51 protein-coding genes and 1 pseudogene (2 of these 52 cut by a window edge) are annotated in these 57,393 nt (G+C 71.5%); 19 read left to right on the plus strand and 33 right to left on the minus strand.

The genetic code is table 11. The features are described 5' to 3' along the window. From Sri02f_RS24075 to Sri02f_RS24130, 12 genes are all read right to left on the minus strand, one after another. Window positions 1-578 carry the 5' portion of an alpha/beta hydrolase gene (locus Sri02f_RS24075; protein ID WP_109003376.1) on the minus strand. The gene continues 325 nt to the left of window position 1, outside the view, so the window shows 578 of its 903 coding nt (coding positions 1-578); its start codon is at window positions 576-578; its stop codon lies beyond the left edge, outside the window. Between the two features lie 271 nt (window positions 579-849). Continuing rightward, window positions 850-2,037: a kynureninase gene (gene kynU / locus Sri02f_RS24080; RefSeq protein WP_109003377.1), complete on the minus strand. Its 1,188-nt coding sequence runs from the start codon at window positions 2,035-2,037 to the stop codon at window positions 850-852. After that, the gene (locus tag Sri02f_RS24085) at window positions 2,030-2,875 is read right to left on the minus strand and encodes a tryptophan 2,3-dioxygenase family protein (protein ID WP_109003378.1); all 846 of its coding nucleotides are present in this window, start codon (window positions 2,873-2,875) and stop codon (window positions 2,030-2,032) included. Before Sri02f_RS24085 ends, kynU begins: the two co-directional genes overlap by 8 nt. 342 nt (window positions 2,876-3,217) lie before the next feature. After that, on the minus strand, window positions 3,218-3,631 hold the full coding sequence (locus Sri02f_RS24090; RefSeq protein WP_109003379.1) for a DUF3151 domain-containing protein: 414 nt from the start codon (window positions 3,629-3,631) through the stop codon (window positions 3,218-3,220). A gap of 187 nt (window positions 3,632-3,818) precedes the next feature. Continuing rightward, the gene (locus Sri02f_RS24095) at window positions 3,819-5,324 is read right to left on the minus strand and encodes an MFS transporter (RefSeq protein ID WP_109003380.1); all 1,506 of its coding nucleotides are present in this window, start codon (window positions 5,322-5,324) and stop codon (window positions 3,819-3,821) included. Between the two features lie 94 nt (window positions 5,325-5,418). Beyond that, window positions 5,419-6,450, minus strand: a complete 1,032-nt coding sequence (fbaA, locus tag Sri02f_RS24100) for a class II fructose-bisphosphate aldolase (RefSeq protein WP_069768338.1) — start codon at window positions 6,448-6,450, stop codon at window positions 5,419-5,421. Window positions 6,451-6,615: 165 nt separating this feature from the next. After that, on the minus strand, window positions 6,616-7,164 hold the full coding sequence (gene pyrE, locus Sri02f_RS24105) for an orotate phosphoribosyltransferase (RefSeq protein ID WP_109003381.1): 549 nt from the start codon (window positions 7,162-7,164) through the stop codon (window positions 6,616-6,618). 23 nt (window positions 7,165-7,187) lie between these two features. Continuing rightward, window positions 7,188-7,994: an aldose epimerase family protein gene (locus Sri02f_RS24110; RefSeq protein WP_109003382.1), complete on the minus strand. Its 807-nt coding sequence runs from the start codon at window positions 7,992-7,994 to the stop codon at window positions 7,188-7,190. Between the two features lie 172 nt (window positions 7,995-8,166). After that, entirely contained in the window at window positions 8,167-9,081 is a 915-nt protein-coding gene (locus Sri02f_RS24115) for an SRPBCC domain-containing protein (RefSeq protein ID WP_109003383.1), read from the minus strand. Window positions 9,082-9,235: 154 nt separating this feature from the next. Continuing rightward, complete coding sequence (locus Sri02f_RS24120) at window positions 9,236-10,873, minus strand: polyamine aminopropyltransferase (RefSeq protein WP_109003384.1); 1,638 nt, start codon at window positions 10,871-10,873, stop codon at window positions 9,236-9,238. An 81-nt stretch (window positions 10,874-10,954) separates the two neighbouring features. Continuing rightward, window positions 10,955-11,494: a DUF2617 family protein gene (locus tag Sri02f_RS24125; protein WP_109003385.1), complete on the minus strand. Its 540-nt coding sequence runs from the start codon at window positions 11,492-11,494 to the stop codon at window positions 10,955-10,957. 429 nt (window positions 11,495-11,923) lie between these two features. Next, window positions 11,924-12,214 carry a hypothetical protein gene (locus tag Sri02f_RS24130; RefSeq protein ID WP_109003386.1) on the minus strand — a complete coding sequence of 97 codons (291 nt, stop codon included), beginning with the start codon at window positions 12,212-12,214 and terminating at the stop codon, window positions 11,924-11,926. A gap of 308 nt (window positions 12,215-12,522) precedes the next feature. On the opposite strand from Sri02f_RS24130, the gene Sri02f_RS24135 reads away from it, so the two are divergent. Beyond that, window positions 12,523-13,722, plus strand: a complete 1,200-nt coding sequence (locus Sri02f_RS24135; RefSeq protein ID WP_109003387.1) for a pyridoxal phosphate-dependent aminotransferase — start codon at window positions 12,523-12,525, stop codon at window positions 13,720-13,722. A gap of 133 nt (window positions 13,723-13,855) precedes the next feature. On the opposite strand, the gene Sri02f_RS24140 is transcribed toward Sri02f_RS24135, so the two are convergent. Beyond that, window positions 13,856-14,401: a type III secretion system chaperone family protein gene (locus Sri02f_RS24140; protein WP_109003388.1), complete on the minus strand. Its 546-nt coding sequence runs from the start codon at window positions 14,399-14,401 to the stop codon at window positions 13,856-13,858. Window positions 14,402-14,556: 155 nt separating this feature from the next. Beyond that, a complete protein-coding gene (gene clpB / locus Sri02f_RS24145) occupies window positions 14,557-17,163 on the minus strand; it encodes an ATP-dependent chaperone ClpB (RefSeq protein ID WP_109003389.1) in 2,607 nt (868 codons plus the stop codon). 119 nt (window positions 17,164-17,282) lie between these two features. On the opposite strand from clpB, the gene Sri02f_RS24150 reads away from it, so the two are divergent. After that, a complete protein-coding gene (locus Sri02f_RS24150; RefSeq protein ID WP_109003390.1) occupies window positions 17,283-17,696 on the plus strand; it encodes a pyridoxamine 5'-phosphate oxidase family protein in 414 nt (137 codons plus the stop codon). Window positions 17,697-17,995: 299 nt separating this feature from the next. On the opposite strand, the gene Sri02f_RS24155 is transcribed toward Sri02f_RS24150, so the two are convergent. Then, a complete protein-coding gene (locus Sri02f_RS24155; protein WP_069768324.1) occupies window positions 17,996-18,331 on the minus strand; it encodes a Rieske (2Fe-2S) protein in 336 nt (111 codons plus the stop codon). Then, window positions 18,328-18,603, minus strand: a complete 276-nt coding sequence (locus Sri02f_RS24160; protein WP_109003391.1) for a hypothetical protein — start codon at window positions 18,601-18,603, stop codon at window positions 18,328-18,330. The genes Sri02f_RS24155 and Sri02f_RS24160 overlap by 4 nt, the downstream gene beginning before the upstream one ends. 142 nt (window positions 18,604-18,745) lie before the next feature. Here Sri02f_RS24160 and Sri02f_RS24165 point away from each other — a divergent pair, with 142 nt between their 5' ends. Both Sri02f_RS24165 and Sri02f_RS24170 read left to right on the plus strand, forming a co-directional pair. Beyond that, window positions 18,746-19,729, plus strand: coding sequence for a helix-turn-helix transcriptional regulator (locus tag Sri02f_RS24165; protein WP_109003392.1), 984 nt, complete (start codon window positions 18,746-18,748; stop codon window positions 19,727-19,729). 37 nt (window positions 19,730-19,766) lie between these two features. Continuing rightward, entirely contained in the window at window positions 19,767-20,792 is a 1,026-nt protein-coding gene (locus tag Sri02f_RS24170; RefSeq protein WP_109003393.1) for a helix-turn-helix transcriptional regulator, read from the plus strand. Window positions 20,793-21,113: 321 nt separating this feature from the next. On the opposite strand, the pseudogene Sri02f_RS24175 reads toward Sri02f_RS24170, so the two are convergent. Together Sri02f_RS24175 and Sri02f_RS24180 are read right to left on the minus strand one after the other, a co-directional pair. After that, window positions 21,114-22,095 (minus strand): annotated as a pseudogene (locus Sri02f_RS24175) (helix-turn-helix transcriptional regulator); the annotation flags it as partial. A 341-nt stretch (window positions 22,096-22,436) separates the two neighbouring features. Beyond that, window positions 22,437-23,546, minus strand: coding sequence for a sugar ABC transporter substrate-binding protein (locus tag Sri02f_RS24180; protein WP_109003394.1), 1,110 nt, complete (start codon window positions 23,544-23,546; stop codon window positions 22,437-22,439). A gap of 270 nt (window positions 23,547-23,816) precedes the next feature. On the opposite strand from Sri02f_RS24180, the gene Sri02f_RS24185 reads away from it, so the two are divergent. Further along, window positions 23,817-24,512, plus strand: coding sequence for a hypothetical protein (locus tag Sri02f_RS24185; protein ID WP_176589891.1), 696 nt, complete (start codon window positions 23,817-23,819; stop codon window positions 24,510-24,512). 88 nt (window positions 24,513-24,600) lie between these two features. Here the strand turns inward: Sri02f_RS24185 and Sri02f_RS24190 are convergent, their stop codons facing one another. The 6 genes from Sri02f_RS24190 to Sri02f_RS24215 all read right to left on the minus strand — a co-directional run bounded on the left by Sri02f_RS24190 (window position 24,601) and on the right by Sri02f_RS24215 (window position 31,879). Then, the gene (locus tag Sri02f_RS24190; protein WP_109003395.1) at window positions 24,601-26,331 is read right to left on the minus strand and encodes a type IV secretory system conjugative DNA transfer family protein; all 1,731 of its coding nucleotides are present in this window, start codon (window positions 26,329-26,331) and stop codon (window positions 24,601-24,603) included. 91 nt (window positions 26,332-26,422) lie between these two features. After that, the gene (locus Sri02f_RS24195) at window positions 26,423-27,811 is read right to left on the minus strand and encodes a PQQ-binding-like beta-propeller repeat protein (protein ID WP_109003396.1); all 1,389 of its coding nucleotides are present in this window, start codon (window positions 27,809-27,811) and stop codon (window positions 26,423-26,425) included. 123 nt (window positions 27,812-27,934) lie between these two features. Beyond that, a complete protein-coding gene (locus tag Sri02f_RS24200; RefSeq protein WP_109003397.1) occupies window positions 27,935-30,052 on the minus strand; it encodes a peptidoglycan DD-metalloendopeptidase family protein in 2,118 nt (705 codons plus the stop codon). A 6-nt stretch (window positions 30,053-30,058) separates the two neighbouring features. Then, a complete protein-coding gene (locus Sri02f_RS24205) occupies window positions 30,059-30,727 on the minus strand; it encodes a hypothetical protein (RefSeq protein WP_109003398.1) in 669 nt (222 codons plus the stop codon). A 203-nt stretch (window positions 30,728-30,930) separates the two neighbouring features. Next, window positions 30,931-31,293: a DUF4913 domain-containing protein gene (locus tag Sri02f_RS24210; protein WP_109003399.1), complete on the minus strand. Its 363-nt coding sequence runs from the start codon at window positions 31,291-31,293 to the stop codon at window positions 30,931-30,933. Between the two features lie 43 nt (window positions 31,294-31,336). Further along, a complete protein-coding gene (locus tag Sri02f_RS24215; RefSeq protein WP_245970776.1) occupies window positions 31,337-31,879 on the minus strand; it encodes a hypothetical protein in 543 nt (180 codons plus the stop codon). Window positions 31,880-32,213: 334 nt separating this feature from the next. On the opposite strand from Sri02f_RS24215, the gene Sri02f_RS43000 reads away from it, so the two are divergent. The 12 genes from Sri02f_RS43000 (at window position 32,214) to Sri02f_RS24280 (ending at window position 45,967) form a co-directional block, all read left to right on the plus strand. Continuing rightward, window positions 32,214-33,893 (plus strand): conjugal transfer protein, encoded by a 1,680-nt coding sequence (locus Sri02f_RS43000; protein ID WP_245970758.1) that lies wholly within the window; start codon window positions 32,214-32,216, stop codon window positions 33,891-33,893. Between the two features lie 65 nt (window positions 33,894-33,958). Beyond that, window positions 33,959-34,222 carry a hypothetical protein gene (locus tag Sri02f_RS24225; protein WP_093773962.1) on the plus strand — a complete coding sequence of 88 codons (264 nt, stop codon included), beginning with the start codon at window positions 33,959-33,961 and terminating at the stop codon, window positions 34,220-34,222. A 55-nt stretch (window positions 34,223-34,277) separates the two neighbouring features. Next, complete coding sequence (locus Sri02f_RS24230) at window positions 34,278-34,760, plus strand: hypothetical protein (protein ID WP_109003400.1); 483 nt, start codon at window positions 34,278-34,280, stop codon at window positions 34,758-34,760. Window positions 34,761-34,796: 36 nt separating this feature from the next. Further along, window positions 34,797-37,799 carry an ATP-binding protein gene (locus Sri02f_RS24235; protein ID WP_109003401.1) on the plus strand — a complete coding sequence of 1,001 codons (3,003 nt, stop codon included), beginning with the start codon at window positions 34,797-34,799 and terminating at the stop codon, window positions 37,797-37,799. Window positions 37,800-37,849: 50 nt separating this feature from the next. Next, window positions 37,850-38,440 (plus strand): hypothetical protein, encoded by a 591-nt coding sequence (locus Sri02f_RS24240; protein WP_109003402.1) that lies wholly within the window; start codon window positions 37,850-37,852, stop codon window positions 38,438-38,440. A 50-nt stretch (window positions 38,441-38,490) separates the two neighbouring features. After that, on the plus strand, window positions 38,491-40,698 hold the full coding sequence (locus Sri02f_RS24245) for a hypothetical protein (RefSeq protein ID WP_109003403.1): 2,208 nt from the start codon (window positions 38,491-38,493) through the stop codon (window positions 40,696-40,698). A 38-nt stretch (window positions 40,699-40,736) separates the two neighbouring features. Further along, window positions 40,737-41,375 carry a hypothetical protein gene (locus Sri02f_RS24250; protein ID WP_109003404.1) on the plus strand — a complete coding sequence of 213 codons (639 nt, stop codon included), beginning with the start codon at window positions 40,737-40,739 and terminating at the stop codon, window positions 41,373-41,375. A gap of 29 nt (window positions 41,376-41,404) precedes the next feature. Beyond that, entirely contained in the window at window positions 41,405-42,013 is a 609-nt protein-coding gene (locus tag Sri02f_RS24255; protein WP_109003405.1) for a hypothetical protein, read from the plus strand. Beyond that, window positions 42,010-43,260, plus strand: a complete 1,251-nt coding sequence (locus Sri02f_RS24260) for a hypothetical protein (protein WP_159106774.1) — start codon at window positions 42,010-42,012, stop codon at window positions 43,258-43,260. Before Sri02f_RS24255 ends, Sri02f_RS24260 begins: the two co-directional genes overlap by 4 nt. 7 nt (window positions 43,261-43,267) lie before the next feature. Beyond that, window positions 43,268-43,969: a hypothetical protein gene (locus Sri02f_RS24270; RefSeq protein WP_245970759.1), complete on the plus strand. Its 702-nt coding sequence runs from the start codon at window positions 43,268-43,270 to the stop codon at window positions 43,967-43,969. Window positions 43,970-44,096: 127 nt separating this feature from the next. Next, entirely contained in the window at window positions 44,097-45,659 is a 1,563-nt protein-coding gene (locus Sri02f_RS24275; protein ID WP_245970760.1) for a WhiB family transcriptional regulator, read from the plus strand. Between the two features lie 44 nt (window positions 45,660-45,703). Next, entirely contained in the window at window positions 45,704-45,967 is a 264-nt protein-coding gene (locus Sri02f_RS24280; RefSeq protein WP_109003409.1) for a hypothetical protein, read from the plus strand. A 75-nt stretch (window positions 45,968-46,042) separates the two neighbouring features. On the opposite strand, the gene Sri02f_RS24285 is transcribed toward Sri02f_RS24280, so the two are convergent. From Sri02f_RS24285 to Sri02f_RS24315, 7 genes are all read right to left on the minus strand, one after another. Next, window positions 46,043-46,534, minus strand: a complete 492-nt coding sequence (locus Sri02f_RS24285) for a hypothetical protein (RefSeq protein WP_174855693.1) — start codon at window positions 46,532-46,534, stop codon at window positions 46,043-46,045. A gap of 173 nt (window positions 46,535-46,707) precedes the next feature. Beyond that, entirely contained in the window at window positions 46,708-46,956 is a 249-nt protein-coding gene (locus Sri02f_RS24290; protein WP_109003410.1) for a hypothetical protein, read from the minus strand. Between the two features lie 133 nt (window positions 46,957-47,089). After that, window positions 47,090-47,542, minus strand: a complete 453-nt coding sequence (locus tag Sri02f_RS24295; protein WP_109003482.1) for a heat shock protein transcriptional repressor HspR — start codon at window positions 47,540-47,542, stop codon at window positions 47,090-47,092. A 5-nt stretch (window positions 47,543-47,547) separates the two neighbouring features. Then, window positions 47,548-48,723, minus strand: a complete 1,176-nt coding sequence (gene dnaJ / locus Sri02f_RS24300) for a molecular chaperone DnaJ (RefSeq protein ID WP_109003411.1) — start codon at window positions 48,721-48,723, stop codon at window positions 47,548-47,550. 57 nt (window positions 48,724-48,780) lie between these two features. Beyond that, window positions 48,781-49,452 (minus strand): nucleotide exchange factor GrpE, encoded by a 672-nt coding sequence (gene grpE, locus Sri02f_RS24305; protein WP_109003412.1) that lies wholly within the window; start codon window positions 49,450-49,452, stop codon window positions 48,781-48,783. Continuing rightward, window positions 49,449-51,299 (minus strand): molecular chaperone DnaK, encoded by a 1,851-nt coding sequence (gene dnaK, locus Sri02f_RS24310; RefSeq protein ID WP_109003413.1) that lies wholly within the window; start codon window positions 51,297-51,299, stop codon window positions 49,449-49,451. The genes grpE and dnaK overlap by 4 nt, the downstream gene beginning before the upstream one ends. Before the next feature lie 95 nt (window positions 51,300-51,394). Continuing rightward, a complete protein-coding gene (locus Sri02f_RS24315) occupies window positions 51,395-52,660 on the minus strand; it encodes an MraY family glycosyltransferase (RefSeq protein WP_109003414.1) in 1,266 nt (421 codons plus the stop codon). 207 nt (window positions 52,661-52,867) lie between these two features. Between Sri02f_RS24315 and Sri02f_RS24320 the strand changes: the two genes are divergently transcribed. Together Sri02f_RS24320 and Sri02f_RS24325 are read left to right on the plus strand one after the other, a co-directional pair. Next, window positions 52,868-55,159 (plus strand): (Fe-S)-binding protein, encoded by a 2,292-nt coding sequence (locus Sri02f_RS24320; protein WP_109003415.1) that lies wholly within the window; start codon window positions 52,868-52,870, stop codon window positions 55,157-55,159. A 288-nt stretch (window positions 55,160-55,447) separates the two neighbouring features. Next, complete coding sequence (locus Sri02f_RS24325; RefSeq protein ID WP_109003416.1) at window positions 55,448-56,476, plus strand: Yip1 family protein; 1,029 nt, start codon at window positions 55,448-55,450, stop codon at window positions 56,474-56,476. A 185-nt stretch (window positions 56,477-56,661) separates the two neighbouring features. On the opposite strand, the gene Sri02f_RS24330 is transcribed toward Sri02f_RS24325, so the two are convergent. Both Sri02f_RS24330 and dcd read right to left on the minus strand, forming a co-directional pair. Beyond that, entirely contained in the window at window positions 56,662-57,201 is a 540-nt protein-coding gene (locus tag Sri02f_RS24330) for a phosphoribosyltransferase (protein WP_109003483.1), read from the minus strand. 8 nt (window positions 57,202-57,209) lie between these two features. After that, window positions 57,210-57,393, minus strand: partial view of a dCTP deaminase gene (gene dcd, locus Sri02f_RS24335; protein WP_109003417.1) — the end only. 392 nt of this gene lie beyond the right edge of the window; only the last 184 of its 576 coding nucleotides appear in the window; the start codon falls outside the window, past its right edge; the stop codon is at window positions 57,210-57,212.

A 57,393-nucleotide genomic window follows, 5' to 3' on the forward strand; every position in this document is an offset into this window, starting at 1 on the left:
GCGATCGGGGCGAGCGCCACGACGCCCCGCAGCGGGACGGGGCGGGCGGTGCGCCAGGGCGCGTCGGCGGGCAGGACGTGCCGGGCCGCCGCCCACAGTGCGAGGTGGCCGCCCGCCGAGTGGCCGGTGAGCACCGTGCGGCGCGCGTCCGCCTGCGGCAGGGCCTCGCGGACGAGGTCCGGCAGTGCGTCGAGGGCCGCGGCGACGTCGTCGAAGGTGTCGGGCCAGCGGCCCGCGACCGGGGACGTCCCCTCCGGGGCCGGGGCGCCGTGCGCGCCCGGAACCGGGCCGCCGCGCCGGTACTCCACGTTGGCCACCGCGAACCCTCGCCGGGCCAGGAAGTCCGCGAACAGCGTGATGTGCCGCCGGTCGTACGGCGCCCGCCAGGCCCCGCCGTGCAGCACGACGACGAGCGGAACGGAGCCGCCGGGGCCCGCCTCCACGCGTGGGACGTAGAAGTCGATCACCTGGTCGGGTTGGTCGCCGTACGCCAGGGTGACGTCGGGGTCGACGGGCGGATGCGCGAAAGCCGACTCCTCCTCGGCGACGGCCCGTGCTGCGACAACGTCGTCCGGCATGCTCCAACCTCTCAGCGGCGATGGGGGTACCTCCCAGGCTTTCGGCGCTGGGGGAGGATTTCGGCGGACCAGGAGAGAATTCGGCCGTTGGCCGGGACGGTATCAGGCCCGTGACGTGCGCGGACACGGGGATGTCACGCACGGTGAGAGGTAAACGGTTCTGCTGTCGCGTCACCCCGGCCGGACCGCCCGCCACGGGACCGCGCTCCCCTGGACGTACCCCCAAGTACGCCCAGGAGAGCCGGCCGGTTCAATCAACTCGCCTGCCGGGTCAGCGCAGTTCCTCCGCCAGCACCCGCGCGGCCCGCTCCACGTCGGCGAACCCGACGTACAGCGGGGTGAAGCCGAACCGCAGGACGTCCGGGCGGCGGAAGTCGCCGACGACCCCGCGCTCGATCAGCCGCTTCATGACGTCGCCGGCGTCGGGCGAACAACGCAGCGCCACCTGGCTGCCCCGCTCCTCGTGACGCACCGGGGTCAGCGACTCGACGCGCCCCTCGGGGACGTACGCCCGCACGCACTCCAGGAAGAAGTCCGTCAGGGCCAGCGACTTCGTCCGCACCGCGTCGATCGACACCCCGTCCCAGACCTCCAGCGCCGCCTCCAGGGCGAGCATCGACAGGATGTCCGGGGTGCCGACGCGGCCGCGCAGAGCGCCGGCCGCCGGCTCGTAGTCCTCCCGCATGCCGAAGGGCTCGGCGTGCGAGTTCCAGCCGGGCAGCGGCGAGTCGAAACGGTCCTGCAGTTCGCGGCGCACGTACAGGTACGCCGGTGAGCCCGGGCCGCCGTTCAGGTACTTGTAGGTGCAGCCGACCGCCAGGTCCACCCCGTGCTCGTCGAGGCCCACCGGCAGCGCGCCCGCGCTGTGGCACAGGTCCCAGACGGCGATAGCGCCGGCCGCGTGCACGGCGGCGGTCAGCGACGGCAGGTCGTGCAGCCGGCCGGTCCGGTAGTCGACGTGGTTGAGCAGCACGGCCGCCGTGCGTCCGGACAGCGCCGCCGGCACCTCGGCCGGCCGCACCGGGCGCAGGGTGCGGCCGGTCAGACGGGCCGCGGACTCGGCGATGTAGCCGTCGGTGGGGAACGTCGTCGCGTCGACGACGATCTCGTCTCGGGCGTCGTCCACCAGGCGCACCGCGCCCACCAGCGCCTTGAGGACGTTGACGCTCGTCGAGTCGCCGACCACGATCTGTCCGGCCGCCGCGCCCACCAGCGGGGCGATCCGGTCGCCGATCCGCTCGGGCGCCGTCCACCACCCGCTCTCGTCCCAGGAACGGATCTTCAGCGCACCCCACTGGCGGCGCACGACGTCCTCGACGCGGCCGGGCACGGAACGCGGGAGCGCGCCCAGCGAGTTGCCGTCGAGGTAGACGCCGTCGTCGAGGACGAACAGGGCGCGCAGGCCGGCGAGCGGATCGCCGGCGTCGTACTGCTGGGCGGTACGGGCGAGGTCAGACATGGGACCTCGCCGTCCACAGCTCCGGGAAGACGTTCTTCTGCGCGCGCTTCTCCAGCCAGGCCACCCCGGCCGAACCGCCCGTGCCCGCCTTCGCGCCCATCGCACGCCGGGTGGCGACCAGGTGGTCGTTGCGCCAGCGCCACACCAGCTCGGCGACGTCCGTCAACGCCTCGCCGAGGCGCGCGACCTCGTCCGACCCGTCGCCCGCGTACACGGCCGTCCATACCGCCTCGACCTCCGCCGAGGGCTCGTAGCGCCGCGCCAGGTCCCGGTCCAGGACGGCGGAGGGGATGGCGTGGCCGCGGCGGGCCAGCAGCCGCAGCACCTCGTCGTACAGGCTCGGCTCGTGCAGCGCCTTCTCCAGCTCGGCGTGCACGCGGGGCGCGCCGCGGTGCGGGACCAGCATCGACGCCGACTTGTCGCCGAGCAGGAACTCCATGCGCCGATACATCGCCGACTGGAAGCCCGAGCCCTCGCCGAGCGCGGAGCGGTACGAGTTGAACTGGGCCGGGGTGAGCTGGCCGAGCGGCCTCCAGGACGCGTTGAGCGCCTCCAGCTCGCGGACGGAACGCTTCAGCGCGTCGATCGCCACCGGCACCCGGTCCTCGCGCAGGGCCCGCGCGGCGGTCTCCCACTCGTGCACGATGACCGTGAACCACAGCTCCATCACCTGGGTCGTCACCAGGAAGACCATCTCTCCGGGATCGTCGGAGAGAGTGTGCTGGAGGTGGGTGAGCACGTCCGCCTTGACGTAGTCCTCGTACGGCGTCGTGCCGGCGAAGTCGAGATGCGGGGTCTCGGGCTCCGAAGCCTCGTCGGGCTGAGCCTGCTGGGACATCGCTGTCTCCTGTTGTTGCTCCGGGTAGCGGTCCGCCCCTGCCGTTTTCGACAGGACGCCCCGGTCCCCACCGGCATCCTGCGCAATACCGGCCCCAAAACGCAAGGCCCGCCCGGTCGCACCAGGACCGGACGGGTCACACGCACCGCCTGAGGGCTGGGGTCTGTCGTTTGAATCAGGTCGCAGGGCATCGGCGGGACCTGTCGATGCCGGTGAGCGGGGGCTGGTGCGTGCAGCTGCACGGCGGAGGAGGGCGTCGACGCGGAGCGTCGGCAACCGACGACAACGCCGCAGACGCGCGTGCCGGCCCCCGCGTCTGCGGGGTGATCCAAACGACAGGCCCTAACCCAGGGTCTGGGCCGCCGTCGGGGAGGAGTCCTTCAGGAACTGCGAGCAGCGCTCGTACTCCTCCTGCTCGCCGATCGCCTGCGCGGCGCGGGCGAGGGCGTGCAGGGCGCGCAGGAAGCCGCGGTTGGGCTCGTGCTCCCAGGGCACCGGACCGTGCCCCTTCCAGCCGCTGCGGCGCAGGCTGTCCAGCCCGCGGTGGTACCCCGTACGGGCGTACGCGTACGACTCCACCACGCTGCCCCGCTCGAACGCGTCGTCGGCGAGCCGGGCCCAGGCCAGCGAGGACGTCGGGTACTTCGCGGCGACGTCGGCGGGCGCCGTGCCGCTCGCGAGGAGCTCGCGCGGTTCGGGGTCGTCGGGGAGGTGGGTCGGGGGCGGGCCCCCGAGGAGGTTTTCGTGAAGGGACATGCGTCCAGTCTGCTCCATCCGCCGCCCGCCGTCGCCGGCCGCCCACGAAACCCGCCACCGGCCGCCCGCCCGGCGCCCGTTTCCCGAACGGGGCGCCGGTGCGCCCCCGCAGCCCCGGACGAGGGCGCCCTGGTACTGCAACGGTGTGTACTAGGGCGCGCGGGCACGCGGCCCGGACCTGCCGGAGCTACGTCAGGCGTTTCCTCGCCCGTTCGCCCTCCAGGGGCGGGGCCAGGACGCTGCCGTGGGTTCTGCACTCGGGTCGACGGCAGTCCGGGGGCGGCCGGCGCACCGTCGTGAAGGCGATCACCGCCCCCAGCGCCAGCACCCCCGCGCACAGCCCCATCGCCTTGCGGAACGCGTCGTCGAAGGCCGAAGCCGAGCGGTACGCCTCCGGGCCCATGCCGGTGAGCAGGGGCAGCGCGGCCACGGCGACCAGCCCCGCCGCCCGCGCCGCCGCGTTGTTGACGCCGCTGGCGATGCCGGCCCGGCTGACGTCCACCGAGGCCAGGACGGTCGCGGTGAGCGGGGCGACCAGCGCGACCATGCCGACGCCGAGCACCAGGACGGCGGGCAGGACGTCCCCGGCGTAGGACGCGCCCGGCCCCACCCGCAGCATCAGCAGCATCCCGGCGGCGCACAGCAGCGGGCCGACGGTGAGCGGGATCCGCGGCCCGATCCGCTCGGACAGTTCACCCGAGCGGGCGGACAGCAGCAGCATCAGCACGGTCGTCGGCAGCAGCGCGGTGCCCGCGCCGAGGGCGGACCAGCCGACCACGACCTGGAGCTGGACCGCGCACAGGAAGAAGAAGCCGCCGAAGGCCGCGTACACGCACAGGGTGACCAGGTTGACGGCCGTGAACTGGCGGGACGCGAAGATGTCGAGCGGCAGCATCGGGTCCGGGCGGCGACGCTCCACCGCCACGAAGGCCGCCCCGGCCGCCACGCCCGCGACCGCCGCCCCCGCCACCACCCCCGGGGATCCGCTCGCGGCCTCGATCAGGGCGTACGTGACGAGCGCGAGCGCCAGCGCGCCCAGGAAGGCGCCCAGCGCGTCGAAGCCGCCGCCCGCGCGGCTCTTCCCGGTCGCGCCCCCGCTGCCGGCGGCCCCGGCCCGGGAGGACTCGGGCACGTGCCGCAGCGCCACCGGCACGCACACCAACGCCAGCGGCACGTTCAGCCAGAACACCCACCGCCAGCCCGGACCGTCCACCAGCCAGCCGCCCAGGAAGGGCCCCACGGCCGCCCCGATGCCGCCGAACCCGGACCACAGGCCCACCGCGCGCGCCCGGTCCTCGGAGTGGAAGGAGGCCTGGATGAGCGCCAGCGAGCCCGGCGTGAGCAGCGCGCCGCCGACGCCCTGCAGGGCACGGGCGGCGACCAGCACGGCGGCGTTCGGGGCGAGCCCGCACAGCAGCGAGGCGACGGCGAACCACACCACCCCGACCACGAAGACCTTCCGCCGCCCGTAGTGGTCGCCCAGGGAGCCGCCGAGCAGGATCAGCCCGGCCAGCGTCAGCAGGTACGCGTTGACCGTCCACTGCAGGACGGCGAGGTCGGCGTCCAGGTCGCGGCCGATGCGCGGGAGCGCCACATTGACGACGGTCGAGTCGAGCAGGGCCATGCTGGAGCCGAGCACGGTGGTGAACAGGATCCACTTGCCCTGGGACGAGGCCAGCCGGACATCGGGCATGCCCCCAGGTATACAGGGAGCCCGGCGCCGTAGACAGGCGCCGGGCTCGCTGGATACCCGTACTACCCCTGGGGGCCGGACGGCCCCGCGAGGCTTACTTGATCTTCTGGCCCGCCGAACGCAGGTGCTGCGTGGCCTCGACGACGCGCGCCGCCATGCCCGCCTCGGCCAGCTTGCCCCAGGTCCGGGGGTCGTAGGTCTTCTTGGAGCCGACCTCGCCGTCGACCTTCAGGACGCCGTCGTAGTTCCTGAACATGTGGTCGGCGACGGGCCGCGTGAAGGCGTACTGCGTGTCCGTGTCGAGGTTCATCTTGACGACGCCGTTGTCCAGCGCGGTCGCGATCTCCTCCGCGGTGGAGCCGGAGCCGCCGTGGAAGACGAAGTCGAACGGCTGCGAACCGGCCGGCTTGCCGTACTTCGCGGCGACGCCCTCGTTCAGCTCCTTGAGCAGGTCGGGACGGAGCACCACGTTGCCCGGCTTGTACACGCCGTGGACGTTGCCGAAGGACGCGGCCAGCAGGTAGCGGCCCTTCTCGCCGAGACCGAGCGCCTCGACGGTGCGCACCGCGTCGTCGACCGTCGTGTACAGGGAGTCGTTGATCTCGTGCGAGACGCCGTCCTCCTCGCCGCCGGTCGGGGTGATCTCCACCTCAAGGATGATCTTCGCTGCGGCGGCGCGGGCGAGCAGTTCCTGCGCGATGGCGAGGTTGTCGGCGAGGGTCTCGGCGGAGCCGTCCCACATGTGCGACTGGAACAGCGGGTTGCGGCCCGCCTTCACGCGCTCCTCGGACACCGCGAGCAGCGGACGCACGTACCCGTCCAGCTTGTCCTTGGGGCAGTGGTCCGTGTGCAGCGCGACGGTGACCGGGTACTTCTCGGCGACGATGTGCGCGAACTCGGCGAGGGCGACCGAACCCGTCACCATGTCCTTGCTGTACTGGCCGCCCAGGAACTCGGCGCCACCCGTGGAGATCTGGATGATGCCGTCGCTCTCCGCCTCGGCGAAGCCGCGCAGCGCCGCGTGCAGGGTCTGCGTCGAGGTGACGTTGATGGCCGGGTAGGCGAACTTGCCTGCCTTCGCCCGGTCGAGCATCTCGTTGTAGACCTCGGGGGTTGCGATGGGCATCTGTCCGCTCCTTGATTGTGCGGGTTGACGATATGCGTGCTACGGCCCTGACCTGACCTTGGATTCGACGTCGTCGTCGGGGCCATCTTTCCAGAGATGCGCGAATGGTCCATGCCTGGTCCGCGTACTGGTCGGAGCCGGCTCGACGAGGCGGGCCGGGGCCGGTCAGTCCAGGCCCAGCTCGTCCTTCGAGAAGGCGAACAGGTAGGGCACCCCCGCGCCCTCGCGGATCTTCTGGTCGGCGCCGGTGGCCCGGTCCACGATGGTCGCCACGGCCACCACCTCGGCGCCCGCCTCGCGCACCGCCTCCACGGCGGCGAGCGGCGAGCCGCCGGTGGTCGAGGTGTCCTCCACGACGAGGACCCGGCGGCCCTTGATCTCCGGGCCCTCCACCCGCCGCTGCAGGCCGTGCGCCTTCGCCGCCTTGCGCACGACGAACGCGTCCAGCCTGCGCCCGCGCGCGGCGGCCGCGTGCAGCATGGCGCCGGCGACGGGGTCGGCGCCCATCGTGAGGCCGCCGACGGCGTCGAACTCCAGCTCGGCGGTCAGGTCGAGCAGCACCTGGCCGACCAGCGGGGCGGCCTCCCCGTCGAGGGTGACGCGGCGGAGGTCGACGTAGTAGTCCGCCTCCAGACCCGACGACAGGGTCACCTTGCCGTGCACCACGGCCTTGTCCTTGATCTGCTGCAGCAGCGCGCCGCGAGTGTCCGTCATGCCCTCAGCTTAAGAGGCGCGGCTCAGAGGCGGCTCCATGACCAGGTGGTCGTCGCCTCCAGCGGCTCCAGCGGGGTGACCAGGCGCGGAAGCGTGTTCAGCCCGTCCGGGGGCCCGGTCTGCGGCTCCACGCACACGGCCGCCTCCTGCTCGTCGTAGACGACGACCCACTTCTCGGGGCTGGTCACCTTCAGCTTCAGCTGCCCGGGCCAGGTCAGGGTGACGTCGACGCCGCCGGGCATGCCGAAGCAGTCGTCCCAGGGACCGGGCTTCCGGGCGACGCGGTTGCCGGTCGGCAGGTGGTCGTCGCCGCGCTCCTCCTGCCAGTCCGGGTCGAAGGAGACCTGCACGTCCTGGCCATCCTGGCCGTCGCGGCCGCCGAGGTTCCTGTTGAACCACGGGTGCCAGCCGATCTGCGCCGGGAACGACGAGTCGTGGGCCTCCACGGACATCGCGATCCGCAGCTCGTCCTCGTCCAGCGTGATCACCTGGGTGACCAGACCCGGGTAGGGCCAGGGCTCCACCAGCTTGTACGTCAGCACCACCTCGTCCGCCGTGCGCCGCGCCACCTTCCAGGCGCCGTCGCGGGCGGTGCCGTGGATGGCGTTCGGCGCGGCGTTGAGCGGCATCTGGCGCACGGTCGCGCCGTCCCGGAAGCGCCCGTCGCGGATCCGGCCGCACCAGGGGACCATCGGGAAGCAGCCGAACCGCTCGCCCTGGCGCAGCAGTTCGAGGCCGCCGACGCGCAGCCCACCGACCCGGCCGCCGTTGGCCGGCTGCACGGTCGCCTCCGCGTCACCCGCGGTCAGCGTGATGTCTTCGTCACTCACGGGACGACCCTACTGGGACGGGGCGGAGGGGCCGCGGAGCAGGGGGGCCGGGGAGCGGCGGCGGGGGTCAGGGGCGGGCACGGGGTCGGGGTCAGGGTCGGGGTGGGGGGCGGGATCGGGGTCGGAATCAGGCGGAGGCTCCCGGCCGGTCGCCGCCGGTCGCCGCCGGTCGTCAGCCGCGCCGGCGCAGGGCCCGGCCGACCACGATCGCCGACGCGACGACCAGCGCGGCCGCCGGCGCCGCCCAGCGCAGCGTGCTGTTCGGCATGACGGTCTGCGGGGCCGGGACCGGCGCGTAGCGCCCGCGCGGGGGAGCGTGGTCCACCTCCTCCGCGCTGCGGCCGATCATCGTCCGGCGCGCGTGCGCGGCCTCGGCGGGCGGCTCTCCGGGGCCGGTGAGGTCCTCCGGCCCCGACGTGGGCACCTCCGCCTCGAAGACGCCCTCGTGGACGGCGGGTTCGTCGACGTCGTCCAGATCGCCGACGTCGTCGAGGTCGCCGACCTCGTCCGGATCGCCCGCGCCGCCCGCGCCGCCCGCGCCGTCCGTGGCGTCGAGGGCGTCCGGACTCTCCTGAGCCTTCAGGTCGTCGGCATCGTCGGCGGCGGCGGTGGTGTTTCCGGCACTCGGCGTGTCCCCGGCCGCCGGCGTGTCCCCGGCCGCCGGCGCGGTTCCCGCGCCCAGGTTGCCCGCGAAGCGGTTCAGCAGACGGGCGACCGCCGAGTCGACCGCCTCCGACGGCAGTTCCGTGACCCGGCCGTCCGCGGAGGCCGTCCCCTCGAAGCGGAGCGTCGCGCCGCCGTCGGCGTCGCGCAGCCGCAGTGTGAGGGCGAGTTGCACGGAACCGCCGCCCCGGACCTCGGTCGCGTCGCCTTCCACGGCGTAGCCGCCGTCCTCGCGCGGCGCGATGCGTACGGCGCCCCGGTAGGTGATGGTGTGGCCGCCGATGCGCACCTTCAGCCGCCCCGCCACCGGCTCGGTGCCGGCGTCCTGCTGGAGGCCGGGGACCGCCCGCGCCACCTGCGCGGGATCGGCGAGGGCCGCCGTCAGCCGCTCGGCCGGAACCGGAACGAACACCTCATGCTCCATGAGTGCGGAGCCTACCCAGCCTGTAGGGGAAAGCACCCGGTGAAACCGGGATTCGGCCGCGCCGCGCTCCGGCCGGTGGTACGCGCGCGCCCGCCGCCCGCCCGGGCCCGTCGCCGCCGCTCCGTACCGGATGGGGACGGCGGGTCGCCGCACGTCAGTAGCGTGGATGCACGAGCGTGGAGGCCTGTTCTCCCGTCATCCGCGTGTCCTGCGCCGCCCGGGCGTCCGCCGTCAGAGCCGCCTGGCTCAGGGTGCGCAGAGGGCGCTCGCGCGGGTCGAGGCGCAGCGGCGGGCGGGCGCCGACGGCGGCCAGGACGAAGCCCCAGTCGCGGGGCGCGCGGGCGACGTCGGTGGTGCGGTCGGGGCCCGCGGTGAAACCGGTGGCGCGGCCGTCCACCCGGTAGGGGGCGGTGCGCAGGCCGGCGGCGCGCAGCGTCGCCTCCACCGTCCAGAACACGCGCGGCCGGGTCGCGACCGGGCCCGCGTGCACCACGAGGCGGCCGCCGGGGGCCAGGGCACGCCGGGCGAGGCCGTAGAACTCCTGGGAGTACAGCTTGGTGCTGGCCGTGATGCCCGGGTCGGGCAGGTCCGCCACGACCACGTCGTACGTCGCCGCGGACGCCTCGCGCAGCCACTGGAAGGCGTCCGAGGCGGTGACGTGGACGCGCGGGTCGCCGTAGGCGTGGCCGTTGAGGCCGGACAGCGCCGGGTCGGTGCGGGCCAGCCGGACCAGGCCGGGGTCGAGGTCGACGACGTCGACGCGGCGGACGCCGGGGTGGACGAGGGCCTCACGGGCGGCCAGGCCGTCGCCGCCGCCGAGGATCAGCACGCGCGCGTGGGGACCGTTCATCGCGGGGTGGACCAGCGCCTCGTGGTAGCGCCGCTCCTCCCGGCCGCCGACGCGCAGACGGCCGTCGAGATAGAGGTCGAGGGGCCGGCCGCCGGTGCCGCCGGTGAGGACGATCTCCTGGACGCCGGTCTGGACCGCCACCCGTACGTCGTCGCCGTAGACCGCCTGCCGCGACGCCCGTTCGAAGTCGTCGACGAGGACGGCGGCGGAGGCGAGGACGCCGAGGACGGTGACGTTGGCGACGAGCAGGAGACAGCGGGCCCGGCAGCTGAGGTCGCGGCGGAACAGGCCGAGCACCAGGGCGGCCCCCGCCACGACGTTGACCGCGCCGGTCAGCAGCGAGCTCGTCAGCTGGCCCAGGAACGGCAGCAGCAGGAAGGGGAAGGCGAGGCCGCCCACGAGCGCGCCCACGTAGTCCGCGGCGAACAGGTCGGCCACCGCGCCGCCCGCGTCCTGGCGGCGGATGCGCTGGATGAGCTCCATGAGCAGGGGCACCTCGGCGCCGATGAGCAGGCCGATGGCGAGGGAGAACGCGACGAGCAGGACACGGGGGCCGTTGGCCCACAGGCCGCCCCAGGCGCCCGTCCAGGCGAACACCGCGTACAAGGCCATGGCGCTGCAGCCGCCGACCAGCGCGAGGGTCGCCTCCAACGCGCCGAAGCCGGCCGCGGCGAACCGGCGCAGCCGTTTGGCGGCGAGGGAGCCGATGCCCATCGCGAAGACCATGACGGACAGCACGACGGAGGCCTGGGTGACGGAATCGCCCATCAGGTAGGAGGCGAGCGCGACGAGTTCGAGTTCGTAGACGAGACCGCAGGCGGCGCAGACGAAGACGCACGCGAGGACCAGGAACCGCCCGGTGTCCGGCCGGACGGGGAGCCGCGCGGGGCCCCGCCAGGACGGCGGGGCGCCGGGTGGGGCTGGTGCGTGGGCTTCGATCACGACTGCGACGTTACGTTACGGCGCGGGCACCCTTCGTCACCCACACGTGTGGAATTCGGGACTGTTTGCGGCTCTGTGCGTTTAGGTCGCCGTCAACGGCACGGGGTCACCCGAGCGTGCCCGGATGCCCACTCTGGTGCGCGTCGCCACCAGTTGGCCGTCCTGCGGGTAGGCGTGCCAGGTGCGCCAGTGCACCTGGCCCTCCTGCCGTTGGGCGAGCAGCGCGGTGAAGGCGTGCGGGCTGCCCGGGAAGACGCCGGCCAGGCCGTGCGGGTGCTCGGAGACGAGGGCCAGGAGTTCCTGGGCGCGGCCCGCGAACTGGCCCGGCGAGAGCACCTCGACGCGCGCCGCGAACTCGTACTCCCAGTCGCCCACCCGCTTGGCGACGCCGAGCGGGAGGGGAGTGCTGCTGCCGGCGATGCAGGCCACCGTCTCCGAACAACAGCCCTGCTCCTCCTCCAGCAGCACCTGGTGCGAGGCGCCGAGCAATCTCAACTGCAGCTTGGCTGCGGACAGTTCGAGGTCGAGCGTGGCGAGGGCGGGCAGCGGCTCGCGCCCCAGGGCCCAGGCGAGATCGGCCGCGCGCGTGTCGGTGTATGAGGTGTTCAGGGTCGTGAGCATGGGTCGGCTCCGCGGAGAAGCAAAAGATGAGGAGGTGGGTCCGGCGCACCCAGGACGACACCGGGAGACGGCCCCGGTCAGCCCGGTCTGGGAGTGTCGTTTGCTCGGGGCGTCCGAAGAGGGTCCGAGGGGCTGCGTCGGTGGTTTAGAGGGAATCATGAACTGGGGAGCCGCCCCAGGGTTTTTACCCAACTTTGCCGGGTTTCCATCCCTCAGGGGGCTACACAGCTCAATTGTTCAACTATGGCGTGCGCCGGGAGGTGCGGCGTGCGCCCGTGCGCCCCACAGGAAAGGCCCGGGCGCGGGTACCGGCACCTGGCCGTCCTCGGCGTCCCGTCCTCGGCGTGGTGCGACCGCGGGGCCCGTGGTCGGTGGCGGGCCCCGCGGTCCGGATGCGGCTTCCCCCGCGGGGAGCTCAGCTGCCCCGTGTCAGCTGCCTCCGCCGCATCCGCCGCCTCCTCCGCAGGAGGACCCGCCCCCGCAGGAGGACCCGCCCCCGCAGGAGTGCCCTCCGCCGCAGGAGTGGCCTCCGTGGTGGCCCCCGCCGGAGCCGCCGTCTCCCCCGCCGGCCCACCAGCCGCCGGCGGCGGCCCCGCCGCCGGACGCGCCGCGCGAGCGGCGGCCGCGGTGCGACTTCGCGGCGTCGCCCGTACGGACGTTGACGACCAGGGCCGCCACGAGCACGATCGCGATCACCGCCAGGATGATGCCGAAGACCATGGCGTCACCCTCCTTCCGAGTCCCCCGAAGCAACCCCCCGTGGGCGCCTCGCGCGGTGCCTGAGCGCCACGTGAACGGGGGATGCCCGCCTGCCTCACCGGCCAAAGCAGAGTTGAGGAACTTCAGAGGGTTCTGCACCGGGAAAAGCCCCTGACCTGCACAGAAGGGCAGGTCAGGGGCATGTCCACGCTCAGCTGCCGGGCGAACGGCAGGTTTCCGCGTCCACGCCCACCGAGGCTGATCGCGCAGGGTCGTCCCGTGTCGGCGCGAACGGTGAAGGTTGAGGAACCGCCGGGCCTCGGCGCAGGATGACGCTCATGACCTCCACCGAGCGCCCCTTCCTCAACCGCCGCCTCGCCGAGTTCGGGACGACGATCTTCGCCGAGATGTCCGCCCTCGCGACGGCGACCGGCGCGATCAACCTGGGCCAGGGGTTCCCCGACACGGACGGCCCCGAGGAGATCCGCGAGGCGGCCGTGCGGGCACTGCGGGACGGACGCGGCAACCAGTACCCGCCGGGTCCGGGCGTCCCCGAGCTGCGCACGGCGATCGTCGACCACCAGCGCCGCCGCTACGGCCTGGCCTTCGACCCGGACACGGAGGTCCTGGTCACCGCGGGCGCGACGGAGGCCATCGCCGCCACGCTCCTCGCCCTGCTGGAGCCCGGCGACGAGGTGATCGCCCTGGAGCCGTACTACGACTCCTACGCCGCCTGCATCGCCATGTCCGGCGCCGCGCGCGTGCCGGTCACCCTGCGCCCGGACCCGGAGCGGGCCCGCTTCCGGCTCGACCTGGACGAGCTGCGCGACGCGGTCACCGACCGCACCCGGCTGCTGCTGATCAACACCCCGCACAACCCGACCGGCACGGTCCTCACCCGCGAGGAGCTGACGGCGATCGCCGAGCTGGCGGTGGAGCGGGACCTGCTCGTGGTGACCGACGAGGTGTACGAGCACCTGGTCTTCGACGACGCCGAGCACGTGCCCCTGGCCACGCTGCCCGGGATGCGCGAGCGCACGGTCACGATCGGCTCGGCCGGCAAGACGTTCTCCTTCACCGGCTGGAAGGTGGGCTGGGTCACGGCGACGCCCGCCCTGGTCTCGGCGGTGCGCTCCGCGAAGCAGTTCCTGACGTACGTCGCGTCCGGCCCGTTCCAGTACGCGGTGGCGGAAGCACTGACACTCCCGGACGCCTACTTCGAGGCGTTCCGCGAGGACATGCGGGCCAGGCGGGACCTGCTGGCGACGGGACTCACGGAGGCCGGATTCGCGGTCTTCCGCCCGGCCGGCACGTACTTCGTCACCACCGACATCCGCCCCCTCGGCGAGAGCGACGGCTTCGCCTTCTGCCGCTCGCTGCCCGAACGCGCGGGCGTCGTCGCCATCCCGAACGCCGTCTTCTACGACCACCGGGACGCGGGCGCACCGTTCGTACGGTTCGCGTTCTGCAAGCGCATCGAGGTGCTGACGGACGCGACGGAACGGCTCCGCAAGGCGTTCGCGCACTGACGCCAGGACGCCGCCGAGGCCGCGGCGGCCCGGCTGAAGGCGTCGGCGGGCCGAGCGAACGCGAGAGGCGCCCGTCCACAGGGTGTGGGCGGGCGCCTCTCGACGTGGGGGGCGCGGGCAGGTCGTCGGGGACCTACTCGTCGTCCTCCTCGGGCTTGGTCTCCGGGGCGTCGGCCTCGTTCACGGCCGACTCCAGGCCCAGCTGCTCCACCAGCCACTTGTCGAACTCGATGGCCGCGCGCACCCAGCTCACCGTCGAGGAGACGAACAGCTCGATGTTGACGCCGGCGCCGATCAGCAGCTGCGCCTCGCCGATGAGGCGGACGGTGCCGTCGTCGTGGGTGTGGGTGTAGACCTTGGGCCACAGGGTGCGCCGGTTCCAGTCGTCGATCGACTCCAGGAGCTGCACCTTGTCGTCGATCTTGTGGGCCCGGTCGTAGAACGTCCGCACCGAGTAGACCGCCTGGTCACCCTCGCCGCGGAACATGAAGTAGGTGCGGAACTCCTCCCACGGCGCCGCGAGGTCTCCCTCGTCGTCGACGACGTACTTCAGCTCCATCTGGTCGAGGAGCTGCTTCACGAGATCCTGATCCGGGACGACGGGGCCCGCCGGTCCACCCTGGGGCTGCGGCTCGGGCTGGCCCCCGAAATTCGGAATCGAGGACGGGTCGATGGTCACCGTGTTTTTCCCTTCGTACGGATCCCGCCATCCTCCCCCATGCGGGGAGGGGGGTGGCAACCCCCGCCGGTCCCTGTCAGCCCTGAGCTGACAGGATCCGGCCTGTTGCACCAAGAGAGGGTGACGGGCGGAGGGGGATCGTATGGATGACGGGGCTACAGCTCCTTGCCCGTCGCGGGCCCCACGATCAGGCCCTCCCCGAACGCGTCCACCCGGACCGTGTCGCCGTCCTTGACCTCGCCGGCCAGGATCTCCTTGGCCAGCCGGTCGCCGATGGCCGTCTGGACCAGCCGGCGCAGCGGCCGGGCGCCGTACGCCGGGTCGTTGCCCTCGTCGGCGAGCCAGGCGAGGGCCGCGTCGGTGATCTCCAGGGTGAGCCGGCGCTCGGCGAGCCGCTTGGCGAGACGGTCGATCTGGAGGCGGGCGATCCGGCCCAGCTCTTCCTTGTTCAGGGCCGAGAACACCACCAGGTCGTCGAGCCGGTTGAGGAACTCCGGTTTGAACGAGGACCTCACCACCTCCAGGACCTGCTCCTTCTTCTCCGCCTCGCTGGGCAGCGGGTCGACCAGGTACTGGCTGCCCAGGTTGGACGTCAGCACCAGGATCGTGTTGCGGAAGTCGACCGTGCGGCCCTGGCCGTCGGTCAGCCGGCCGTCGTCCAGGACCTGCAGCAGGACGTCGAAGACCTCCGGGTGCGCCTTCTCCACCTCGTCCAGCAGGACCACGCTGTACGGCCGCCTGCGCACCGCCTCGGTGAGCTGGCCGCCCTCCTCGTAGCCGACGTAGCCGGGAGGCGCGCCGACCAGGCGGGCGACGCTGTGCTTCTCGCCGTACTCCGACATGTCGATGCGGACCATGGCCCGCTCGTCGTCGAAGAGGAAGTCGGCGAGGGCCTTGGCCAGTTCGGTCTTGCCGACGCCCGTCGGGCCGAGGAACAGGAAGGAGCCGGTCGGGCGGTCGGGGTCGGCGATGCCCGCGCGGGAGCGCCGCACGGCGTCGGAGACCGCCTGGACCGCCTGCGCCTGACCGATGAGCCGCTTGCCCAGCTCGTCCTCCATGCGCAGCAGCTTCTGCGTCTCGCCCTCCAGGAGGCGGCCGGCCGGGATGCCGGTCCAGGAGGCGACGACGTCGGCGATGTCGTCGGAGCCGACCTCCTCCTTGACCATGGTGTCCTTCGCGGCCTCCTCCTCGGCCTCGGACGCGGCCTCCAGGTCGCGCTCCAGGGTCGGGATCTCGCCGTACAGCAGCTTGCTGGCGGTGTCGAAGTCGCCGTCGCGCTGAGCCCGCTCGGCCTGGCCGCGCAGGTCGTCGAGCTTCTCCTTCAGCTCACCGACCCGGTTGAGGGACTGCTTCTCCTTCTCCCAGCGGGCGGTCAGGCCCCGCAGCTCCTCCTCCCGGTCGGCGAGGTCGCGGCGCAGCTTCTCCAGGCGTTCGCGGGAGGCGGCGTCGGTCTCCTTGCTGAGGGCCAGCTCCTCCATCTTGAGCCGGTCGACGGACCGCTGGAGCTCGTCGATCTCGACCGGGGAGGAGTCGATCTCCATCCGCAGACGGGAGGCCGCCTCGTCGACGAGGTCGATGGCCTTGTCGGGGAGGAAGCGGGAGGTGATGTAGCGGTCGGAGAGCGTCGCGGCGGCGACCAGGGCGGCGTCCGCGATCTGCACCTTGTGGTGGGCCTCGTAGCGGCCCTTGAGACCGCGCAGGATGGCGATGGTGTCCTCGACGGTCGGCTCGGCCACCAGCACCTGCTGGAAGCGCCGCTCCAGCGCCGGGTCCTTCTCGATCCGCTCCCGGTACTCGTCGAGCGTCGTCGCGCCGACCATGCGCAGCTCGCCGCGGGCCAGCATCGGCTTGAGCATGTTGCCGGCGTCCATCGCGGAGTCGCCGCCGGCGCCCGCGCCGACGACCGTGTGCAGCTCGTCGATGAACGTGATGATCTGGCCGTCGGAGTTCTTGATCTCGGCCAGGACGGTCTTCAGCCGCTCCTCGAACTCGCCGCGGTACTTCGCCCCGGCGACCATCGCGCCGAGGTCGAGCGCGACGAGCCGCTTGTCCTTGAGGGACTCGGGCACGTCCCCCTTGACGATGCGCTGGGCGAGCCCCTCGACGACGGCCGTCTTGCCGACGCCGGGCTCGCCGATGAGGACGGGGTTGTTCTTGGTGCGGCGGGACAGCACCTGCACGACCCGCCGGATCTCGGTGTCCCGGCCGATGACCGGGTCGAGCTTGCCCTCGCGGGCCGCGGCGGTGAAGTCGGTCCCGAACTTCTCCAGGGCCTTGTACTGGCCCTCGGGGTCGGCGCTGGTCACCCGGCGTCCGCCGCGGGCCTTGCGGAAGGCCTCCTGCAGCTTCTTCGCGGTCGCGCCCTGCCGGGTGAGCACCTCGGCGGCCGGGCCGCCCTTGGCGGCGATGCCGAGCAGCAGGTGTTCGGTGGACAGGTACTCGTCCCCGAGGTCGGCGGCCCGGTTCTGCGCGTCGGCGACGACGGCCAGCATGTCGCGGTTGGGCTGCGGGGGCGCGACGGTGGACCCGGCCACGCTGGGCAGCGCGCCGAGCGCCTTCTCGGCCCCGGCGCGCACGGCGGCCTGGTCGGCGTCGACCGCGGCGAGCAGGTCGATGATGTTCTCGTTTCCCTCAGGGCCTCGCCCCTGCAGCAACGCGAGCAGCAGGTGGGCGGGGGTGAGGTCGGCGTGCCCTTCGGACACGGCCCTGCTGCTGGCCGCGTTGATCGCGTCCCGGCTCCGGTTGGTCAGCTCGGCGTCCACGTTCGCTGTCTCCTCCTTGCGTCAGCGCTCTCCCGTACTGACTCTGTCAGCGTACACAAAGTTGAGTCTATTCCGCTCAAGGTGTGCGCGCGCCCTTCCCGGCGCACTAAGTTCCGCCCATGGCCGCTTACCCGCAGGACCCGGGCGCCCCGGACGCGCCGTATCTCGCCTTCTGGCAGGAACGCCATCTGTGCACGCTGACCACACCACGTCCGGACGGCAGTCCGCACGTGGTTCCGGTCGGCGTGACGTACGACCCCGAAAGCCGGCTGGCCCGGGTCATCACCGACGGGGCCAGCCGCAAGGCGGTCAACGTCCTGGCGGCGGGCCCGGACGGCGCCCGGGTCGCCGTGTGCCAGGTGGACGGCGGCCGCTGGGCCACCCTGGAGGGGCGGGCGTTCGTCCGCTCGGAGCCGGAGCGGGTCGCGGACGCCGTGCGGCGGTACGCGCTGCGCTACGGGCGCACGCCCGGCCCCAATCCCACGCGCGTGGTGATCGAGATCGAGCTGACCCGCGCGATGGGCCGCGGCTGAGCGGGCGATCGGCGGGCGATCGGTGGGCGATCGGCGGGCGATCGGTGAGGGATCGGCGGGCGATCGGTGAGGGATCAGCGAAGGAGTTGCAAGGGAGCCGTGAGGGAACCGTGCGGCGCGCGGGAGGCATAAGCGGGTCAGTTGACCGGATTCGCTCCCGTCGATTTCCGGCCAAGGCTCAACCAGCCGCATAACCGGAAATGTCCGCGCAAACTGCAGCGGCGTCACCGTGTTCAGGTCACGGTGACGCCGCTGCGGGGGGAAGCGCCTGAGCGATCTGTTACGACGGGGGAATCGCGTCAGGCACTGCGGGGGGTGGCTGAGATGGTCTTCAGGGGCGGAGCCTCGGGCTCGACGAGCCTGTGGTCCCGCTGGTCCAGGTTCACAAAGATCATTCCGTACCGGATGGCACAGCGCACGGGCTGCGGCGCCCCGCGGGGCTTACGCAGGCACCGGTAGGCCCGTACGTCCTCGTCCTCGTCGCGCGTCACGACCACCGGCTCGCCGAACACGGTCACCATCAACGAGTCACCACTGTGGGGGATGGCGGTGACCAGGTCGATGAAGTGCCAGCCGGAGCGGTAGGCGGTCGCCATTTCACGGCGGAAGGAGCGGTCGTCGGGTGGCGTGGTCATGACTCGGCGACCCACGTGCTGTCGGCCGGGGCGACCCAGGTGCTGTCGGCGGGCGCCACCCAGGTGCTGTCGCCCGGCACGCCCGCCGCGGTGACGACCCAGGTGCTGTCACGGGGAGCGACCCACGTGCTGTCACCGGCCACGGCGACGGTGTCGGCACCCGGGCTCCAGGTGCTGTCGCGAGCCGTGTCGCCCGTCGTGCCCGCAAGACCGCTCAGCGCTCCGAAGGCCAGCGCTGCGGAGAAGGCGGCGGCAAGCGCCGAGCGAAGCATTCTCTTATGCATAGTCGGCTTCGTCCTCATTTGAAGGTCACCTCTCCCCCGTCGACTACGACGATGGCCCATTCGGGCACGTCATGGCCACACAATCGATGCATCATGTTCCTGCACGTTCAGGACCCTGGGGGGTGGAGATTTGACGAAAAATCAGACAAAGCAGACACATCCTCATGCGTCGACTGAGCTGTGCGAGGAAGGTCGCCGTCTCTACGGGAACGCTCTTCGGACGGGCCGCATAGCCCGTGCCGACGTGGAGCCCGCTCCGTGCCTGATGGAGTTCGCCCTGCTCCACGCGGACCCTGACGACGCGAACTGGCTGCGCCCGGTACCCCCGTCGATCGCCCTGTCCCAGCTGCTCAACCCGATCGAACGCGAGATCACCCGACGCAGACGGCTCTCGGTGGAACTCGCCGACGCTTTCGAGCCGTTCATGACCCTCAGCGCCCAGCCGACGCCGACCACACACTCGATCACGGTGCTGGAAGGCATCGACCGGATCAACGCCGCACTCGATCTGGCCACCTCGCAGTGCCAGACCGAGATGCTCACCGTCCAGCCGAGCCGCCGCCGCCTGGAGCACACCCTCGTCCAGGGACTGGAGCGCGACCGGCCGCTCATCGACCGCGGCTGCCGCATCCGCACGCTCTACCAGCACACGGCCCGCTACAGCCCCGAGACGCTGGCCTACGTCTCCCAGTTCACCGAAGGCAAGGTGGAGTACCGCACCATCGACGAACTCGTGGAGCGGCTGATCATCTGCGACGAGACCGTGGCCTTCATCCCCACCCGGGACGACGGGCAGGTCGCCCTCGAACTGCGGCACCCGGGACTGGTCCGCTACCTGATCAAGGTCTTCGAGTTCATGTGGGGCCGTGCCGTCCCGCTCGCCACAGGCGCCCCCTACGAGACCGCCCCCGACGGCATCACGGAGATCCAGCACTCCATCGCCAAGCTGCTCGTCGAGGGACACGTCGACGAGGCGATAGCCCGCCGGCTCGGCATGAACGTGCGGACCTGCCGAGCCCACATCGCCAAGCTCGCCACCGCACTCGGCAGTGGCAGCCGCGCCCAACTCGGCTTCCTCATAGCCCAGTCGGGCATCCTCAAACAGGAGCCCTGACCCGCCCGGAGAACGAAGAACGACAGGGAGAACCGCAGTGAACGCGCCGCCGCACCCCCACCACGGCGTGGAGGACCTGTGCACCGCGGGCCTGAACCTCTACGAGCAGGCCCTGCGCGACGGGCGCGTCAAGACCGAGGACGCCGAGACGGCGGCCCCCTGCCTGCTGTCCGTCGGCCTCCTGCACCCGGTCGTGGACGACGTGGCCCAGCTGGAGCCCGTGGCCCCGGCCCTCGTCCTGCACCGGCTGCTGCGCTCCTCGGGCATGCGCATCGCCGAGGAACGGCGCCGCGAGGAACGGCTCGCGTCGCTGTTCGAGCCCCTCATGCGGATCACCGGCGCCCGCACGGCCACCGCCGAGCCCGTCTCCTTACAGCTCCTCAGCGGCACGGAACGCATCAACGAGGCCATCACCGAGGCGACGTCCGAAGCGGCCAGCGAAGTGCTCTGCGTCCAGCCCCACGTGCACTACAGCGGACCGCGCGGCGAGACCGCCCACGCCGTCGCCATGGCCCGCGACCAGGCCCTGCTCGACCGGGGCTGCCGCATCCGCACCCTCTACCAGCACACCCAGCGCCACCAGCCCCTCGTCCTGGCCCGCTACGAGCAGCTGCGGGGCGACGCGCAGGCCCGCACCCTCGACGAGGTCACCGACCGGCTCATCGTCATCGACGGCGCGGTCGCCTTCATCCCCGCCGGCGAGGACGGCCGACTCGCCCTGGAGGTCCGCCACCCGGCCCTCCTGACCTACTTCACCACGACCTTCGACCGGCTCTGGCGGCTGGCCACCCCGATGTACCCGCAGGCCGTCCAGCGGCCGTCCAGGGGCGGCGTCACCCCCCGGCAGCAGGCCATCGCCGCCCTCCTCGTCGAGGGACACACGGACGCCGTCATCGCCGACCGGCTCGGTATGAACATCCGCACCGCCCGCGTCCACATCGCCAAGCTCGCCGCCACCCTCGGCAGCGAGAGCCGCGCCCAACTCGGCTACCTCATCGGGCAGTCGGGGATCCTTGACCAGGAACAGCGCCGGACGCCGGAGCAGGGCCCGGGCCAGGCGTAGGGGCCGGCGCCGGGGCAGGGGCGGGGGCCGGCTCCGGGGCGGGGGCAGCGGCGGAGGCAGAAGCAGCGGCTGGGGCAGTGGAAGTTGCGGTTGTGGGTGCGGTTGTGGGTGCGGTTGTGGGTGCGGTTGCGGTTGTGGTCGCCGTGGCGGTCGCAGGCTCGGAGGACGTGTCCGCAGGCGCGCTGGAGGACGTGCCGGACGTCGTGCCGGAGGTCGTGCCGGCAGGCGTGGCGGAGGTCGTGCCGGCCGCTGTGCCGGCAAGCGTGTCGGGGCCGTGCCCCTGGGCCGGGACGTCCGCCGTGCCTCCCGGCGCCGCCTCGTCGGACGGCCGGTCGAGGCCGACCTGGGCGATCCGCACCCCCAGCTGAGTGCGGCTGGCCGCGCCCAGGGTCTCCGAGAGGCGCGCGATGTGCGCGCGGCAGGTGCGGACGCTGATGCCCAGGCGCTCGGCGATGACCGCGTCCTGGTGTCCCTCCGCCAGCAGGGCGGCGATGGACTGCTCGCGGTGGGAGACGCCCTCGACGCGCGGGTCGGGCAGCGGGGCGGTGAGCGGGATCGCCAGCCGCCACAGCCGCTCGAAGACCGTCACCAGATAGGAGACCAGGGCCGGGTGCCGCAGCTCCAGGGCCATCGTGCGGTCGGCGTTGGCCGGGACGAAGGCGACCTTGCGGTCGAAGAGGATCAACCGGTCGATGACCTCGTCCAGCGTGCGCGCCTCCACCGTGTCGCCCATCAGCTCCAGGTAGTTGAGCAGGCCCTGGCCGTGCCGGGCCACGTGGTTGTAGAGGTCGCGCATGCGCACGCCCCGGCCGCGCAGCTCCAGCGCGCGGTGCAGCCCCTCCGACAGCTCGTGCTCACGCCGGATGCCGCCGGGCTGCACGGTGAGGACCTCGGTGGTGCACGCCTCGGTCGCCGCGTCCAGCGCGGCCTGGATGCGGGAGGGGCCGTCCAGGACGCGGATCGCCGCGCCCTCGCCGGCCGTCGCGGCCCGCTCCGGCCCGCCCAGACCCGCGTACCACTCGAAGGCGGCGACCGCCGAGCCCATCCGCCGCTGGCTGGCGCTGAACTCGTCGTGCAGTCCGCGCAGCAGCCGGGTCATGACCTCCTGCGGGGAGGTCGGCACCAGCCAGTTCATGTCGTCGGGGTCGGGGTGCAGGAGGGCCAGCTCGAGCAGGCACGGGACCGGCTCGGCGTCGGTCCGCGCCACCCGACCGCGTCGTACGGCCCGGGAATACACGCGATCCCCGGCCTCGCACAGTCGGTCGGCACCGTGTGGATGCTCCTCCGTCCCGTGCCCGGCCATCGCCCATCCCACCCCCGCCGTACGCCTCTTCCGGAGCGCAACTATGCGCGGCCCGGACCGGCTCCGCAACACGGCTCCTCCGGCCGGGGCCGTCGAAAACCACCCGTCTGTGGGAGTTCCTCCCAGCCTCCTACCCCGGTACTGCAACAAGCTGACGGTGGTGCGGGGCCTTCGCGAGGGGCATGGTTGGTTCCGCTTACCCCGGGGGCTCTTCACCCGGGAGCAGGCGGAACCAACCCGGCCGGGCCACGGGGGAGTCCGGCCGGGCTCCGCGCCGTCGGCGGTGTGCGGCGGTGTGCGGAGCCTCGGCACGGGGCGGCCGCCGGTCGGGCGGCCGGGGATCAGGTGAGCTTCAGGGCCTGGCAGTCGGCCTTGAACTTGGCGGTGCAGATGTCGGAGATCTTGTAGATGCCGTCGGCGACGACGGTCTGCTTGATGTTGCTCTTCGTCAGCGCGACCACGGTCACCAGCTTGGCCGGAATGCCCTTGGTCGTCGGGCTGTCGACCTTGTCGCGGGTGAGGGCGTCGAACTGGAGTTCGCGGCCCTGGACCTTGGCGACGGCCGCCTGCGCGGCGGCCTCGGCCATGGCGGGGTACGGCTTGTAGACGCTCATGAACTGCTCGCCGGCGATGATGCGCTGCACGGCCGCCAGTTCCGCGTCCTGACCGGTGATCGGGGGCAGGTTGCCGGCGCTGACGCCGGCCGACTCCAGGGCCTTGATGATGCCGCCGGCCATGGCGTCGTTGGCGGAGTAGACGCCGGCGATGTTGTTCTTGCCGATCGCCTCGATCGCCTGCGTCATGTTGGCCTGCGCGGCCTCCGGGCTCCACTTGTCGGTGTCGTACGACTTCGCGATCGTGACCCGGCCGCTGAGCTCGCTGAGCGCGCCCTGCTTGAACTGCGCGGCGTTGGGGTCGGTGGGCGACCCGTTCATCATGATGATCTTGTCGGCCAGGCTGACGGTGCCGATGGCCTCCGCGAGGGTGCGGCCCTGCACCTCGCCGACCAGCTCGTTGTCGAAGGAGACATAGCCCTCGATCGGGCCCTGGGCCAGACGGTCGTAGGCGATGACGGGGATGTTGGCGTCCTTGGCCTTCTGCACCATGGGCGCGATGGCCTTCGCGTCGACCGCGTCCAGCAGGATGACGTCGACCTTGTCGTCGATCATCCGCTGCATCTGGGTGTTCTGCTTGTCGGTGGACGCGGCGGCGTTCGCGTAGTCGGTCTTGCCCTTGCCGTCGGTGAGTTCGGCGACCTTCCGCTTGATGATGGGGTAGTCGAACTCGGCGTACCGCGTGTTCGTCTCCTCCGGCATCAGCACGCCCACCGTGATGTCGTCACTCCGGGTCGGTGTCGCGCTGGCGCCGTCCTCCGAAGCCCCGAGCATCCCGCACCCGGCGAGCGTGAGGGACATCGTGGAGGCGACCACAGCTATGGCGATACGACGCATTCGGGGGCTCACTTCAGGTGCGTTCGGTGCGTTCGGTGCAATGCGGACATGGGTGCGACAGGTGACCCAGGTGTCTGAAAAGACAACGCGGCAGCGGCCGCCGTCGTCAAGCGGAACTACTTAACGAAGTAGCAACATCACACTCCGCTTAGCGGGTGAAGACGCATGGAGACGAAGCGGAGACCTTGCGAGAACCCGGCGAAGGTCCCTCCGGAAAAGCGCCCAAGGAACCATGCAACCAACGGCGTTGGCCGCGGGTCCGGATCCTGGGTGCATGACGACGACGAGGCCGTCGCCCGCCCCGGCCGGCGCGCCCGCCTGTTGCTCGAGGCCCGCGCCGACGGCCCCGGCGAATTCCCGGCCGAGCTGCACCGCACCATCTCCGCGAACGGCTTCCGTGACGGCGCCGGCCACCCCGACTTCATCCTCGAGGCCAAGATCGACGGCAAGATCGTGAAGCTGAAGCAGAGCGGCGAGAGCGAGTGGGAGCTGCCCGCGATCCCCAAGGGCTTCGGCGCGGCCTCCGGGCTGTCGGCCGTCGACCTCTACCTGTCCCTCGGCGAGCACAGCGACATCAAGAAGGACACGGTCGTACCGCTGGAATCGTCGATGTACATGACCGACTCCGGTTACTTCAACGTGGCCGGCACCAAGGTGGCGGCCGGCCCCGCCCTGGCCACGGGCTCGCCGTCGGCGACTCCGTCGTCGCCCGCCTCGCAGTCCCCGTCCCCGTCCCCGTCCGCCCCGGTGACCCCGTCGGCGTCCGCGTCCGGCTCCGCGGCCACCACGGGCGGCACGACCGGCGGCACGACCGGCGGCGGCACGGACACCGCGGGCGCGACCGGTTCGCTCGCCAGCACCGGTTCCGGCGGCGCTCTGTACGGCGCACTGGCCGCCGTCCTGCTGGCCGTCGGCGGTGCGGCGGCGTGGTTCGGCACGCGCCGCCGCCGGGTCGCGCGCGTCTGATCCGCCGCACGACGAACGCCGAGGGGCCCGCAGGCATCCGCCTGCGGGCCCCTCGCTCCGTCGCGGTACGGGTGTCGCGGCAGGGCCGTCAACGAGCCCCGGGGTCGTACTTCCTCAGCGAGGCCCGGACCTCGGCGGCGTACGCCCCTTCCCACCAGGGGACCGTCTCCACCAGCACCGGCTTGGTGCCGGAGGCGAGGACGAGGGCCCGGCCGGGCGGCATCGCCCCGAGGTCGGAGACGTGCAGGACGCGTTCCCGGCGCGTGGACTCGCTGATGGCACGGTTGCCGGACCAGCCGCCGAACTCCGACTCCCGGCTGGTCTGGTACTCGCGCAGCTCGAACTCGCCGGCCAGTTCGCTCAGATCGCCCAGGAAGCGGGTGTCGGAGACGCCGCCGCCGTAGACGCGGACGTTCGCGGCGGACCACAGCTTCTCCATGCCGCGCTCGCCCCACACCTCGATGCCCTGGGCCCAGGACTGCAGGATCGTCATCAGGATGATGCCGCGCGAGCCGTAGTGCGAGTACAGGTCGGGCAGGTTCCGCCAGCGGCACACGTTGGCGGCCTCGTCGAGGACGCCGACCAGGGGCAGCGGGAGGCGGCCGCCGCGCTGGGTGGTGGCGTACTCCTCGGCGGCCTCGACGACGGCCACGGTGAGCGCGGTCACGAGCGGCCCGGCGGAGTCGCGCCCCTCCCTGCTCAGGGAGTACAGGGTGCCGCCGCTCCGGACGAAGGCGTGCGGGTCGAACTCCGCCGCGTACGCGTCGGCGGGCGGTGTGACCCACCGGTTGACCTCGGGATTGACCAGGCAGGACGCCATCTGCTGGGCGACGCCGTAGATGCCGCTGCGCTGCTTGTCGGGGGCGTTGACGACGCCGGCCACGCCGTCCGCGGACATGGCGTGCCCGGCGCCGCGCAGGATCCGCTCCGGGGTGTCGTCCCTGGGGTTGGACAGCCAGGTGTAGATCTGGGTGATCGGCGCCTTGGCGCAGGCGGCGGCGAGCAGCAGGCTGGCCAGCAGGTCCTGGCCGGCCGGGTCGAAGAAGGCGTCGGTGGAGGCGTTGGCGTCACGCGAGCCGCTGGCGAAGTGGTCGGCCATCTTGCGGGCCTTGGCGACGTCGGTGACGTACGACAGCGGGTTCCACCACCAGCTCGGCTCCTCCTGCGCGACCTGCTGCGGGTCGAACACCCACACCGGTCCGCGCGCGGTCCGCGGCCCCCGGGTCGCGTCCACGATGTCGCGCTTGTTCGAGGTGACGAGGACCGCGCCGGGTCCGTCGAGGATGGCGGGAATGGCCCGCCGGGTCGTCTTGCCGGTCCGGGGACCCCAGATGTCGACGTGCATGTCCTCGTACGAGCCGAACAGCGGCTGACGGCCCTTCACGGACCGTCCGATGAACACGCCGGGCGTGCGCGACCGCACGCCGAGGCGCTCGGCGGTGGCGGCCGCACCCTTCATGGTCAGCCTGCCGAGCTCCTCGCCCTTCGCGAGATGCCGGGCGGCGCCGTCCACCTTCGGCCTGTTCCTGAACCGCTCGCGCACCCGGTAGGCGCCCAGGCCGAGGATCCCGGCCACCACCGCCTCCCCGGCCGCGACGGCGCTGGCCGCGGAACCCGGCCAGCTGTAGTCGCCCTTGACCACGTCGACGAGGAAGGTCAGCGGATCGCCGGCCGGCGCGGGCGCGTCGGCGTACCCGGCCCCGATCTTCGCGGCCAGCCAGGCCCCGGCGCCGACGACGAGCACGACCGCGACGGCGATGACGATCTCGAAGGTCCAGTCGTCCTCGGCGCGGGGCTTCTTCTGCTGTTCTGCGGTCACCCGCGGGTCCGTCCTTTCTGGACTGGGGAAGCTGTGTACAGGCGAGGGAGAACGGTGTGAGCCGGCGGGAGGAGAGCCGGTACCGGGCCGGTCAGGCCTTCTCCGCCGCGAAGGCGAACCAGGCGCCGTCGGTCTGGATCAGCGTGTATCCGTCGGTGGTGAACTCCTCGGGTGCGTCCGTCCCCTGGGGCAGCAGGCCGATCAGCTTCTTGGTCTTCATGGCCAGCACCCCCTGGTCGTGTTCGAGGTTCGCGTACAGCAGACCGCTGCCGGTGGCGATCAGGGGCTGGACGTCCTTGTCGTCGGCCTGCTGCCGCCACAGCTCGGCTCCGGTGCGGGTGTCCCACGCCACGGCGCCCTCGGTGAAGTTCACGACGGCGGTCGTGCCGTCGGGAGACACGACGGGCACGGCGGTCTGGTCGAACTCCTTGAGCGTGGTGTGCGGTCCGACGGCCAGGGTGGCTCCGGTGCGCAGGTCGACCGTGGTGAGCACGGCGTCGTTGGAGCCGCTCGCCGACCAGGCGAGGATCGCCCGGTCGCCGCGGAGGGGAAAGAGTTCGGCGTCCGCCTCCTCGCCTTTCTCGCCCTGCGCGACGACGTCGGCGGGCGGGGTGAGCTCGGTCGTGGTCCACAGGGCCCGGCCGGTGCCGCGGTCGATCATTTTCAGGGGCTCGTTCACCCCGTCCCCCTCGGGGACGTATCCCTGTCCGGTGCCGAGGGGCTCGGCTGCGGCGAGCTTCGCGGGCAGCACCAGGTTTTCGCCGCCCCCGATCGGGGCGAGGGTGCGGTCGTCGTACGCGCGGCCCGGCAGCAGGACATGGCCACGGACGACGGGCAGGTCGGCGTGCTGCTCGTCGGCGTAGGCGGAGCTGCCCAGTTCGGCGCCGCTGGGGGCGTACATGGTGTAGACGGTCTTGACGGCGGCCTTCTTGAGGCCGCTCGCCCGGCTGTTCTCGCAGGTGCGGATCAGAACGGCCGGGGAACCGTCCTTCCAGGTCCCCACCTGGACGTGGAGGTCGCGGCTGGGCGCGTCGCTCTCGGCCGGGTCGTAGGTGCATTCGACGGTGAAGGTGCGGCGCTCCTTCCCGGTGGCCGCGTCGTAGAGATGACCCACGAAGTGCGCCGTCTGCGGGTCCGCCTCGCCCTCCTGGACCCGCGGGGACAGGTCCTCGACGAGAAGGAAGGCGTCGCCCACGGCGCAGAGGCCGGCCTGACCCTGGTCGTCGGCCGGGCGGGCCGCGTGGCCGGCGCACCACAGGGCGGCCTCGGCCTTCCGGGCGAGGCTCCAGGCAGGCTTCGCGGACAGCCCGGGGATCGGGTCGCCGGAATAGGCGGGCGACTTCGCCGCGCCCGCCGATGCCTTCGGGGACGCCGAACCGGTGGTGTCCGCACCGGCCCGCGCGTCACCGCCGCCGCACCCGGCGACGAGTCCCAGGGACAGCACGGTCCCGGCGATGAGGGCGATACGCGGCTTGGTCAACTGCGGTGCTCCGTAAGGGATAAGGAGATAGGGAAAAAGGGGGGAAAGATGAAGAGGGAAGGAGGGAAGGAGGGAAGGAGGGCAGAGGGAACGAGACGGAGCCGGGGGGGACGCCCCCGGGCGTCAGGCGCCCTTCTCGTGACCCGTTCCGTCGCCTTCGACGGGGTTGGTGCCCTGCGGGATGGGGACCCGGTAGACGCCGGTGATCTTGTCCTGGTAGTCCCAGTTGCTGAACTCCACCGTCTTGCCCGGCCGTGGAGCGTGGATGATCTTGTGACCCTTGGGGTCCCAGACCAGGCCCACGTGCCCCGAGTGGTTGCCCTCCGGCCGGAAGAAGATCACGTCGCCCGGCTGGGCCTGCGAGAGCGGCACCTCGTACTTCTTGAGGTACGGCTCCTGGGTGTACGTGGTCGTACCGATGTCGATCTTCCCGCCGCTGGCCATGTAGTACGCCCACTGCGTGAAGCTGGAGCAGTCGAAGCTGGTGGGGTTCTGCCCCTGCAGCCGGGGAGCTCCGAACACGTAGGGGACGCCGATGCCCCGCTGGGCCCAGCCGAGGACCGCGCGGATCACCGGGTCGTCGGAGTCGGGCAGGACGCCGGAGGCGCCGGCGCCGTCGGGGGGGACGGCCGCGCTGCCGTTCTCCTGCGCACAGTCGGCGTACTGGGCGTCCTTTCCCTTGCCCTTGCCGTCGTCGACGGAACCCGGGACGGTGCCGTAGTCAGGGTTGGCGGTGATCCGGCCCTTCATCCACTCCTGAGGGTCGACCATGCCGGGGCCCGCGTCCTGGCCGGCGACGAAGGGGTTGTCGACCCCGGGGACGCGCACCTCCCAGTGCAGGTGGGGCCCGGTGACGTTGCCGGTCGCGCCGACGGTGCCGATCTGGTCGCCGCGCTTGACGGTCTGGCCGACGGACACCTTGATCGAGGTCTGGTGGGCGTAGAGCGAGATGACGCCGCCCTCGTGCTGGATCTCGGTCTCGTTTCCGTACGAGCCGCCGGGACCCGCGTGGACGATCTTGCCGTCGGCCGCGGCGTAGATCGGGGTGCCGGACGGCGCCACGAGGTCGAGGCCGGTGTGGTAGCCGAGGCTCCACATGGCGCCGTTCTGGTGGTACTTGGTGCCCAGCGTGTAGGCGCCCTCCTTGATGGGCCACTGCCAACCCGCCCCGCCCGTGGGCTGCTTGGCCGCCGGGAACGCGACGGGAACGGCGGCGCTCGCGCCTGGAGCGCTCACCGTGTACCCGGCCGGCGCCATGGCCGTGGTGGTCTTCTCCTCGTCGCCGCCGGGCAGCGGCGGGGTGGACCACGAGCGCGGAGCCGTCGCCGCGATGCTCAGCGCGGAAGTGGGCTGGGCGTTGTTGCCGACCGGCTCCGGAATGTCCGACTGCTGGCCCAGGGTGGGGAAACCGGGATTCTTGTCGACGGCCTCCTTCAGGTGCGCGTACCAGCGTTTGATGAGCTCCTGGTCGCCGGTGAGCACCCCGTGGTAACGGGTGGCCTGGGTGATGACGACGCGCGGGTAGATGGTGTTGGACGCCGTCGAGCCCGAGTAGATCTGGAGCGCCTTGAACGGCGCGGTCTCGGCCTTGTTGGCGTGCAGGTAGTTGGCCGCGGCCCAGGCGGCGTCGTCGATGTTGTACAGGTCCTTCTTGCCGTCGCCGTTGCCGTCGGCGCCGTAGTCGGTCCACGCGGGGGTGCCGAACTGCAGGATGCCCATGTAGCCGAGGGAGTTCTTGCCGCCGGGCGCGGCCGACTTGTCCTGGCCGAACTTGGTCTCCTGATACATCTGACCGGCGATGAGCCCCCAGTCGAGACCGTCGTACCGGGCTGCGGCGCGCATCGCCGCAAGGATCATCTTCGGCGGTATCTCGTTGCGGGCGGTCTCGCTCGGCATGTACATCTTGCCCGCCGGCAGGATGGGATTGGTGGCCGCCGCGTCACCGGTGTTGCCGGCGTTCGCGTTGTCGGCATAGTCGCCGCACGCGGCCGCGACGGCGCCGTTGCCGGTTCCGCCGATCATCCCCATCAGGATGACGGTCACCAGCGATATGCCGCCGAAGGTCAGCAGGCCGCCGCTGCCCCCGAGGACGAGCCAGAGTTTGAGGTTGCCCTTGTCCTTGTCCTTGCCCTTGCCGTCGCCCTGATCACCTCCGCCCGACGCGGCCTGACGCGCCTTCTTGGCAGTCTTGGCGACCTTGGCGGCCTTCTGCGCGGCCGCCAGTACGGCGGGTGCCACCATGGCGGCTCACTCCCCCGATTCTTCAGAGGCGCCCACGTCGCCGAGACCGAAGATGTCGAAGCCGGAGACGACCCATTCGCCGCTCTCCTCCTTGACCGTCACCAGCCACCTGTTGGACTCGGTGACGGTCTTTCCGCCCGCGGTCCGCGCGGCGGACACGTTCACCACACTGGAGATCGACCGTCCGCTGCCCCGCACCAGGTCGTCCGAGATCATCGCGTCCCGTACGACGGTCGCCGTGCCCTTGGACGAGCATCGGTCGGCCTCGCACTGGGCCCACGCCTTGCCCGCGGGCAGGGTGGTGGCCTGCTTCATCTGCGTGTCACCGCTGGTGAGGCCGAGCAGCGGAGCACTCCACGCCGCCGGGTTGCTCGCATGGTCGTACGTGCTGAGGCCGGCCATGTACTTCGCCATCACCTCGTGCGCCTCGGCCACTTCGGTGAGGGCGACGATGGGCGTGGCCCCGCCGCTCGGCTCCTGCTTGCCGTCCGATCCCGTGTCCGCGTTCGCGGCGTCCTGCCGTCCCGCCGACGGCGCGGCCGAAGCCGCCGCCCCGCCATCGCCTCCCTCGTCGCCGTCGAAGACGGTGAACACCGTGAGCACGGCGACCAGCAGAACTCCGAGCACCGCCAGGGCGAGCAGCCCCGAGCGCTTGCCCTCCTCAGGCAAATCCACGTTCCCGCGCCTCCCTTGTGCTGAGCCGGTACGGCGGGTGACCGGGACACGGTAGGTGGCGGGGGAGGCGGGGAGTCGGGGGAATTCCCGGCGGGGAAACCCTGCGGGCGGGCAGCGGGAAAAGGGAGGAAACACCGGCCCGCCCCCACATCACCGTGCCGGCGTGTGCGGCGCGGGCGGCGTACGGCAGACGGGAGCCGTTCTCACTCGGGCCGCGGATCCACCGGTAGCGGGTCGAACGGGTAGGCCGTGTGACCGTCCTTGGGCGAACAGGCCGCGAAGGGACCGGAGTCGGCGTCCATCAGCACCCGCAGATGCGGGTCCGCATGGTGCAGCCACCACGTCGACATGCCGAGCGCCGGGTCCTGGCGCAGGTGTTCCCAGGCCAGCCACAGCGCCGACAGCCGGGCGCCGGCCTCGGGGTGCTCCCACCACTTCGGGCACCACGTCGCCGAAGAGCCGTTGACGCGACGGCGGATCACCTGCGCGAGGTAGTCGGAGACGAAGACGAAGACGTCCGCGAAGTAGAACTCCGGCTCCTCGGAAGCCGGTTCGGTGGCGGTCATCGCTCGACTCCTGCGGGTGGCTGCGATCGGGGCGCGGATGCGGTCAGGTCAGGACGATACCGAGCAGCAGCACCACCACCACGATCGCGCCCATCACGATGCGCGCCGTCGGGTCCTCGCGCTCCCACAGGTCGTGCACGACGGCCCAGCCGGTCATACGGGCGGCGCGACCTCCCCGGAGACGGGCTCCGGCGCCCTGCTGCTCCTCGCCGTCGTCCCCGTCGCCCGGCAGGGGCGTCTGCGGTTCTTCGTCGATCCCGACCGGCAGTCCCTGTTGCTCCTGAGCCACCAGGACCATCTGCTCGAGGAGCTCGGGAATCGTGTTCGGCGTGAGGGGATACGCGAAGGTCCCGTACGGCGTCTCCACGCACAGGCGGGCCTGCCAGGGGTCGCCGGGCTCGTAGCCGTCGACCCAGGCACGCTCGGCCTGGAAGACCTGAGGGGCCTGGGGTGCGTGGAGAACCTGAGGAGCCGGCACGGGGGCCGGGGCCTGCTGGACCGGTGGCGCCTGCGGGGGGATCTCCCCGGTACGCGGGTCGGGCTGCGGGGGGTACGGCTGCTGCGGGTACCCGTTGTGGTCGGTCAACTCTCGTCCTTCGCCGGGTCCGTCGGGTCCAGGGGGCGGGGCGCCGGGTGGCGGCGCCCGGCGCGCAGGGCACGCGCTCCCAGCGCATTGTGCGCCCGGAGCGGGTCGGTGCGGCACGCCCTCTCCCTTGCAGGTCCCTGATGCTTTTCCCGGCGGTTTTCCCGAGACAGACCTGCCGGGAATCCCCGGAGTCCCGGCGAGGAATGCGGCAGCGGTCTGGTGACAGGTCTTTGTCAGACTGCCAGCGCACCTGGCATGGCCAGGGCCCGTCGTGCGGTGCGGCCCTGACCCGCCCAGGCGGACGGGGAACCGACTCGCTGGAGTAACCGACTCGATGACAGACCACAACAGCCCTGCTGGCGCGGTCGGCGGAGGCCAGCCTTCGGGGCAGCCCGGGCCCTTCGGTCCTTCCCAGCAGCCGCCGCAGCAGGCCTGGCAGGGACAGCAGGCCCCCGCTGCCCAACAGCCGCAGCCCGGCGCCCCGCAGGCTCCCCAGCCTCAGCAGCTTCCGTCCGACGCGGCCCGTGCCCAGGTCGCCGCCGCCTGGGTGCGCAACACGCCCCGGGCCGGCCAGGCCGCCGTCCCGTCACTGCCGCCGCGCGAGACCCGCCCCCAGGGCGAGTCGAAGAAGGAGAAGCGCGAGCGGGAACGAGCCGCACGCAAGGCGGCCTACGAACAGAAGAAGGCGGAGAAGGAGCAGCGCAAGCACGGCGGCGCGTCGACGGCCTCCGCTGCCGCCGCACATGCCCCGGCCCCTGCCGGCCGGAGCGCGCCGCCCCAGCAGGGCCACGTGTCCCCTGCCGCCGGCTCCCCGACGCTCGCGCTGCGCGCGACGGGCGCCGTCGCCCCGGCCGCTGCGCAGGCCGCCACGCCGACCGCCGGCGGTCCCGTGCTCTCCCCGTCCGCCCCCAAAGCCGTACGCGACTTCGACGTCCCCAAGCCGGGCGGCCGGGTCTCCGGCGGCGGACGCCGTACGCACGTGGCGCTCCGCGCCACCCTCCTGATCACCACCTGCTTGTTCGCCCTCGGCTCCTGCGGAGTCATGGGGCTGGTGGTCGGCAAGTCGTCCGGCCCGTCGACCGCCGGCCTCGACGCGGCCGACGTGGACAAGTATCGCCTCACCGACTTCCCGACCCAGCAGGCGGCGACCTTCGCCGAGCAGTACGCCATGCTGTGCATGACCTTCTCCCCGGAGACCGCCTCCACGCGCCGGGCGAGCCTCGCGCGCTACGCCTCGGCCGGCGTCGACGCCGAGTGCGGCTGGAGCGGCGAGGGCACCTCCACCGCCGTCTCCGCCGCCTGGGACGGGACCGCCGAGCAGCTTCCCGAGTACGGCGACCACGGCCGCTACATCGGCGTACAGGTCCGCACGGACGACGGAACGCTGACGACGCTCACGGTTCCCGTCTATGTGCAGAACCTGAAGACGGGCGACGGCATGCGCGTCGCCGGCGACGTGGGCCAGATGCCGCTGCCGGCCCGCGCCGACGTCCCGGAGCTCGACCTGAACGACGAGGTCAAGGACGACGCCCTGGCGCAACAGCTCAAGCAGCAGGTGCTGCCGGGTTACTTCTCCGCCTGGGGCGCCTCCGACGCCACCGCCATGGCCCGCTTCACGACGCCCGACGCCTCGCAGTCGGCCACCTCGGGTCTGTCCGGCCGGCTGAACACGCCGACGATCAACGACGTCGTCGCCCTGGTCCCCAAGAGCGTGCAGAACACCGACCCGTACCGTTACCCCGCCGGACAGGCCGTCGAGGCCCGCGTGATCGTCGACTGGGGCGACCCGAAGGGCGAGACGGTGCGCCGTGCCTACCGGATGACCGTGGTCAACACGGCCCAGGGCTGGTTCATCAAGGACATCCGGGGCGGCGTGCTCGACTCACAGGGCGGGCGGGCCGACAGCGCCGACGACTCCGGCACCGCGTCCCCCTCGTCCGGCCCTTCCACGTCCGCGTCCCCGCCCGCCTCCCCCGCCAAGCCGTCGCCGAGCGGAAAGCCCGGCAAGTCCTGACCGGGACGCGCCGTTCCGCATCCGCATACCGCTTGCCACTGCTTCACCACTCGAGAGGAAACACCGTGTACCTGGCCGCCACCACCATGGAGGACATGTTCGGAGAGATCGAGACGATCCTCCGCAACGCCGGAACGATGGTCGCCGTCATCGCCCTCCTCATCCTCGGCATCCGCATGCTCCTGTCGATGAAGCGCGGCGACGGCATGCGTGAGGCCTTCCAGGGCTTCGGCATGATCGCGCTCGCCGCCCTGATCATCGGCGGCGCCACCGGCCTCGCCGGACTGCTCATCGACCTCGGCGGCCAGATCGGCGGCGGCAAGGGCTGACGTCCGCCGTCGGCGGGACCGTCGTCCGTAGCCGTTCACACCGAGGAGTTCGCACATGAGCCAGGAGGCCCCGGAGCCGCTGGTCGCGTACGACCACACCGACCTGGTCAACCGCCCCAAGCGGATCTGGAACTGGGGCAACATCCCGCTGCCGGGCCTGCTGCTGCCCGCGCTGGGCGCGGCCTTCGGCTTCGGGCTGGTCTGGCTCATCCTGCTGTTCACCGTGTCGGCGTTCCTGCCGTTCCTCGGGATGTCGATGTGGACGTCGATCCTCTACTTCGGGCCGCCGTTCGCCGTCTACTTCGTGTGGGGGCGGCCGCTGCCCTCGGCGCTCACGCTGAGCCAGCAGATCGTGGTGATGACCGACTGGTGGTTCCAGCCCAAGCGCCTCCAGGGCCTCGCCGCCGACCAGGAACCCGAGGAACTGCACTGGCAGGTCATCCTCTTCACGCCTGGCTCACCCCGGTGGCAGGCCCGCTACGAGGCTGCGCGCCGGGCGGCCGCCGAGCGCGGCAGCGCCTTCTCGACCTACCGCTGACCCCCTACACGTCACCTACCGCAGGATGAGTCCTCCATGTTCATGTTGATCCTTCTGGGCGGGGCGGCCGCCTTCTTCGTGGTCGCCATGATCATGGCCGCCTCGTCGAGCAAGAAGAACGGTCAGGGCGGCCAGCGCGGCTCGAACCGGTCCTCCTCGGCCCGCTCCAGGCAGTCCGGCTCCTCGGCCTCCGCCCGCCGCGAGGACCTCCGCCTCCCCTACCGCTACGCCGACGACATGATCTTCGTGCACGGCGACTCGGTGTGGACGGGCCTGGTCCTGCCCAACGCCATCGACGAGTACCTGAACGCCGGCGAGCTCCAGGCGATGGCCGAGGGGCCGGCCCGCGGTCTGCTCAACCTGGCCCGCGGCGACCGCAACGTCGAGTGCCACTACCGCAAGGTCTACCAGCCGATCACCGCGATGACCTGGGCGGAGGAACTGAACGCGATCGCCTGGGAGCCCACCGAGAACTACAAGGCGTACAACCTGCGCAAGGCCGAGTACCAGGAGCGCATCGGCGCCAAGCGCGAGCGCAACATCCTGCTGGTGAAGCTGGGTTCGCTGAAGCGCACCAACGGCGGCAGCGGGGTCGTCGCCCAGGACGACGAGCCGTACGACGAGCCCGGCCTCCTGCGCGGCGTCCGCGGCGCCGCCGACCAGGCCGCCGCCACCGCGACCGGCGTCGCCGACGAGTACCTCTCCCCGCACGTCCTCGCCGAGTGGACGCAGGTCGCCGTCGAGGTCCACGAGAGCCTGGAGGGCCTCAAGGGCGCGCCGCTCAGCCGTGAGGAGCTCGTCTGGCTGATCCGCAAGCCGCTCCACGGCGACCTTCCGGTCCCGCCGGAGCCGGTGCTCGGCTCGCGCGCCTGGGGCCCGAACCAGTTCGACCTGGTCGTCGACTTCTCCGGCGAGAACCGCAAGACGCACATCGTGCTCAACCAGTACGACGAGGTCACCGGCGAGCAGCAGACCAGCTACACCACCACCCTCGTCGCCGCGAACTGGCCGGCCGAGACCCGCTTCCGCCAGTCGACGGCGTGGGCGCGGTACGCCGCCCAGCACGTGGACTTCCCCGTCGAGATCGACATGCGGTTCACGCTCATCCCGTACCTGAAGTTCAAGGACCGCGCCGACAAGATCCGCGGCAACCTCGTCGACGAGATGAACGACATGGCCAACTCCGGCCGCAGCCCCGACACCAGGCTGGCCACCCAGGTCACCCGCGCCCAGGAGCTCGTCGACGACATCGACGAGCACAAGATGCCGGGCATGGAGGCACAGATCCGCTTCACGATCTCGGCCCACGACGTGAAGGAGCTGGAGCGCCGCCGCCGCGTCCTGGAGATGCAGTTCAAGCAGGACCTCAAGGTCACCCTGCTGCGTCCGACCCGCCAGCAGTGGCGCCTTCTGCAGTCCCAACTGCCCGGCGACGCGCCCAAGCTGCCCATCGCCCCCTACCTCCGCCTCCAGGAGGTGGAACAGCTCGGCGCCGGACTGCCCACGGCCGGCACGGAGTTGGGCGACAACCCGGAGCAGCGTTCCGGCAAGCGCCTGGGCTGGGTGGGCAATCTGGTCGGCTGGGCGGGCAAGATGCCGGTCCACTACTCGCTGCACGTGGGCCCGGCCCGCAACGACGGCGGCGGCCTCGCCATCGTCGGCGCGTCCGGCGGCGGCAAGTCCTCCCTCGCGCTGCAGAAGTTCTACGAGGAGTCCGAGTCGGGCGTCCGCTGCCTGGTCATCGACCCCAAGACCGACTTCGCCCAGATGTGCTACTACCTGGCCTTCGGCTCCCAGGTGAACGACCCGGACTTCGCGGGCGACGCGGAGACGGGCCTCCTCGGCACCCCCCAGAGCCGGTTCCAGCCGATCAACCCCGAGTTCTGGGCGGAGACGGAGGTCGTCGACCTCCTCAAGGGCCAGGCGGGCGTCCTGGACCCGTGGGTCATCGCCCGCGACGTCCCCGCCGGCCGTCTGCTCGCCGAGTCGATGCTCCGCGGCTTCCTCGGCGACGAGGACTACCAGCGCGTCCGCCTGCCCGTCATCGAGGGCATGGCGACGGTCATCGGCCGCTACAACTCCGCGATCCGCCAGGCAGTCGAACAGGGCCACACCGCTCGCGACGCCGAACTGGCCGTTCCCCGGCCGACGTTGTGGCAGGTCGTCGACGAGGTCGTGGCGGCGTACGACCACGCGGTGGCCACCGGCGACCGCGAGGCCCAGAAGGACCTGAAGCTCGCGCAGATGCTCCTCACCGAGCTGCGCACCCTCCCCTACGCCCGGCTCTCCTTCGCCGAGCACCCGCAGCCGCTGTCCAGCATGCGCAAGCGCCGCACGGTCATCACCCTGCGCGGCTTCCAGTCGCCGGCCGCCTCCGACCCGCGCAACTGGAACCCGGCGGAGCGCCTCGCGGCGACGGCCCTCATGGCGGTCGTGGAACTCGGCAGCCAGATGCTCGACGTCGGCTACGAGAAGAACCCGGTGACCGGCGAGATCGGCCTGCGCCCCAAGGCCCTCTTCGTCGACGAGGCGTACGTCGTCACCGCGACCGAGTCCGGCCGCGACCTGATGCGCCGGGCGCTGAAGCAGGGCCGCTCCTACCTCGCGGTGACGGTCCTGATCACCCAGCAGGCCATCGACCTCGTGCAGATCGAGGACTCCGAGGCCCGCAGCGGCGGCGCCAACCAGATCCACACGGTGTTCGCCTTCAAGCAGAAGTCGGCGCAGGAGGCGTCCCTGGTGGCCCCGCTGCTCGGCCGCCCGGAGAACGACCCGAAGGTGATCGCCGCCCTGCAGGAGCTGCGCACGGGCGTCTGCCTCCAGCGCGACGCGGACAAGCGCGTCGGCACGGTCGCCGTCGACCTCGTCTTCCAGGAGATCCTCGCCGCCACGGACACCAACGGCACCACCCGCCCGGCCCGCCAGGGCGTCAACCCGCCCCTGAGCGTGTGGGACTGGACGTTCATGCAGGAGGCGGAGCGGGACCCGGCTGCGTCCGCACAACGCGCCGAACAGGACGCGGTCGCGCAGCCCGTGTGACGACGGCGGACCGCCTGCCCACCCCCCCATCAGCACTGAGGACGGACACCATGCGAATCAAGCGAGCGCTCGCGATCGGCGCCACCCTCGTCGCGTTGACGGCAGTGGCGGGATGCGGAGGTGACGACGCCAAGAAGACCGACGACAAGGGCCCGGCCGGCAGCACACCCGGGAGCGCCGGACAGACCGCCGCGGGCAGCGGTCTGCCCAAGGCGGCCGACCTGGCATCCATCGCGTACTACGTGAACAAGTACACCCCCTGTCTGGACCTGAAGACGGGGGCCGAGTACGACGTCAACCACGACGGGGACAAGGCCGCGTGGGGCGCCGACGAGGCCGCGGACCCGTCCTGGGGCATCAAGGAACGGGGTGTGTGCAGCGACGGCTCCGGCGCCCCCGTCGCCCTGCTGTCCGTGGCGGACATGAAGAAGCTCCAGACCGCCGCGAAGGCGGACAACGAGCGGTTCCTCGTGGGCGAGGACTTCGCGGTCGTCCCGGTCGGGAGTCAGACGATCCAGGGCCTGCAGAAGTCCGGGCTGAGGTTCCTCACGTGCGATCCGGACTTCTCCGCGCCCAGCGGCTTCGAGAAGAGCCCGGCACTCGTCGAGGGCTGCGTCCTGACCGACTACTTCTCCAGCTGAACCGGACCGCCGCCGCCTCTCTCCGTCCCCGCGTTCTCGAAGGATTCCAGATGCCCTCGCGCAAAGCGTTGCAACGGGCCCTCACCAAGGCCGCCACAGCCGTCCGGGCCGTCGTCTTCGCGGTGCTCACCCTGACGGCTCTCACCCTGGCCGTGCCGACCCCGGCGTACGCGGGCTTCTCCTGCGACTTCACGGGCGACGACAGCTACCAGATGGACACGCCCGGCACCAACGGCGAGTCCATGTTCGCTGCGGTCATGCAGTGGGACAAGGACACCAAGCAGTCGACCACGCTCCTGGACGACTCCGGGACGACGACCGGCGCGGTGAAGATGCCCAACTCGCCGGACACGTACACGATGTACGAACTCAACGGCATGCGCGGCATGAACTGGTCCCAGACGTTCAAGGGGCGCGGCGACGCCTCCGAGGACAACGGCAACTGGGGCAGCGGCGCCGATGACTGCTCGGTGATGTCCTACATCAACAACGGCATCGCCGACTCCATCCTCAACGGCACCAAGATCTTCACCAGGGCCGCCATCTCCATCAAGGAGTCGGCCTCCAACCCCAGCCCGCTCGCCGGTCTCTACGAGGGCCGCGACAGCGTCGTGAAGACGCTGAAGGAGAACGTGCTGCGCCCGGCCGTCCCCGTCATGATCCTGCTCGTCGGGCTGTGGGTGTTCACCAAGTGGCGCAAGGGCGACATGCGCGAGGTGTGGGCGGGTATCTCCTGGTCCGCCCTGACGATCGTCGCCGTCACGGCGTTCCTGACCGGGGGCAACTACGACAAGTTCGTGGGCACCGCGGACTCCTACATCGCCCGGGCCAACTCCGCTCTGACCGAGGTCGTCCTCGCCGGAGTCTCGGGAGAGACCCAGGCGCCCTGCGACCTGGACAAGGGGGCCTACAACCGCGGTCTGCGGATATCCAGCTGCGCCATGTACGACACGCTGGTCTTCCGGCCCTGGGCGTTGGGTCAGTTCGGCGATCCGGGCAAGAACTGCATCTTCAAGAAGGACGACGGCGGCAAGCTCGTCAACGGCGTGTGCGTCCCCGCCGAGCAGAACAAGACATGCTCCTGGGGCAAGGGGGCCCGCTGTGAGGACCTGCGGGTGATCCAGCTCGTGGCCCAGTCGAAGACGAACGTCGACGCCTTCAGCGACAAGAAGCTCGACAAGTTCAAGCAGGACTGGGTCCCCATCCGGCAGGACATAGCCGGCGGCAAGGACAAGGGCGACGACGTCGGTGACATGCACATCTACCCGGTCGCCTTCGACGAATGGGCGGGCAAGAACGCAGGCAACCGGGTGGGGCTCGCGTTCTACTCGATCATCGCCGCGCTCATCGTCGGGCTCATGGTCATCGTCCTGAGCGCCCTCACCCTGCTCTGGCACGCGGTCACCCTGATCCTGGTCATCCTGCTGCCGCTGGTGGCCACGATCGGCATCCATCCCTCGCAGCAGAAACTGCTGAAGAGCTGGCTCGAGACGTTCATCCACAGCTTCGTGCTGCGCGCGGGCTTCGGCGTGATCCTGACCGTCCTGCTGGTGCTCTACCAGATGATCCTGCCGGCCAAGGTCGCCCTCGGAACCCAGCTGCTCATGCTGCTCCTCGTCACCATCGCCATCGTCATGATGCTGAAGAAACTCCTCGGCGGAAACTTCACCCCGCAGGTCGCGGGTGGCGAGGACATGCTCGGCCTCCGGGACGCCGCGGGGAAGGTGACCGCCATGGCGCCGGGTCTGGCGGCCTCCACGACCAAGACCTCGGGCCGCGTCGCGAGCGGCGGCGCCAAGGGCGCCGCCTGGACGGCCGACAGAGTGGTCACCGGCGGCAGGGGCCGCGGCAAGATGCAGCAGTGGGGCTGGATCGGGCAGTCCAAGCGCGAGCAGCGCAAGGCCCAGAACCAGACCTCGGAGACGACGCGGATGAAGTACGAGCAGACGCGCGAGGAGTTCGAGGCCCGGCCGGCGGCCCAGCCGGAGCCGGAGGCCCCCCAGCGTGGTCGCAGGGTCAGCGGCGGCAGCGGCCAGTCGCCGCAGCCGACGACGCCGTCCGAACCTCGTCCGGTCCCGGTCCCGGCCCCGGCACCGCAGCAGCCGCGGCCGCAGACGCAGCAGCCGCACGTGCCCCAGCCGCAGGTCCCGCAGCCGCAGGCGCCCCGGCCCCGCCCCGCGCCCGTGGAGCACCCTGCGCCCCACCCCGCGCCCCCGCCGCAGCCCCGGGACCCCCGCGGCCCCAGCGGCCGCGTCTGACCCGCGCCCCTTCCCGTCGCCCTCCTAGGAGCCACTGAATGCCCACGTTGACCGCCAACCGCACCCCCGACCAGTTGGTCGCGGAACTGGAGAGGCTCCTCGACGTGGACTGGCCGACAGTGTGGGCGGGGGTGCCGGTGGACACGGAACAGCGAAAGCGCTGGTCAGCGGGGTTCGGCTGGCGTCCGTTGTGGTTCCAGGGCGGTTTGCGGGTCCGCACGGCCCTGGGCGGCCGCCTGCACCTCGCCTCCCGGGCGCTCGGCAGCCCGGTAACCCGTGTCGACCACACGGTGTGGTCGGCCCGGGCCCTGGACCGTGAGGAGAACGCACTCGTCACGGGCCTGGGGGAAGCCCACTGGGCTGCCTGTCTGAACTCCCTGCGCGGTTTGTTGGGCAATCCGGTCTGGAACGGCTCCTGGGACGCACCCGGCTTTCCGGAACTGCCGGGTCCGGGAGTGCGGCCGGGAGCGGAGTGGCGCGCTCAGCACCAGGACCCGCACAGCGTCGCGGTGTGGCGTTTCCGGGTGCCGCAGGCGCCGGTCTTCGAGCTCAGAATGACGCTGGGTGCGGGTGCCCCGCGTGGCCCGGTGCCGGCCGATGCGAGGATCGGACTCTCCTGCCACGCACCCGCCCCCGCGGGGTCCCCCGTGGTAGGCGCCGCGCCGATGAACCGGTGACGCGCGGAACGCGAGGAAGGTGAAGATCGATGACAACCCTCAAGATCGAGCGCAGCCCCGAGCAGTTCGCCGAGGAGCTCAAGGGCCTTGAGCACGTGGACTGGCCGGCCGTCTGGGCCGGCCCGCCGAACCCCGGCGAGGCACTGGACGACTGGTGTGCGCTGTTCGGCTGGAAGCCGACCTCCGCCGAGCGGGTACTGACTGTGCGCAGCGGCACGGGACAGGGCTTCGGGCTCTACCCCGTGCGCGAGGCCGGATGGGCTCCGGTCAAGCAGCTCAGCTGGACCAGCTGGGAATTGTGGGCGCAGGACCCGTCCGAGAACGACGAGGTCCTGGCACAGTCGGCCGGAACATGGGCTTCATACGTGGCGGCCGCCCGCCCGGTGCTCGGTGAACCCGCTTTCGCCGGTGCCTGGGACGACCCCGCCTTCCCGGAACCGCCGCACGAGCGGCACTGGCTCATGCCCTCCGACCTTCGCCTGGAGGACATGGACCCCTACCGCATGGCGATGTGGCGGGAGAGCGACCCCGAAGGCCGCATCACCGTGCTGACCGTCAGCCTGGGACCCGCCACCGGCCCCGGCGGGTACCGCAGCGCGCGCATCAATGTCGACTGCTATCCCCCGGAGCACCTGTGATCCAAGTACACGTGTCGGACCAGGTCCTCGACGACGCCCGCGCCCGCCAACGGGAAGGTGAGGCCTCCCTGACCCCGGCACAGGTCAAGCGGATCGCCAAACAGCTGGGCGAGGGCATCGACGGCCTGCCACCCGAGGAATACCGGGAGCGACTCCGCGAACGGGTCAAGGAGTTCGCGCTCGCCCAGGACGTCGACCTTGCCACCCCGGACACCAGGTCGACCTTCTGGTCCTATCAGTTGGAAGACCACCCCGGTATCGACGCTCAAACCGGGGAGACGCTCTACAGCATGCACATGGCGGCCGCGTACACAGAGGCTCAGAACTCGATCACGCCGGACACGCTGCGGTACCTGGAAGGCACGCCGGGCGGAGTGGCACTGGGCGAACTCCACCTGTGGGATGCCCAGGTCCAGAACGCCCTGGGCCTGAACAAGGAAGCGGGTCTGGCCCTGGCCTACGACGCCTGGGGCACCCTCTCCGAGAAGTACGCCGCGAAGACCGAGAACGAAGCCCTGTTCTTCATGGCCGAACTCAACCCGGGAACCGTCGCCTACCAGACCGAGTCGCGCCAGCTCCGCCAGGACGGCAAGCTCGACATCATCCAGTTCATGTATCCGGCGCCGGCGCAGAAGTACGCGGATCTCGCCCCGGAGACACAGGAGTTGCTGGCCTCCCAAGCCGTCCGCGCCCAGGTCCACACCTTCGCGTACGACGAGGCCGACCCCAAGTACACGCCGCTGACCAAGGCCGGCCACCTCGACCTGGAGCAGCTGAAAGCACTCCCCGCCCCCGAGGCCCAGCGTGCCGCCGTCCTGGAGGTGTGCGCCCGGGTGGCGACGCTGGACGGTCCGGCCCGGGCGGCCGACGTGGAGAAGCTCGTCGAGGAGATCAAGGTGCTGCGACCGGACCACGAGGTCACGCTGCCCGGCGCCGAGGACCGGCAGTGGGCGGCCGAACTCCGCGGCCGGGACCTGGACGCGCCGACGGCGCCCGAACCCGTCGCCGTGAGCACCCACGGCCAGTACCTTCCCGGCGTCAAGGTCGACGCCCGCACGGGGCCCGCCCCGTTGGAGCCGCTCGCCTTCCCGGCGCCCGGGACGGCCGCCGTGCACGCCCACACCTTCCTGCCCGGTGTCAGTGCGCAGGCGAAGTCCGTCCTCGCGGGCAGGACCGACACCCCGGCAGCCGCCCCCGCGGCCCCTCCCGCCCCCGAGCGGTCACGCGACACCGACATGGGAGTGTGACGCCACCATGAGCCGCACCCCGCCGAGCCGCACCACGCGCGCCACCCGTCCAGCAGGCCCCGCCCGGCGGCCCGGCGCCGACCGGCCGGACGCATCCACCGCCCCCTCCCTCCCCCTCCTGCGCCGCTTCCTCCGCCAGGAGAAGGCCGACACCTGGGCCGTCCGTCTCCTCCCCCGCGTCGTCTTCGGCGCGGCGGCGCTCTACACGGTGATCGTCCTCGCCTCCCGGAGCGGCTCCAGCTTCGTGGCGGTCGTCGCCACCCTGTTCCTCGGCCTCTCGCTGTGGCTCATGCGCCGCCGCACCCAGCTCCTCCTGGCCCTGGGGACGAGCATCCTCGCCGTCGCCTTCACCGGCTACTTCTCCGCCGTCGGCGACTCGGCCCGCCTGCGCGAGGACGCCGGCGCCACCGTCACCGGCCAGGCCGCCTTCGGCTACTGGGCGCTCGCCGGAATGGCGCTCCTCGGCGCGTGGATGGTGAAGGACCACCCGGGCCGACGAGGTCTCACCGTCGCGCTCGCGGATGTGATCCTCGTCATCGCGTCCGTAGTCGGAATGTTCCTGCCGGAAGCGGGGGTAGCGCTCGGTTTTCTCGGAGTGCTCGCCGTGCTGGCGCTGCGCGGAGGCACCGCGAAAGCGGTTACGGGCCGGGCGCGCCAGGCACTCGGCCGCCTGCGAGCCGGCAAAGCCAGTGACCCTGCGGACAGTTGAGGCCCGTGTGAACGTTTCGTCTCGTCACTGTGCCAAGTCGGCACATGGTTTGCAGATGCGTTGCACGGGCTTGACGGAACGCTTTAGAGTCCCCCCGGATCACGCATCACCACGGGGGAACACACGCATGCCTATGGTCAGCCATACGGCGCTTCCCGCGCGCCCCGCGCGCGGGGCGGCACGAGGACCGGGAGCGGGCGCCGGGGCACACAGCCCCGACGCCGCCCTGCCCTGCCAGCGCCGACCGGACGTCTTCCAGCACCCGCTGCTGGAGGCGCCCGCGGACATTCCGCACACCTCGCCCGAACAGCGCCACCAACACCTCGTCCTGCTCCGCACCGCCCGCGACCTGTGCGCTTCCTGCCCGTTGTGGGCGGAATGCCTCCAGGACACCGTCGTCCACGCCGAGCCGTACGGTTATGCCGCCGCGACGACGCTCGACGACCGCCGCTGGATCCGCCGGGCCCTCGGCGTCGGCGACGCGAACGGCGACCTGCCCAGCCACCCGACGGAGACCCCCGGCGCGGCTCCGGGCCACCACTCCGGCGAAACGTCACGCCGCCTGCTGCGCCTGCGCTCGCGCAGCACCGGCCCGGCCTCCCGGCACGCCGCCGGACCCGGCCTGCCCGCAGTGGAGCGGGTCCTCGACGCGTTCGACGCGCGCCAGGACCAACTGGCGCAGCCACAGCGTGAGTTGCCGGGCATACCGAGGCAGTTGCACCAGCACACCGCCGCACAGCGAACACACAGCGACGGTCACCGCCCCACCGCTTCCAGACACCCCCACCCCCACGCACACCCGGAAAGCAGGAGCGAGGACATGGCAGCGGCCGAGTCCGGGCAGCGGATCGCCTTCTCGTACGAGGACCCCGCCCAGGCCGTACGACAGGCTCTGCTGGCCCCGCTGATCCGCGCCGCGCTGCCCACACTGGACAGCCTGGAGCAGCTGGCCACGATGCTGGCCAGCCTGCCGGGCGGCGAGATCGCGCCGGAGACGCCGGACACCGTCCGCGCCGCCCGCAAGGCCGTGGAGACGCTGGCCCCGCACGACGCCCAGGACTGCGCCGCGGCCTCCCCCGGCGTCTCGCCCCCGCGCGCCCTGACCGGCTCGGTCTCCGTCGAGCTGGCCACCACCGACCCGGTGACGGCTCTGCGCCGCGACTTCCTGGAACCGCTGCTGCGCGAACTCGCCTCCTCGCTCGCGAACATAGAGAAGGTGGCGACCATGCTCGCCGCGGCCGGCGCCCCGGGCGGCGACGGCGGCGAGATCGACCTCGAACCGGTCCGCACCGCCCTGCAGGGCATCCGCCAGTGCCTCCCGCATCCGGTGCCGAGCCGCAGGACGACCGCCGGCACGGGCCAGGCAGCCGCCCTCACCGCCCCGGGCGCCCGCCACGCCACCGCTCCCCACGCCCCCAGCATCCGGGCGGCCGTGGAAACGGCCGTGTCGGCCTTCCCCGGCCCGTTCTCCGCCCGCGACGTGCTGCGCGCACTGCCGCACGGCGTCTACGGCGACCCCTCGAAGACGATCAGCAACGTCCTGTCCGCGATGGTCAAGTCGGGCCGCCTGCGACGCATCGCGCGCGGCACGTACGCTCGCACCGTCGACGTCGTCACGGACGTCACCGTCGGCATGGCCGTCGACGTCGCCGCGGACGTCCGCGAGCAGGACGAGGCGAAGAGCGCCTGAGCCGGAAGTGATCCGGAACCGAGCCGGAAGGAACCCGACCCCCGATGACCGAACCGACGATGCCGCCCCCGCCCCCCGCCACGGCGGACGCCCAGGTGCACGTCTTCTCCCCCAACGCCGGCCTCGTCGACGGCGTCCCGGTCACCGCCCCGCCCTACGGCGACATCCAGGACGTCGTCCTGTCGATCCTCCAGCAGCGTGCGCAGCAGCTCGGCGCCCCCACCTCGGCGACCATCACCGACAACCGCTACGGCGGCGCGATCCGCCTCCTGATCCACCCGGACGGCACGACGGAACAGCTCGGCTGACCCCGGCTCCGGGGGCCGGCCGCTCCGGGGGATCCAACCGACGCCCGTGCGTGGAGGCACGCCCCCTCCAGGCGATCACGCGTCGGGCGCGGCACCCCCAGGGCCCTCGTCGGCCCCGCCGGCCTCGCCGGCCTCGTCGGGCCCGCCCGCCTCGTCGATTCCGGCGAGCACCGCCCGGGTCCTTCTGATGTTCATGTCGAGAATGCCGCGCTCGAAATTGCGCGGTTCCCGTCGATAGCGTGCCCTGCCCGCTTCGGAGGTGAAAGCCGATTCCGGGACGGCGTTCTCACCGGACGGAATGAATTTGGCGATCTCCTCGAACGCCGCGAGCGCGTATGCGACGGCATTGCGCAGCTTGTGGTGTTCGGATTCAGGGGTGTTGAGGAGTTCCACCCCGACGGACTCGGAGATCCGGAAGGCGACGTCGGCGAATTCCCCGGGATCGATGATCTGCGACGGCCGGGAGCCGCCGAACGCGGGCAGCGGGGGAGGGATCTCGGCGGCCGTCCGGAAGGCGAAGCGCCGGGTCGTGCCGCACTGCCGACAAGCGCCTTCGTACACCGACACGATCTCGTCGCCCTGCTGCTCCAGCCGGTGTCGGCGTTCGAAGTCGACGGAACCGCACTCACATGCGTGAAGGTCCATGTACAGGTGGGCTTCGGCCGATGAGCGCGCTGTCAACATGTCATGATTCTAAAGGCTGTTCGACTATTTCATAAAGGAAGGCACGGGGGGAGGAATCATATGGACGGCACATTCGCCGACGAGCCGGCGCGGACCCGGCAGGCGAGGCTGCTCGCCGCGGCCGAGCGCGAACTGGGCGTCGTGGCGGCCGCCGTCCTGGGGATCGACTGGGCTCGGTCGACCGGGCCGAAGCCGAGGATCTGCGCTTCGTCCTGGTGGACGCGCAGGGCGGTACGGCGAACGTCCCGGATCGCACAGAAGAAGGGCCCGGAGACGAAGACGTCTCCGGGCCCTTCCTGTTCCACTCGGCCCTACGCGGTCGTGCTCGGTCCTGCGCGCAGTCCTGCGCGCAGTCCTGCGCGGTCATACCCGGGGTACCAGGTCCCGCCCGGCCCCACCGGAGCCCGCCGGATCCCGTCGGACCCGCTCGGCTTCCGCTCAGTCGGCTGTCTGCTGCCGTTTGGGCCGCCAGACCACCAACGCGCTGGTCTGCTGCACTTCCTGATACGGCACCAGGTCCCGCCGGTAGGAGGCGTGCACCGCTGCTTCCCGTTGCTGCATGGCCGTCGCCGCGCCCTCCAGCGCCGCCTGGAGCTCGGCCGCCCGGGCCTGCAGGGCGGCCACCTGGTTCTCCAGCTCGATGATCCGCTTGATGCCGGCCAGGTTGATGCCCTCGTCCTGCGACAACTGCTGGACGGTGCGCAGCAGTTCGATGTCGCGGGCCGAGTAGCGCCGGCCCCGGCCGGCCGTGCGGTCGGGGGAGACGAGGCCCAGACGGTCGTACTGGCGCAGCGTCTGCGGATGCAGGCCGGAGAGCTGGGCCGCCACCGAGATGACGTAGACCGGTGTCTCCTCGGTCAGTTCATACGGGTTACGCCGACGGCCGTCCATCACTCTCATGCTCCCTTCGCGGCCTCGAACAGCTCCGCCCGCGGATCCTCGTCCGCGGTCGCCTCGCGATACGCCTCCAGCGCGTCACGAGCCTTCCCCGACAGGTCCTTCGGAACACTCACCTCGACGGTGACCAGAAGGTCGCCGCGCGTGCCGTCCTTGCGGACCGCGCCCTTGCCCCGCGCCCGCATCGTACGGCCGTTGGGGGTGCCGGGCGGCAGCTTCAGCGTCAACGACGGTCCGCCGAGCGTCGGAACCTTGATCTCGCCGCCGAGGGCCGCCTCGGTGAACGTCACCGGCACGGTCACCGTCAGGTTGTCGTCCTTGCGGCCGAAGACCGGGTGGGCGCCCACGTGGACCACGACGTAGAGGTCGCCCGAGGGGCCGCCGCGCTCGCCGGGCGCGCCCTTGCCGCGCAGCCGGATGCGCTGGCCGTCCGTGACCCCGGCCGGGATGCGGACCTGCATGGTGCGGGACGACTTGGCGCGCCCGCTGCCCTTGCAGTCCGGACAGGGGTGCTCGGCGATCAGGCCGCGGCCCTTGCAGTCCGGGCAGGGGTCCGTCAGCGAGAAGCCGCCGCCCGAGCCCCGTGCGACCTGGCCGGTGCCGACGCAGGTCGGGCACACGCGTGGGGTGCCGTTCTTGTCGCCGGTGCCCGAGCACGCCTTGCACGGGGACTGCGAGGACATCCGCAGCGGGACCGTGGCGCCCTCGATCGCCTCCGTGAAGGTCAGCGTGACCTCGGTGTCGATGTCCTGGCCGCGGCGCGGCTGGGTGCGGGTGGTGCCGGTGCCGCCGCGGTTGAACAGGCCGCCGAAGACGTCCCCGATGCCGCCGCCGAAGCCGCCGGAGGCGCCGCCGCCCTGGGCGCCGCCTCCGAAGAGGTCACCCAGGTCGAAGTTGAAGGAGCCGCCGGCGCCCGGGCCCGGGCGGAAGCCGCCGTTGCCGAAGAGGGCGCGTGCCTCGTCGTACTCCTTGCGCTTCTTGGGGTCGCCGAGGACGTCGTTCGCCTCGGAGATCTCCTTGAAGCGCTCCTCCGCCTTGGCGTTGCCCTTGTTGGCGTCCGGGTGGTACTCGCGAGCGAGCTTCCGGTAAGCCTTCTTGATCTCGGCCTCGGTGGCGTCCTTGGGGACGCCGAGGACCTTGTAGAAGTCCTTCTCGATGAAGTCCTTGGTGCTCATCCTCGACGTCCCTCCTCTCGCGTCGTCATGACGACCGGTGCCTCGGCCGTCTCAAGCTCAGCCCTCGTCCGGGCCACCGCTCTCCTTGTCGTCCGCCGCCTCCGCGGAGTCGGCGCCCGCTTCCGCGTCGGTCTTCGCCGGCTGCGCGCCGGGCTGGGGTTCGGCCACGGCCACCCGCGCGGGGCGGATGGTGCGTTCGCCGATCCGGTACCCCGGCTGCAGAATCGCCACGCACGTCGTCTCGGTGACGTCGGGTGCGTAACTGTGCATCAGGGCCTCGTGGATCGTCGGGTCGAAGGGCTCGCCCTCCTTGCCGAACTGCTGAAGGCCCATCTTTGCCGCGACGGTCTCCAGCGACTCGGCGACGGACTTGAAGCCGCCGACGAGTTCGCCGTGCTCCCGCGCGCGGCCGATGTCGTCGAGCACCGGAAGGAGTTCGGTCAGGAGGTTCGCCACGGCGATCTCCTTGACCGCGATCCGGTCGCGCTCGACCCGGCGGCGGTAGTTCTGGAACTCGGCCTGGAGGCGCTGGAGGTCCGCCGTGCGCTCGTCGAGCGCCTTGCGGGCCTGGTCCAGCTGGGCCACCAGACCGGCCGTCTGGTTCGCGTCCCCTGCCGGGGCCGCCCCGTCCGCCGAAGCGGAGGGGGCGGTCTTCGGCTCGGCGTCTTCAGGGGTGGCGCCGGAGGGGACGTCGGGCTTCTCTTCGAAGCCCGGGGTCTCCTCCGTCACGCGGCACCGTCCTTGCGCTCGTCGTCCACGATCTCGGCGTCCACGACGTCGTCGTCGGCCTTGGGGGCCTGGGCGCCGCCCGCGGCGCCCGCCGCGTCCTGACCGCCGGCGGCCTGGGCGTCGGCGTACATGGCCTGGCCGACCTTCTGCGAGACCGCGGCGACCTTCTCGGTCGCGGTGCGGATCTCGGCGGTGTCCTCGCCCTTGAGCGCGGCCTTCAGCTCCTCGACGGCGGCCTCGACCTCGGTCTTGACCTCGCCCGGAACCTTGTCCTCGTTGTCCTTGAGGAACTTCTCCGTCTGGTAGACGAGCTGCTCGCCCTGGTTGCGGGCCTCGGCGGCCTCACGGCGGCGGTGGTCCTCGTCCGCGTACTGCTCCGCCTCCTGGCGCATGCGGTCGACCTCGTCCTTCGGCAGCGAGGAGCCGCCGGTGACGGTCATCTTCTGCTCCTTGCCCGTGCCCAGGTCCTTCGCGGTCACGTGCATGATGCCGTTGGCGTCGATGTCGAAGGCGACCTCGATCTGCGGGACGCCGCGCGGGGCCGGCGGCAGACCGGTCAGCTCGAACATCCCGAGCTTCTTGTTGTACGCCGCGATCTCGCGCTCGCCCTGGTAGACCTGGATCTGCACGGAGGGCTGGTTGTCCTCGGCGGTGGTGAAGATCTCGGACCGCTTGGTCGGGATCGTCGTGTTCCGCTCGATGAGCTTGGTCATGATGCCGCCCTTGGTCTCGATGCCAAGCGACAGCGGGGTCACGTCGAGGAGCAGGACGTCCTTGACCTCACCCTTGAGCACACCGGCCTGCAGCGCGGCGCCGATGGCCACGACCTCGTCCGGGTTGACGCCCTTGTTGGCGTCCTGGCCGCCGGTCAGCTCCTTGACGAGCTCGGCGACGGCGGGCATACGGGTCGAACCGCCGACGAGAACGACGTGGTCGATCTCGGAGAGGTTGATGCCGGCGTCCTTGATGACGTTGTGGAACGGCGTCTTGCAGCGCTCCAGCAGGTCGGCCGTCAGCTGCTGGAACTGGGCGCGGGTGAGCTTCTCGTCCAGGTGCAGCGGGCCCTCGGCGGACGCCGTGATGTAGGGCAGGTTGATCGAGGTCTCGGTGGACGAGGACAGCTCGATCTTCGCCTTCTCGGCGGCCTCGCGCAGACGCTGCAGCGCCATCTTGTCCTTGGCGAGGTCCACGCCGTGGCCGGCCTTGAACTGCTGCACCAGGTAGTCGACGACGCGCTGGTCCCAGTCGTCGCCGCCGAGGTGGTTGTCGCCGTTGGTGGCCTTCACCTCGACGACGCCGTCACCGATCTCCAGGAGGGACACGTCGAAGGTGCCGCCGCCGAGGTCGAAGACGAGGATCGTCTGGTCGTCCTTGTCGAGGCCGTACGCGAGCGCGGCCGCGGTGGGCTCGTTGACGATGCGCAGGACGTTGAGACCGGCGATCTCGCCGGCTTCCTTCGTCGCCTGACGCTCGGAGTCGTTGAAGTAGGCCGGGACGGTGATGACCGCGTCGGTCACCTTCTCGCCCAGGTAGGCCTCGGCGTCCCGCTTCAGCTTCTGCAGGATGAACGCGGAGATCTGCTGCGGGTTGAAGGGCTTCCCGTCGAGCTCGATCTTCCAGTCGGTGCCCATGTGACGCTTCACCGAGCGGATGGTCCGGTCCACGTTCGTGACCGCCTGCCGCTTGGCGACCTCGCCCACGAGGACTTCGCCGTTCTTCGCGAAGGCGACGACGGACGGCGTGGTCCTGGCACCCTCGGCGTTGGTGATGACGGTGGGCTCGCCGCCCTCCAGAACGCTGACGACGGAGTTGGTTGTGCCCAGGTCGATGCCGACCGCACGTGCCATGGTGATTCTCCTCCAGCTGACTTGAGTGGAACGGACTCAAGTGTGCACGACACCGACCCCTGGGTCAACAGACCTGAGTCGGGCCCACTCAACTCTTATCCGTTCCTTACACGCAAGGAGGCGTTGACCTGCGGCGATACGGATCGCCCGACTCGTCGCACCTCGGAATCCGGGGACGACCGCGCGGCCTCGGGTTGACGCCGGGGCCCATACACGGGCGCGGGACGCGCCATCGTCCGCGGCCCGGACCGGCCGCCGGCCCGCTCCTCCTGAAGCGCGCCCCGCGCGCGAGGAGCGCGAGGAACCCGCGACGCCCGGACGGCACGACGACCCCCGCGCGCGTCCCGACCGCCGCCGCCCTGACGCACCGCACGTCCCGTACGCGCGCGGGCGGGCCCGTACACCGAGACCCGCAGCAGCCCGAGCACGACGACGAGTACCCCGCCGGCCACCCACAGCACCGCCCGCGCCTGCAGCCATCCGGTGTGCGCCAGGACCCCGACGAGCACCGCGCAGAAGGCCGCGACGCCGAGCAGGACGGCCACCCCCTGCGGGGTGAGCCCGAGCCTGCGCAGCCGGTGGGCGAGATGGTCGGGCGCACCGCGCAACAGGGGCCGCCGGGCCAGCCGCCGCGACACGAGCACCAGGAGGACGTCGGCCCCGGCGACCGCGGTGAGCGCGAAGAGCACGGCCGTGCCGACGACAGGGTCCTGTCCCGCGCGGGCGATCACGGCGGTCGCGGCGAGCAGGAAGCCCGAGAAGAGCGAGCCGCACGCGCCGAGAGCCACGCGCGCGGGAGGCCAGTTGTGCATCAGGAAGCCGGTCAGCGCGGCGGCGAACACGCTGAGCACCACCACCAGTCCGTCCATGACCTCCACGGCGGCGCAGGCGGCCACGCCGAAGGCCGTGACGACCCCGACGGTCCCGGCCACCCCGTCGGCGTGGTCGAGCGCCCGGAAGGCGAGCGCGACGAAGGTGATCCAGCCGACGGCCGCCGCCCCGGGGAGCGTCCCGGTGTCGCCGTAGGGGACGACGAAGGCGGCCGCGACCGCGGTCCCGACGACCAGGAAGCGGACGTTGAGCCGCCACACGTCGGCGATCAGGCCGAGCGCGGCGACCGCGCCCCCGGCGGCGAGCAGCGCCTTGATCCCGTCCCCGAGCGGGGCGATGCCCGTCCGGTCGCCGGCGATCGCGACGAGACAGGTGGCGAGCACGACGGCGGCGCCCCCGAACAGCGGCACGCGCCGCTGACGCTGCCGCCGGTCGAGCAGTCCGAGGCGCAGAGCGGGCACGCGCAGCAGCGCGGCGAGGACGGCGGAGAGGAACAGGGCGGTGGCGGCGGCGGCGATCCCGTAGAGCACGGATATAAATTAGTCATAAATGTACCAATTTGGTACGAATAACACGGCCGGGTTGTGGCCGGATCCTGAGGCAACCCTCAGCGACTCAGATCACTCCGCCTCCCGCTACAGTGCGACGCAGAAGACGGGGTAGTCTCAGACGGACTGCATAAGTTACCGCTTAGTAATCACTGACGAAGTCCCCTCGCAGGCCCGAGGAGCCCCCAAATGCAACTCGCCGCGATCATCGTGTCGCTGGTTCTGATCGTGGTCGGCGTGGCCCTTTTCGCCCGCGCCGTCCTGCAGATCTACACCTTCATGCGGCTCGGTCAGAACGTGCCCGCGGGCACGCGCACCGACGAGCCCGTCCAGCGCACCGTCACCGTGGCCAAGGAGTTCCTCGGCCACACCCGGATGAACCGCTGGGGCATCGTCGGTGTCGCGCACTGGTTCGTCGCGGTGGGCTTCTTCTCGCTGCTGCTGACGATCGTCAACGCCGTCGGCCAGCTGTTCCAGGCCGACTGGCTGCTGCCGGTCATCGGCGAGTGGGCCCCGTACAACGTCTTCGTCGAGTTCATCGGCACGATGACGGTGCTCGGCATCCTGGTGCTGATCGTGATCCGCCAGCTGAGCCGACCGGACCGGCCGGGCCGCAAGTCCCGCTTCGCCGGCTCCAACTTCGGCCAGGCGTACTTCGTCGAAGCCGTCATCCTCATCGTCGGCGTCTGCATCTTCATGCTGCACGCCCTCGAAGGCGCCCAGCACCACGTGGACGGCTACGAGGCGTCCTTCTTCATCTCGTACCCGGTGGTGTCGGCGCTCGAGCACCTGGACGTCTCCACGCTCCAGAACCTCACCTACTTCTTCGCCGGCCTCAAGATCGCGACCTCGTTCATCTGGATGATCACGGTCGCGCTCAAGACCGACATGGGCGTCGCCTGGCACCGCTTCCTGGCGTTCCCGAACATCTGGTTCAAGCGCAACGCGGACGGCGCCACCTCGCTCGGCGCGCTCCTGCCGATGACCTCCGGCGGCCAGCCGATCGACTTCGCCGACCCCGGCGACGACGACGTCTTCGGCGTCTCCCAGGTCGAGCAGTTCTCCTGGAAGGGCCTGCTGGACTTCTCCACCTGCACCGAGTGCGGCCGCTGCCAGTCGCAGTGCCCCGCCTGGAACACCGGCAAGCCGCTCTCCCCCAAGCTCCTCATCATGTCCCTGCGGGACCACGCCCACGCCAAGGCCCCCTACCTGCTGGCCGGCGGCGGCAAGACGATGGAGGGCGAGGAGAAGGCGAGCGAGGAGCAGCTCAAGGACGTCCCCGCGGCCGCCCTCGCGGAGGCCGAGCGCCCGCTCATCGGCACCGCCGAGGAGAACGGCGTCATCGACCCCGACGTCCTGTGGTCCTGCACCACCTGCGGCGCCTGCGTCGAGCAGTGCCCCGTGGACATCGAGCACGTCGACCACATCGTCGACATGCGCCGCTACCAGGTGATGATCGAGTCCGCGTTCCCGTCCGAGGCGGGCACGATGCTCAAGAACCTGGAGAAGAAGGGCAACCCCTGGGGCCTGGCCAAGAAGCAGCGCCTGGAGTGGCTGAAGGAAGTCGACTTCGAGGTGCCGGTCGTCGGCCAGGACATCGAGGACCTGACCGAGGTCGAGTACCTGTACTGGGTCGGCTGCGCGGGCGCCCTGGAGGACCGCGCCAAGAAGACCACCAAGGCCTTCGCCGAGCTGCTGCACATCGCGGGCGTCAAGTTCGCGATCATGGGCGGCGACGAGAAGTGCACCGGTGACTCCGCCCGCCGCCTCGGCAACGAGCCCCTGTTCCAGGAGCTCGGCATGGAGAACGTCATGGCGCTGAACATGGCGTTCGGCGAGGAGCTGGACGACGACGGCAAGGTCGTGCCGGAGTCCGCCAAGCCGAAGTCGGCGAAGAAGATCGTCGCCACCTGCCCGCACTGCCTCAACACCATCGGCAACGAGTACCCGCAGCTCGGCGGCGACTACGAGGTCATCCACCACACCCAGCTGCTCCAGCACCTGGTGGACGAGGGCAGGCTGATCCCGGTCACCCCGGTCGAGGGCATCATCACCTACCACGACCCCTGCTACCTGGGCCGGCACAACAAGATCTACACCCCGCCACGCGACATCATCGCGAGCGTCCCCGGTCTGCGGAACGAGGAGATGCACCGCCACAAGGAGCGCGGCTTCTGCTGCGGCGCCGGCGGCGCGCGGATGTGGATGGAGGAGCGGATCGGCAAGCGCATCAACAACGAGCGCGTCGACGAAGCCCTCTCCGTCAACCCCGACATCGTCTCGACGGCCTGCCCGTTCTGCCTCGTCATGCTGACCGACTCGGTCAACGGCAAGAAGAACGAAGGCAAGGCCAAGGAGTCCATCCAGGTCGTGGACGTCTCCCAGCTCCTGCTGGAGTCGGTCAAGACCCCGGTCGACGACGAGCCCCCCGCTGGCGAGGCGCAGACCGAGAGCGAGCCGGAGCCGCAGCCGGTGAAGTAACCCGAACGGCCGTACCGTCGCCCCCGTGTCCCAGCCGGACGCGGGGGCGACGCCGTTCTCCGGCCGCCCCCGCCCCTCCCCCGCGTCGCCCGTGCCTCGCCCGCGCCTCGCCTCTATGGCACTCCCCTGGGACACATGACCAGGGCAACGCCCCTAGGACACGCCCCTGAACAACCACCGATTCCAGCACTGTTGCTCCCCTTAGGGGATGTCACAGCTCGGCAGCAAAGCCGTGCGCGAACGGCGGCCCCGGCACGCCATTCGGCAGGACCAGGTACGTTCGAAGGCGTGGCTGGATTCAGGATCGGACGCGGCGGCCGGGACAACCGTGCCCCGCAAACGCGACCGCAACACCCTCCGTACGGGCAGCAGGCGCCCCAGGGACCGTCGCGGCCCTCGGGGCCGTCGGGCCCCTCAGGACCGTCGGGTCCCTCGGGGCCGTCGTACGGCTACCCGTCTGCCCAGCAGCCGTACCCGCCGCAGCGGCCGCAGTACGGCGGTGCGGGCGGCGGCCAGTGGCCGCAGGCGAACGGCGGCGGTCACGGCGGCCGCAACGGCGACGAGCCGGAGTACTTCGGCGGCGACGCCCCCTACGGCGCGCCCGGTCGTCCCGGCGCTCCCGGCGCAGGCGCTCAGGGAGGCGTCCCGTACGACCCGTACGCCGCGAACAACCCGGGCCACACCCAGGCCTTCTCGATCGACGAGCACAACCAGTACGACCAGTACAACCAGGGCGGTACGTACCACGCCGGCTCGGCCCCGGCCGGCCCCGTCGGCCCGCGCCTGCACTGGAAGGAACTGATCAAGGGCATCGTCCTCGCCCCCCAGCAGACCTTCCTGCGGATGCGGGACTACACGATGTGGGGCCCCGCCCTCGTCGTCACGTTCCTCTACGGCCTGCTCGCCGTGTTCGGCTTCGACGGCGCACGCAAGGACGCGATCAACGCGACCCTGTCCAACGCCATCCCGATCGTCCTGACGACGGCCGTCGCGATGGTGCTGAGCTCCTTCATCCTGGGCGTGGTCACCCACACGCTGGCCCGGCAGCTGGGCGGAGACGGCGCCTGGCAGCCCACGGTCGGCCTCTCCATGCTGATCATGTCCCTCACGGACGCGCCGCGCCTCGTCTTCGCGATGTTCTTCGGCGGCGACGCCTCATTCGTACAGCTGCTGGGCTGGGCGACTTGGGTGGCGGCCGGCGCCCTCCTCACCCTGATGGTCAGCCGCTCCCACGACCTGCCGTGGCCGAAGGCGCTGGGCGCGTCGTCGATCCAGCTGATCGCCCTGCTGTCGATCGTGAAGCTGGGCACGTTCTAGCAACAGGCGGCCAGCCGGTTCGTCAGCAGGCACGCACACGAGAGGGCCCCCGGGGACGACCGCCTCCGGGGGCCTTTCACCTGCTGAGTTCCGAGCACTGAGCTGGACTGGACCGGACCGGGCTGGACCGGGCTGGACTGGACCGGGCTGGGCTGGGCCGGGCTGGGCTGGGTCAGAGCACTGAGTCAAAGTGCTTCGCTGGACGGTGTGACCGGCTCCCCGGACCTGCGCACCACAGGCAGCACGCTCCAGGGGAAGTTGATCCAGTCGTCGGTGCGCTTCCACACGTACTCGCACTTCACGAGCGACTGCGACTTCTCGTAGACGACGGCGCTGCGCACCTCCGCGACGGCGTCCAGGCAGAAGTCGCGCACCAGCTTCAGCGTCTTGCCCGTGTCGGCGACGTCGTCCGTGATGAGGACCTTCTTGGCGGAGAAGTCGACCACGTCGGGAACGGGCGCGAGCATGACGGGCATGTCCAGCGTGGTCCCGACACCGGTATAGAACTCCACATTCACCAGGTGGATGTTCTTGCAGTCCAGGGCGTAGGCGAGCCCGCCGGCGACGAAGACGCCGCCGCGGGCGATGCTGAGGATGACATCGGGGACGTACCCGTCGTCGGCGACGGCCTGCGCGAGCTCGCGGACGGCCGTCCCGAACTGCTCGTACGTGAGATTCTCCCGCGCCGGATCCGCGCTGCCGTCCGCCGTGCCACCGTCGTTCACGCCGCTGGTCACACCTGGGTCCGGTGGAAGTTCATGAAGGACCGGGAGGCCGTCGGACCGCGCTGGCCCTGGTACCTGGATCCGTACCGCTCACTGCCGTACGGCGACTCGGCGGGCGAGGTCAGCCGGAACATGCACAGCTGGCCGATCTTCATCCCGGGCCAGAGCTTGATCGGCAGGGTGGCGAGGTTG

The sequence above is a fragment of the Streptomyces rishiriensis genome (genome assembly GCF_003112535.1).
Classification (GTDB): domain Bacteria; phylum Actinomycetota; class Actinomycetes; order Streptomycetales; family Streptomycetaceae; genus Streptomyces; species Streptomyces rishiriensis.

Excerpts from the sequence above, each read along its gene's own strand:
- kynU (WP_109003377.1), bottom strand. The coding sequence starts at position 2,037 with ATGTCTGACCTCGCCCGTACCGCCCAGCAGTACGACGCCGGCGATCCG.
- Sri02f_RS24085 (WP_109003378.1), bottom strand. The coding sequence starts at position 2,875 with ATGTCCCAGCAGGCTCAGCCCGACGAGGCTTCGGAGCCCGAGACCCCG.
- Sri02f_RS24090 (WP_109003379.1), bottom strand. The coding sequence starts at position 3,631 with ATGTCCCTTCACGAAAACCTCCTCGGGGGCCCGCCCCCGACCCACCTC.
- Sri02f_RS24095 (WP_109003380.1), bottom strand. The coding sequence starts at position 5,324 with ATGCCCGATGTCCGGCTGGCCTCGTCCCAGGGCAAGTGGATCCTGTTC.
- fbaA (WP_069768338.1), bottom strand. The coding sequence starts at position 6,450 with ATGCCCATCGCAACCCCCGAGGTCTACAACGAGATGCTCGACCGGGCG.
- pyrE (WP_109003381.1), bottom strand. The coding sequence starts at position 7,164 with ATGACGGACACTCGCGGCGCGCTGCTGCAGCAGATCAAGGACAAGGCC.
- Sri02f_RS24115 (WP_109003383.1), bottom strand. The coding sequence starts at position 9,081 with ATGGAGCATGAGGTGTTCGTTCCGGTTCCGGCCGAGCGGCTGACGGCG.
- Sri02f_RS24125 (WP_109003385.1), bottom strand. The coding sequence starts at position 11,494 with ATGCTCACGACCCTGAACACCTCATACACCGACACGCGCGCGGCCGAT.
- Sri02f_RS24130 (WP_109003386.1), bottom strand. The coding sequence starts at position 12,214 with ATGGTCTTCGGCATCATCCTGGCGGTGATCGCGATCGTGCTCGTGGCG.
- Sri02f_RS24135 (WP_109003387.1), top strand. The coding sequence starts at position 12,523 with ATGACGCTCATGACCTCCACCGAGCGCCCCTTCCTCAACCGCCGCCTC.
- Sri02f_RS24150 (WP_109003390.1), top strand. The coding sequence starts at position 17,283 with ATGGCCGCTTACCCGCAGGACCCGGGCGCCCCGGACGCGCCGTATCTC.
- Sri02f_RS24155 (WP_069768324.1), bottom strand. The coding sequence starts at position 18,331 with ATGACCACGCCACCCGACGACCGCTCCTTCCGCCGTGAAATGGCGACC.
- Sri02f_RS24160 (WP_109003391.1), bottom strand. The coding sequence starts at position 18,603 with ATGCTTCGCTCGGCGCTTGCCGCCGCCTTCTCCGCAGCGCTGGCCTTC.
- Sri02f_RS24180 (WP_109003394.1), bottom strand. The coding sequence starts at position 23,546 with ATGCGTCGTATCGCCATAGCTGTGGTCGCCTCCACGATGTCCCTCACG.
- Sri02f_RS24200 (WP_109003397.1), bottom strand. The coding sequence starts at position 30,052 with ATGGTGGCACCCGCCGTACTGGCGGCCGCGCAGAAGGCCGCCAAGGTC.
- Sri02f_RS24210 (WP_109003399.1), bottom strand. The coding sequence starts at position 31,293 with ATGACCGCCACCGAACCGGCTTCCGAGGAGCCGGAGTTCTACTTCGCG.
- Sri02f_RS43000 (WP_245970758.1), top strand. The coding sequence starts at position 32,214 with ATGACAGACCACAACAGCCCTGCTGGCGCGGTCGGCGGAGGCCAGCCT.
- Sri02f_RS24230 (WP_109003400.1), top strand. The coding sequence starts at position 34,278 with ATGAGCCAGGAGGCCCCGGAGCCGCTGGTCGCGTACGACCACACCGAC.
- Sri02f_RS24235 (WP_109003401.1), top strand. The coding sequence starts at position 34,797 with ATGTTCATGTTGATCCTTCTGGGCGGGGCGGCCGCCTTCTTCGTGGTC.
- Sri02f_RS24240 (WP_109003402.1), top strand. The coding sequence starts at position 37,850 with ATGCGAATCAAGCGAGCGCTCGCGATCGGCGCCACCCTCGTCGCGTTG.
- Sri02f_RS24245 (WP_109003403.1), top strand. The coding sequence starts at position 38,491 with ATGCCCTCGCGCAAAGCGTTGCAACGGGCCCTCACCAAGGCCGCCACA.
- Sri02f_RS24250 (WP_109003404.1), top strand. The coding sequence starts at position 40,737 with ATGCCCACGTTGACCGCCAACCGCACCCCCGACCAGTTGGTCGCGGAA.
- Sri02f_RS24255 (WP_109003405.1), top strand. The coding sequence starts at position 41,405 with ATGACAACCCTCAAGATCGAGCGCAGCCCCGAGCAGTTCGCCGAGGAG.
- Sri02f_RS24270 (WP_245970759.1), top strand. The coding sequence starts at position 43,268 with ATGAGCCGCACCCCGCCGAGCCGCACCACGCGCGCCACCCGTCCAGCA.
- Sri02f_RS24275 (WP_245970760.1), top strand. The coding sequence starts at position 44,097 with ATGCCTATGGTCAGCCATACGGCGCTTCCCGCGCGCCCCGCGCGCGGG.
- Sri02f_RS24280 (WP_109003409.1), top strand. The coding sequence starts at position 45,704 with ATGACCGAACCGACGATGCCGCCCCCGCCCCCCGCCACGGCGGACGCC.
- Sri02f_RS24295 (WP_109003482.1), bottom strand. The coding sequence starts at position 47,542 with ATGGACGGCCGTCGGCGTAACCCGTATGAACTGACCGAGGAGACACCG.
- dnaJ (WP_109003411.1), bottom strand. The coding sequence starts at position 48,723 with ATGAGCACCAAGGACTTCATCGAGAAGGACTTCTACAAGGTCCTCGGC.
- dnaK (WP_109003413.1), bottom strand. The coding sequence starts at position 51,299 with ATGGCACGTGCGGTCGGCATCGACCTGGGCACAACCAACTCCGTCGTC.
- Sri02f_RS24320 (WP_109003415.1), top strand. The coding sequence starts at position 52,868 with ATGCAACTCGCCGCGATCATCGTGTCGCTGGTTCTGATCGTGGTCGGC.